45 protein-coding genes and 1 pseudogene are annotated in these 57,671 nt (G+C 72.5%); 26 read left to right on the forward strand and 20 right to left on the reverse strand.

Annotation, left to right across the window (positions count from 1 at the left end; genetic code table 11):
• Positions 1-186 precede the first annotated feature (186 nt).
• The 6 genes from crcB to ACWC9R_RS02575 all read left to right on the forward strand — a co-directional run bounded on the left by crcB (position 187) and on the right by ACWC9R_RS02575 (position 5,533).
• A complete protein-coding gene (crcB, locus tag ACWC9R_RS02550) occupies positions 187-555 on the forward strand; it encodes a fluoride efflux transporter CrcB (protein WP_450728291.1) in 369 nt (122 codons plus the stop codon).
• Between the two features lie 152 nt (positions 556-707).
• Positions 708-986, forward strand: coding sequence for an FmdB family zinc ribbon protein (locus ACWC9R_RS02555; protein ID WP_450728293.1), 279 nt, complete (start codon positions 708-710; stop codon positions 984-986).
• A 79-nt stretch (positions 987-1,065) separates the two neighbouring features.
• Positions 1,066-1,695: an AmiS/UreI family transporter gene (locus ACWC9R_RS02560; RefSeq protein ID WP_450728295.1), complete on the forward strand. Its 630-nt coding sequence runs from the start codon at positions 1,066-1,068 to the stop codon at positions 1,693-1,695.
• Positions 1,696-1,719: 24 nt separating this feature from the next.
• The gene (fmdA, locus tag ACWC9R_RS02565) at positions 1,720-2,970 is read left to right on the forward strand and encodes a formamidase (protein WP_362610180.1); all 1,251 of its coding nucleotides are present in this window, start codon (positions 1,720-1,722) and stop codon (positions 2,968-2,970) included.
• Between the two features lie 138 nt (positions 2,971-3,108).
• Positions 3,109-4,623: a hypothetical protein gene (locus ACWC9R_RS02570; protein WP_450728297.1), complete on the forward strand. Its 1,515-nt coding sequence runs from the start codon at positions 3,109-3,111 to the stop codon at positions 4,621-4,623.
• Positions 4,624-4,735: 112 nt separating this feature from the next.
• On the forward strand, positions 4,736-5,533 hold the full coding sequence (locus ACWC9R_RS02575) for a hypothetical protein (RefSeq protein ID WP_450728299.1): 798 nt from the start codon (positions 4,736-4,738) through the stop codon (positions 5,531-5,533).
• On the opposite strand, the gene ACWC9R_RS02580 is transcribed toward ACWC9R_RS02575, so the two are convergent.
• Complete coding sequence (locus ACWC9R_RS02580; RefSeq protein WP_450728301.1) at positions 5,427-6,011, reverse strand: NUDIX hydrolase; 585 nt, start codon at positions 6,009-6,011, stop codon at positions 5,427-5,429. The two genes, ACWC9R_RS02575 and ACWC9R_RS02580, sit on opposite strands and share 107 nt — an antisense overlap.
• A gap of 375 nt (positions 6,012-6,386) precedes the next feature.
• Complete coding sequence (locus ACWC9R_RS02585) at positions 6,387-8,204, reverse strand: ABC transporter ATP-binding protein (RefSeq protein ID WP_450728303.1); 1,818 nt, start codon at positions 8,202-8,204, stop codon at positions 6,387-6,389.
• A gap of 123 nt (positions 8,205-8,327) precedes the next feature.
• Between ACWC9R_RS02585 and ACWC9R_RS02590 the strand changes: the two genes are divergently transcribed.
• Together ACWC9R_RS02590 and ACWC9R_RS02595 are read left to right on the forward strand one after the other, a co-directional pair.
• The gene (locus tag ACWC9R_RS02590; protein ID WP_450728305.1) at positions 8,328-8,786 is read left to right on the forward strand and encodes a MarR family winged helix-turn-helix transcriptional regulator; all 459 of its coding nucleotides are present in this window, start codon (positions 8,328-8,330) and stop codon (positions 8,784-8,786) included.
• A gap of 80 nt (positions 8,787-8,866) precedes the next feature.
• Positions 8,867-11,797, forward strand: coding sequence for an FAD-binding and (Fe-S)-binding domain-containing protein (locus tag ACWC9R_RS02595; protein ID WP_450728307.1), 2,931 nt, complete (start codon positions 8,867-8,869; stop codon positions 11,795-11,797).
• 11 nt (positions 11,798-11,808) lie between these two features.
• Here the strand turns inward: ACWC9R_RS02595 and ACWC9R_RS02600 are convergent, their stop codons facing one another.
• Positions 11,809-13,179: an alpha-amylase gene (locus ACWC9R_RS02600; protein ID WP_450728309.1), complete on the reverse strand. Its 1,371-nt coding sequence runs from the start codon at positions 13,177-13,179 to the stop codon at positions 11,809-11,811.
• Between the two features lie 330 nt (positions 13,180-13,509).
• Between ACWC9R_RS02600 and ACWC9R_RS02605 the strand changes: the two genes are divergently transcribed.
• Positions 13,510-14,943 (forward strand): Gfo/Idh/MocA family protein, encoded by a 1,434-nt coding sequence (locus ACWC9R_RS02605; protein ID WP_450728311.1) that lies wholly within the window; start codon positions 13,510-13,512, stop codon positions 14,941-14,943.
• Between the two features lie 45 nt (positions 14,944-14,988).
• Here the strand turns inward: ACWC9R_RS02605 and ACWC9R_RS02610 are convergent, their stop codons facing one another.
• Complete coding sequence (locus ACWC9R_RS02610; protein WP_450728313.1) at positions 14,989-16,410, reverse strand: cation:dicarboxylate symporter family transporter; 1,422 nt, start codon at positions 16,408-16,410, stop codon at positions 14,989-14,991.
• A 227-nt stretch (positions 16,411-16,637) separates the two neighbouring features.
• The gene (locus tag ACWC9R_RS02615) at positions 16,638-17,390 is read right to left on the reverse strand and encodes a hypothetical protein (protein WP_450728315.1); all 753 of its coding nucleotides are present in this window, start codon (positions 17,388-17,390) and stop codon (positions 16,638-16,640) included.
• A gap of 234 nt (positions 17,391-17,624) precedes the next feature.
• On the opposite strand from ACWC9R_RS02615, the gene ACWC9R_RS02620 reads away from it, so the two are divergent.
• Together ACWC9R_RS02620 and ACWC9R_RS02625 are read left to right on the forward strand one after the other, a co-directional pair.
• The gene (locus ACWC9R_RS02620; protein ID WP_450728317.1) at positions 17,625-19,424 is read left to right on the forward strand and encodes an ABC transporter transmembrane domain-containing protein; all 1,800 of its coding nucleotides are present in this window, start codon (positions 17,625-17,627) and stop codon (positions 19,422-19,424) included.
• Positions 19,421-21,202: an ABC transporter ATP-binding protein gene (locus ACWC9R_RS02625; RefSeq protein WP_450728319.1), complete on the forward strand. Its 1,782-nt coding sequence runs from the start codon at positions 19,421-19,423 to the stop codon at positions 21,200-21,202. Before ACWC9R_RS02620 ends, ACWC9R_RS02625 begins: the two co-directional genes overlap by 4 nt.
• 73 nt (positions 21,203-21,275) lie before the next feature.
• On the opposite strand, the gene ACWC9R_RS02630 is transcribed toward ACWC9R_RS02625, so the two are convergent.
• The 7 genes and pseudogenes from ACWC9R_RS02630 to ACWC9R_RS02660 form a co-directional block, all read right to left on the reverse strand.
• Complete coding sequence (locus tag ACWC9R_RS02630) at positions 21,276-22,109, reverse strand: hypothetical protein (RefSeq protein WP_450728321.1); 834 nt, start codon at positions 22,107-22,109, stop codon at positions 21,276-21,278.
• A gap of 37 nt (positions 22,110-22,146) precedes the next feature.
• Positions 22,147-22,689 (reverse strand): GNAT family N-acetyltransferase, encoded by a 543-nt coding sequence (locus ACWC9R_RS02635; RefSeq protein WP_450728323.1) that lies wholly within the window; start codon positions 22,687-22,689, stop codon positions 22,147-22,149.
• Positions 22,690-22,852: 163 nt separating this feature from the next.
• Positions 22,853-25,015 (reverse strand): RNA polymerase recycling motor ATPase HelR, encoded by a 2,163-nt coding sequence (helR, locus tag ACWC9R_RS02640; protein ID WP_450728325.1) that lies wholly within the window; start codon positions 25,013-25,015, stop codon positions 22,853-22,855.
• Positions 25,016-25,446: 431 nt separating this feature from the next.
• On the reverse strand, positions 25,447-26,691 hold the full coding sequence (locus ACWC9R_RS02645) for a glycosyltransferase (protein ID WP_450728327.1): 1,245 nt from the start codon (positions 26,689-26,691) through the stop codon (positions 25,447-25,449).
• 650 nt (positions 26,692-27,341) lie between these two features.
• Positions 27,342-27,524: pseudogene (locus ACWC9R_RS02650) on the reverse strand (IS5/IS1182 family transposase); the annotation flags it as partial.
• Positions 27,525-27,631: 107 nt separating this feature from the next.
• Complete coding sequence (locus tag ACWC9R_RS02655; protein ID WP_450728329.1) at positions 27,632-28,078, reverse strand: hypothetical protein; 447 nt, start codon at positions 28,076-28,078, stop codon at positions 27,632-27,634.
• A gap of 119 nt (positions 28,079-28,197) precedes the next feature.
• Positions 28,198-28,989, reverse strand: a complete 792-nt coding sequence (locus ACWC9R_RS02660) for a metal-dependent hydrolase (protein WP_450728331.1) — start codon at positions 28,987-28,989, stop codon at positions 28,198-28,200.
• Positions 28,990-30,252: 1,263 nt separating this feature from the next.
• On the opposite strand from ACWC9R_RS02660, the gene ACWC9R_RS02665 reads away from it, so the two are divergent.
• Entirely contained in the window at positions 30,253-32,766 is a 2,514-nt protein-coding gene (locus ACWC9R_RS02665; RefSeq protein WP_450728333.1) for a DEAD/DEAH box helicase, read from the forward strand.
• A gap of 52 nt (positions 32,767-32,818) precedes the next feature.
• Positions 32,819-33,688: an acyl-CoA thioesterase gene (locus tag ACWC9R_RS02670; RefSeq protein ID WP_362610214.1), complete on the forward strand. Its 870-nt coding sequence runs from the start codon at positions 32,819-32,821 to the stop codon at positions 33,686-33,688.
• Here ACWC9R_RS02670 and ACWC9R_RS02675 read toward each other — a convergent pair.
• A complete protein-coding gene (locus ACWC9R_RS02675) occupies positions 33,619-34,515 on the reverse strand; it encodes a DUF6397 family protein (RefSeq protein ID WP_450728335.1) in 897 nt (298 codons plus the stop codon). The two genes, ACWC9R_RS02670 and ACWC9R_RS02675, sit on opposite strands and share 70 nt — an antisense overlap.
• Before the next feature lie 78 nt (positions 34,516-34,593).
• Complete coding sequence (locus ACWC9R_RS02680) at positions 34,594-35,001, reverse strand: roadblock/LC7 domain-containing protein (protein WP_093646789.1); 408 nt, start codon at positions 34,999-35,001, stop codon at positions 34,594-34,596.
• Between the two features lie 168 nt (positions 35,002-35,169).
• Here ACWC9R_RS02680 and ACWC9R_RS02685 point away from each other — a divergent pair, with 168 nt between their 5' ends.
• A complete protein-coding gene (locus tag ACWC9R_RS02685; protein ID WP_450728607.1) occupies positions 35,170-35,598 on the forward strand; it encodes a PPOX class F420-dependent oxidoreductase in 429 nt (142 codons plus the stop codon).
• Between the two features lie 47 nt (positions 35,599-35,645).
• On the opposite strand, the gene ACWC9R_RS02690 is transcribed toward ACWC9R_RS02685, so the two are convergent.
• Positions 35,646-36,260, reverse strand: a complete 615-nt coding sequence (locus ACWC9R_RS02690; protein WP_450728338.1) for a GTP-binding protein — start codon at positions 36,258-36,260, stop codon at positions 35,646-35,648.
• A gap of 333 nt (positions 36,261-36,593) precedes the next feature.
• Here ACWC9R_RS02690 and ACWC9R_RS02695 point away from each other — a divergent pair, with 333 nt between their 5' ends.
• On the forward strand, positions 36,594-37,205 hold the full coding sequence (locus ACWC9R_RS02695; protein ID WP_450728340.1) for a class I SAM-dependent methyltransferase: 612 nt from the start codon (positions 36,594-36,596) through the stop codon (positions 37,203-37,205).
• Between the two features lie 30 nt (positions 37,206-37,235).
• On the opposite strand, the gene ACWC9R_RS02700 is transcribed toward ACWC9R_RS02695, so the two are convergent.
• Positions 37,236-38,132, reverse strand: a complete 897-nt coding sequence (locus tag ACWC9R_RS02700) for an oxygenase MpaB family protein (protein ID WP_450728342.1) — start codon at positions 38,130-38,132, stop codon at positions 37,236-37,238.
• Positions 38,133-38,233: 101 nt separating this feature from the next.
• Positions 38,234-38,680, reverse strand: a complete 447-nt coding sequence (locus ACWC9R_RS02705) for a hypothetical protein (protein WP_450728344.1) — start codon at positions 38,678-38,680, stop codon at positions 38,234-38,236.
• A gap of 89 nt (positions 38,681-38,769) precedes the next feature.
• Here ACWC9R_RS02705 and ACWC9R_RS02710 point away from each other — a divergent pair, with 89 nt between their 5' ends.
• Entirely contained in the window at positions 38,770-39,552 is a 783-nt protein-coding gene (locus ACWC9R_RS02710; protein ID WP_450728346.1) for a hypothetical protein, read from the forward strand.
• 640 nt (positions 39,553-40,192) lie between these two features.
• On the opposite strand, the gene ACWC9R_RS02715 is transcribed toward ACWC9R_RS02710, so the two are convergent.
• A complete protein-coding gene (locus ACWC9R_RS02715; RefSeq protein ID WP_030077786.1) occupies positions 40,193-40,375 on the reverse strand; it encodes a hypothetical protein in 183 nt (60 codons plus the stop codon).
• A 149-nt stretch (positions 40,376-40,524) separates the two neighbouring features.
• Between ACWC9R_RS02715 and ACWC9R_RS02720 the strand changes: the two genes are divergently transcribed.
• The 7 genes from ACWC9R_RS02720 to ACWC9R_RS02750 all read left to right on the forward strand — a co-directional run bounded on the left by ACWC9R_RS02720 (position 40,525) and on the right by ACWC9R_RS02750 (position 51,640).
• Positions 40,525-43,503: a DEAD/DEAH box helicase gene (locus ACWC9R_RS02720; protein ID WP_450728348.1), complete on the forward strand. Its 2,979-nt coding sequence runs from the start codon at positions 40,525-40,527 to the stop codon at positions 43,501-43,503.
• Positions 43,500-44,819 (forward strand): SWIM zinc finger family protein, encoded by a 1,320-nt coding sequence (locus tag ACWC9R_RS02725; RefSeq protein WP_450728350.1) that lies wholly within the window; start codon positions 43,500-43,502, stop codon positions 44,817-44,819. Before ACWC9R_RS02720 ends, ACWC9R_RS02725 begins: the two co-directional genes overlap by 4 nt.
• 120 nt (positions 44,820-44,939) lie before the next feature.
• On the forward strand, positions 44,940-47,966 hold the full coding sequence (locus ACWC9R_RS02730) for a glycoside hydrolase family 2 TIM barrel-domain containing protein (RefSeq protein ID WP_450728352.1): 3,027 nt from the start codon (positions 44,940-44,942) through the stop codon (positions 47,964-47,966).
• A 153-nt stretch (positions 47,967-48,119) separates the two neighbouring features.
• Positions 48,120-49,040, forward strand: a complete 921-nt coding sequence (gene mmuM / locus ACWC9R_RS02735; RefSeq protein WP_450728354.1) for a homocysteine S-methyltransferase — start codon at positions 48,120-48,122, stop codon at positions 49,038-49,040.
• Positions 49,041-49,209: 169 nt separating this feature from the next.
• On the forward strand, positions 49,210-50,007 hold the full coding sequence (locus tag ACWC9R_RS02740; RefSeq protein ID WP_450728356.1) for a basic amino acid ABC transporter substrate-binding protein: 798 nt from the start codon (positions 49,210-49,212) through the stop codon (positions 50,005-50,007).
• An 11-nt stretch (positions 50,008-50,018) separates the two neighbouring features.
• A complete protein-coding gene (locus tag ACWC9R_RS02745; protein ID WP_362606563.1) occupies positions 50,019-50,804 on the forward strand; it encodes an amino acid ABC transporter permease in 786 nt (261 codons plus the stop codon).
• A 5-nt stretch (positions 50,805-50,809) separates the two neighbouring features.
• Positions 50,810-51,640: an amino acid ABC transporter ATP-binding protein gene (locus ACWC9R_RS02750; RefSeq protein WP_450728358.1), complete on the forward strand. Its 831-nt coding sequence runs from the start codon at positions 50,810-50,812 to the stop codon at positions 51,638-51,640.
• A gap of 61 nt (positions 51,641-51,701) precedes the next feature.
• Here ACWC9R_RS02750 and ACWC9R_RS02755 read toward each other — a convergent pair whose 3' ends face one another.
• The gene (locus ACWC9R_RS02755; protein WP_450728360.1) at positions 51,702-52,535 is read right to left on the reverse strand and encodes a hypothetical protein; all 834 of its coding nucleotides are present in this window, start codon (positions 52,533-52,535) and stop codon (positions 51,702-51,704) included.
• Between the two features lie 135 nt (positions 52,536-52,670).
• On the opposite strand from ACWC9R_RS02755, the gene ACWC9R_RS02760 reads away from it, so the two are divergent.
• Positions 52,671-53,636: an acetylxylan esterase gene (locus tag ACWC9R_RS02760; RefSeq protein WP_450728362.1), complete on the forward strand. Its 966-nt coding sequence runs from the start codon at positions 52,671-52,673 to the stop codon at positions 53,634-53,636.
• 18 nt (positions 53,637-53,654) lie between these two features.
• Here ACWC9R_RS02760 and xylA read toward each other — a convergent pair whose 3' ends face one another.
• Positions 53,655-54,818, reverse strand: coding sequence for a xylose isomerase (xylA, locus tag ACWC9R_RS02765; protein WP_450728364.1), 1,164 nt, complete (start codon positions 54,816-54,818; stop codon positions 53,655-53,657).
• Between the two features lie 132 nt (positions 54,819-54,950).
• On the opposite strand from xylA, the gene xylB reads away from it, so the two are divergent.
• Both xylB and ACWC9R_RS02775 read left to right on the forward strand, forming a co-directional pair.
• On the forward strand, positions 54,951-56,381 hold the full coding sequence (gene xylB / locus ACWC9R_RS02770) for a xylulokinase (protein WP_450728366.1): 1,431 nt from the start codon (positions 54,951-54,953) through the stop codon (positions 56,379-56,381).
• Positions 56,378-57,667 carry an ROK family protein gene (locus ACWC9R_RS02775; protein WP_450728368.1) on the forward strand — a complete coding sequence of 430 codons (1,290 nt, stop codon included), beginning with the start codon at positions 56,378-56,380 and terminating at the stop codon, positions 57,665-57,667. The genes xylB and ACWC9R_RS02775 overlap by 4 nt, the downstream gene beginning before the upstream one ends.
• The last annotated feature ends 4 nt before the right edge of the window (positions 57,668-57,671 follow it).

Below are 57,671 nucleotides of genomic sequence, written 5' to 3' on the forward strand. Positions count from 1 at the left end.
GTTGCCGTTCCGTCCGTCCCGGCGGTCCCGGCCGTCCCCCCCCACGTGACCGCCGCGGTGCCCCCCCACCTCACCCACCCCGGTGGCGTCCCCGCCCGCCCCGCCCGGGCCCCCCCCCCCGCCGGGCGGCGGCGGGCGCCCCCCCGCGCGGCGCGGCCGCGCCCCCCGTTACGGCTGGTGGGTGCGGTGATCACCCTGCTCGCCGTCGCTGCGGCGGCCGCGGCCGGGGCGGTCGCCCGCCATGTACTGGACCAGTACGTACAGCACCGGAGCCCGGGGGTGTTCCCGCGCGGCATCTGGCTGATCAACATTTCCGGCTCGTTCGTGCTGGGGCTGCTGGTGGGCCTCGGTGCGCGGCACGGCGTGCCGGCGCAGCTCCTGACCATCGCCGGCGTCGGATTCTGCGGTGCCTACACGACCTTCTCCACGTTCAGTTACGAACTGGTCCGTCTCTGCGAGAAAGGCCAGGTGAGGACGTCCCTCTGGTATGCCGTGGCGAGTCTCGCGGCGGGGCTGGCGGCAGCGGCGGCGGGGGCCGCCCTCGGGGCGTTCTGAGCCCGTACGGGCCCGGCCCGTGCGCGACTTGACACCGGGATTTGCTGGACGTCTCCTGGAAAGAGAGACGAAGTGAACTGTGGCGCACGCTCATCGGAGCGCGCCGCACGCACGCGGGTTGACCGGCGTCCACCGGAATGCGGAGGCTGCTGATGGCAACCTATGAATATCTGTGCAGCCACTGTGGGCCTTTCGACGTGAAACTGGCGATCGGGACGGCGCCCGGGACGCATGACTGCCCTGACTGCGCGGGCCCCGCGCGACGCGTGTACTCCGCACCCGGCCTCACGGTGACCCCGCACGCGGTCGCCGCCCTCCATGACCGGGAGGAGCAGGCCCGTGAGGCCCCGGCGGTGGTCTCCGGCGTGCCACCGGGCAAGCGGGTGCCCAGGCGCCCGCACCCCGCGCTCTCACGGCTGCCGCGTCCCTGAGGGCGGTGGTCGGCCAGCCAGAACGTCGTGCGCGGGACGGTGATTCCGTCCCCCACGCGGACTGAGGAGGTGCGTCCCCGTGGGTAACGTGGGACTGCTCTTTGTCGGTGCGGTGCTGTTCATCAACGGCATGCTGTTGCTGGGGAAGGTCGACGGCCGGGCAGCAGCGGTCTTCAACCTTTTCGTCGGCGCACTGCAGGTACTCACGCCGACCTACCTCATCATTGCCGCCGCCGGTGATCCCGTGAAGATCCTGGCGGTTTCCGGCATCTACCTGTTCGGCTTCACCTACCTCTACGTAGGTATCGGACTGCTCGCCGGCCTCGACACCACCGGCGTCGGCTACTACTCGTTGTTCGTGGCGGTCGCGGCCCTGGGCTACTCGTTCGTCAACTTCCATGTCCTGAAGGACTATCCCTTCGGCGTCATCTGGCTCTACTGGGCATTCCTGTGGTTCCTGTTCTTCCTGCTGCTCGGACTCAAGCTGGACAGCCTGACCACCTATACGGGCTATGTCACGGCGATCGAGGGCTGGGTCACCGGCGCGATTCCCGCGGCGCTGCTGCTCTCCGGTTACTGGACACATCCCAACGAGACCGCGATCGCACTCGGGGTCTTCGGCGTGGTGGTGTTCGGGGCGCTGTGGCCGCTCACCCGGAAGTCGCGGAAGCCGGCCCCGGAGGCCGGAAGTGTGGGCGCACCAACGTGACCGGATCAGAAATGAGGAGCTGTCATGCCCGAAATTCTCTTCAATGTGGACCACAGCAAGTCGATGCGTGACCAGGACGTCCCCGGGCACAACAGGTGGCACCCGGACATCCCCTCCGTCGCCATGGTGAAGCCGGGAGCGGAATTCCGTATGGAGTGCCGTGACTGGACCGACTGCCAGGTGGGCAACAACGACACCGCCAACGACGTACGCGACATCGACCTGACCATTCCTCACATGCTCAGCGGCCCGATAGGCGTGGAGGGCGCGGAACCCGGCGATCTGCTCGTCGTCGACATCCTCGACCTCGGCCCCGTGCCGCAGCAGGCCGGTGACGCGGCGGGCCAGGGCTGGGGCTATACCGGCATCTTCGCCAAGGCCAACGGCGGCGGATTCCTGACCGACTACTTCCCGGACGCCTACAAGGCGATATGGGACTTCCACGGGCAGCAGGCGGTCTCCCGGCACCTTCCCGGTATCCGCTTCACCGGGATCACCCACCCCGGTCTGTTCGGCACGGCCCCGTCCACCGAGATGCTGGCCCGCTGGAACACCCGCGAGCAGGCGCTGATCGACACCGACCCGAACCGGGTACCGCCGCTCGCCGTACCGCCGGACAGCACCAACGCGCTCGCCGGAACGGCCACCGGAGACCTTGCCGCGCGCATCGCCGCGGAAGGCGCACGCACCGTGCCCGCCCGCGAGAACGGAGGCAACCACGACATCAAGAACTTCACGCGCGGTTCGCGGGTCTACTACCCCGTGTACGTGAAGGACGCCAAGCTCTCCGGCGGCGACCTCCACTTCAGCCAGGGCGACGGGGAGATCACCTTCTGCGGCGCCATCGAGATGGGCGGCTTCATCGACTTCCACGTCGACCTGATCAAGGGCGGCATGGAGACGTACGGCATCACCACCAACCCCGTCTTCATACCGGGCAACGTCGAGCCGAGGTACACGGAGTTCCTCACCTTCATCGGGGTCTCCGTGGACCACGACACGGACACGAACTACTACCTGGACGCGACGCTGGCCTACCGCCGGGCCTGCCTCAACGCCGTCGAGTACTTCAAGCAGTTCGGCTACAGCGGAGAGCAGGCCTACCTGCTGCTCGGCTCCGCCCCCATAGAGGGACGCATCAGCGGCATCGTCGACATCCCCAACGCCTGCTGCTCGCTGTACGTCCCGACCGCCATGTTCGACTTCGACGTCCGGCCCAGCGCGGCCGGCCCGATGAAGGCCGACCGCGGCCGGTGCGCGATGGCCGGCGCCTGAACCCACCCCGCACGGACGGACCCGCCGGCCCCACGGCCCGGAGCCTGGGGCCGGCGGTCCTGAGCGGACGCGGTGGCCGGGATGGGCTGCGACAGGTGTGCGACCCCGCTGTCAGTGGGGATTCCTACACTGGTCGGGATGCTCCGCGCACAGGCGGTGCCGGGGCGTACGCCCGGGGGGAGGGAGCAGCAGATGGTGCTGCGGCAGGACTTACCACCACAGCGTTCGGGTGCGGCCGGCCCCGCGCCCGTGCCGGAGGACGGCCCGCCCTCCGCCGCCGTTCCGCGGGCCCTGACGCCGTCCCGGCTGCTGCCCTGGCTGGGGCGGCTGGGTGTGCCGGCCGCCGCGTTCGCCGTGTTCCAGGCGCTGTTGGGGATTCTGCCGCAGAACCTCGCGGGCGAGGCCGCGCGCTACTGCGTCGCGGCGACCGCCGGGGCCGGCGTCGGCGCCGTGGTGTGGCTGGCGGCGGCCCTGCTGCGGGCGCGCGGCGCGGCCGCCTCCGCCGTGGCCCCTCCCGTCCCGGTGCCGCCGCCCGCCGGGTCGCTGCCCGAGCTGGTGGACGGCACGTACCAGGCGCTGCGGCGCGGCCTCGCGGTGATCGAGGTGCCCGGCCGCGGGCCGCTCACCGGCTGGCCGCACTCCCTCGCGGAGGGCGGACCGCCGGTGCACCCGACGGCGTTCGGCACGGCGTACGGGCTCCATCTGCTGCTCGACATCGCGCCGGACGACGGACTCATACGGGCCGGGGAGGTGGCCGAGACGCTGTGGCGGCTGCGGCTTCCCGGCGGCGGGTGGGCGGCCCGTTCGCAGGGCAGCGGGGCGCGCCCCGAGGTGTCCGCGATCGTGCTGGGCGCGCTGGCGCGGGCCGGTGCCGATCCCCGGCTGCTGGAGGCCGAAATACGCTCCTGCGAGGTGTTGTGGGACCCGGACCACGACGCCTCGGGGCTGGCGAACACCTACGTGGTCACGAATGTGCTGCGTGGGCTGCTGCGGGCGGCGCCCGGGGCCACGGCGCTGGCCGGACTGCGGGAGGTGTTGGTCAACGGCGCCACGGCCGATCCGGCGCGCGGGCACCACCGCTGCTGGGGCGCGGCGCTGGCCACCGGCCACGGCAATCCGGCGCCGTCCGCGGTGCACACCGCGCGGGCGGTGGTGGCGCTGGACCGCGCCGCGCGGGTGCTCGGCGAGGACGAACGGCAGCGTGCGGTGCGCGAGGAGGGCCTGCGCTGGCTGCTGGCCGGCCCGGAGTCGCCCGGGGGCGGCGCGTCCGATCTCCAGAACTGCCAGGAGGAGGTGCGGCGTCCGGTCCAGGAAGATCCGCTGCATCAGGAGCTGCTGTCCGTACGGCATTTCGCGGCCGCGTGGGTGGCCCGTGCACTGATGACGGACGGCGCCCGGCGGGTGGCGGCCGAGGAGGTGGGGCTGCCGGTGTGGGAGGCGCGGCTGACCGCCGCCGTGACGCGGGTGCACGCCATGCAGCGGGGCGGGGTGTGGCGGTGGGACGACGGGCCCATGGGACATCCGGTGTGGATGGCGTATCAGGGACTGTCGGTGCTGCGGCGGTACGCGCTGATGGTCTACCGGCCGTGCGGCGGACCGGGTTCCGAGGACGGGGGCGGAGGCGGGGGCGGGGGCGGGGGCGCCGCACGGTGACGCTTCCGGGCACTGCCGGCCGGGCCCCACACGGGCCGGACGAGCGGCCGGAAGGGCGGTGCGGGTTCAGGGTGCCGGTGCGGTCCAGGCAGGTGGCGAACGGGAGGCGGACATGCAGGTCGAGGAGGCCCGGCGGCTGCTGGTGGACGGGCTGGGCGGGGGTCCGGAGCCGCCGTCGCCCGAGTCGGCGCGCGAGGTGATCGCCCGGCTGGCACGGCCCGAAGCGCTCGGCCCGCTGGTACGCCGCCTGTCCGCCGGCGACCTGGAGTTCGCGGAGTGCATCCGGCTGTCGTACCGCCATGCGCTGGGCTTCGACAAGCTGTTGCTGCTGCCCGGAGCGCCCCGGTTCATGCTGCGGGTCCACTTCTGGCACGGCACGGCCGGCGCGGTCTCCGAGGACATCCACAACCACCGCTGTGCGATCGCCTCGGCGGTGGTGCGCGGCCGGGTGCGGATGGAGTGCTACGAGCCCGCCGCGGACGGCGTACCCGCGGTCGCCTACCGGGAGACCATCGACGGCCCCGGCGGTGCCTGGCGCCTGCGCCGGGTCGGCGACGCCCGGCTGCGGCTGCTGCACGACGAGCAGTACGGCGCGGGGCGGAGCTACGGCCTGGCGGCCCGTACGCTGCACCGGGTGGTGAGCGAGGAGCCGACGGTGACGCTGTTCCTGGAGACCGCCCCGCAGCGGTCGGTGACCGACGTCTATGTGCGGAGCCACGGCCGCGTGGGGGACCGCGGCTCCGTCACGTACAGCGGCGCGGACCCGGCCCGTACCGGCGCCGCCGGCCGGGCCGGCGGTGCGGTCAGGGACGGCCGCGCCGGGCGCGGGGACCCGCCGCCCAAGACTCCGCTGCCGCCGGCCGTCTATCGTGCCGAACTCGACGCGCTGGCAGCGTCTTTGGGCTACTGAACGAGGGCGCGCCCGGGTGTCCGGGGCGGGCCGTCATGGTGCGGAGCCCGGCGGCGTCCAGCCGGCCGCCTAGCGCCTGGCGGATCACCGTGAGGTTGTAGGCGTCCACCCCGGCCTCGGCCAGCTCGTGGGGCCGTACCCAGCGGAAGGCCTGGTCCGCGCTGGGCAGGACGACCTCCAGTGTGAGCGGGCGGACGACGAAGTTCTCCTGATGGTTGTGGACGCGGCGGCCCCGGTAGTCGCTCAGGAAGCTGGTCGAGCCGGTGTGCGCGACGATGGCGCCGAGCAGCCCGGTCTCCTCCTTCAACTCCCGCAGGGCGCCGGTCTCGGCGGTCTCCCCACGGTCGAGCTTCCCGCACGGCACACCCCAGGCGCCGGGCAGGAATCGCTCGCGGTAGCTACGGCGCACGATCAGCACGCGGGCGTGGTGCACCACCACCGCCGCGGCCAGATAGGTGTCGGCTGCAATCTGGTTCATCGGACTTCTCGCAATCCGAAGAGACGGGCCTCAGGCCCGTGGCGGACGTCCACCGTACCGGCGATGAATCACCGGCGGACCCGTTCCGCAGCCGGCGGGCGAAGCGAGCCGGCAGCCCTCCGCGAGCCCCCTCCGACACCGCGCCCGGAGGCGCCGACGCCAGGCTCGGGGCACGCCGCCGGCCGTCGCGTCGCCGCGGCCTCGCATCCGGTCTCGCCGCCCCGGCACCACCGTCCGGCCGGCCTCGGCCAGGTGCACGCGAGGGCCGCTCCCGGTCCGCCCGAGGCACGGGACCGGCCGTGCCGTGAAGTAGGTGCGGCGGCCACCCCGACCAATGAACTGGCCGCCGCACCCCCGACCTTACCCATGGGTCACTTACGGGGTCATCACTTGATCGGCAGCCGGAGTGAGGTATGCGTCACGCCGTACCAGCGCCGCATAGCGTCCGTCGGCGGCCAGCAGCTCGTCATGGGTGCCGCGTTCGGCGATCCGGCCGGCGTCCAGCACCACGATCTGGTCGGCGTCGCGGACCGTGGAGAGGCGGTGCGCGATGGTGAGGGTGGTGCGGCCCTCGGACAGCTCGTCGATGGCCTGCTGCACCGCGTGTTCGGTGCGGGTGTCCAGGGCGCTGGTCGCCTCGTCGAGGATGAGGACGGGCGGGTCGCGCAGGATGGTCCGGGCGAGGGCGAGGCGCTGTTTCTCGCCGCCGGAGAAGCGGTAGCCGCGTTCACCGACGAGGGTGTCGTAGCCGTCGGGGAGGGCGGCGATGTGGTCGTGGATCTGGGCGGCCCGGGCGGCGCGTTCGATCTCCTCGTCGGTGGCGTCCGGCTTGGCGAAGCGGAGGTTCTCGGCGACCGAGGCGTGGAAGAGGTAGGTCTCCTGGGAGACCACGCCGACCGAGCGGGCGAGGGTGTCGAAGTCGAGGTCGCGCACGTCCGTGCCGTCGAGGGTGACCCGGCCGCCGGTCACGTCGTAGAGCCGCGGCACGAGGTAGCTCAGGGTGCTCTTGCCACTGCCGGTCGGCCCGACGACGGCGAGGCTGCCGCCTGCCGGGAGGGTGAGGTCGATGCCGTCGAGGGTGGCGGCGGCCTCCGGGTCGTAGCGGAACGTCACGTTCTCAAAGCGGACTTCACCGCGCGGGGACGCGATCCGGACCGGCTCGGCGGGCTCGGTGATGGTGACCGGCAGATCGAGGTACTCGAAGATCCGCTGGAAGAGGGCGAGCGAGGTCTGCATCTGCACGCCGGTGGAGAGCAGGGTGACGGTGGGGCGCAGCAGGCCCTGCTGGAGCGAGACGAAGGCGACGAGGGTGCCGAGGGAGAAGGCCGGGCCGCCCAGCCCGAGGACCAGGCCGGCCGCCCAGTAGATCAGCGCGGGCATGGCGGCCATCACGATCCCGATGGTGGCCATCCGCCAGCGGCCCGCCATGCTGGCGCGGACCTCCAGGTCGACCAGGCGCTCGGATTCACCGGCGAAGGTCCGGGTGAGGGAGTCGGCGCGGCCCATCGTGCGGCCGAGGAGGATGCCGCTGACCGAGAGGGACTCGGTGACCATCGCGGACATCGCGGCCATCTGCTTCTGCCGCTGGGTGGTGATCTTCTTGCGTTCGTTGCCGACCCGGCGGCTGATCCAGACGAAGAGCGGAAGCAGCAGCAGGGAGACCACGGTCAGCCGCCAGTCCAGGGCGAGCATGGCGCAGACGGTGGCGAGGACGGAGGTCAGGTTGGAGACCAGGGAGGTGGCGGTGGAGGTGACCGTCGCCTGCATCCCGCCGATGTCGTTGGCGATCCGGGACTGGACCTCGCCGGTACGGGTCCGGGTGAAGAAGGCCAGCGGCATCCGCTGGAGCTTGGCGTAGACCGCGGTGCGCAGGTCGTGCATCACCCGCTGGCCGACGGTGGTGGACAGCAGGGTCTGCAGCACCCCGAACACGCTGGTGGTGACGGCGGTGACGATCATGCCGAGGGCGAGCAGGGTCAGCAGTCCGGTGCGCCGGGCGGGGATCGCCACGTCCAGGATCTCGCGGAGGAGGAACGGGGAGGCGACCGAGACCAGCGAGGAGGCGCCGACGAGCAGGCCGACGAGGGCGAGCCGGGCGCGGTAGGGGCGGAAGAGGGTCAGTATTCGCCGCAGCGGGACCGGCTTGTCCGGGTCCTTGGGCGGCGGGGTCCATTGGGGTTCGTCGCTGCGCATGGGCTCCTTCGAGGGTGTGCGGCGTCGCGGCAGGGGCGGCCGGGGGACACGCAGCGTGGAGCCTAGCTCATTGTTACCTATGTTCATAATGAATAACGTCCTGCTGTCCGCTATCCTCGCGGTATGCCCTCCCCCGAGCCGACGGTCAGCACCAGCAACCTCGCCGAACAGCTGGTCCGCCTGACCCGCCGGATGCACCGCGCCCAGAAGCACCATCTGGCACACCTGGACCTCGCCTTCACCCCCGCGCAGTCCCGGCTCCTGCGGATCGTCGACCACTACCGCGACGCCCCGCCGCGGATGGCCGACCTCGCCGAGCGGCTGGAGGTCGTCCCGCGCGCGGTGACCACGCTGGTGGACGCCCTGGAGGCGCAGGGCGCGGTGCGCCGGGTACCCGATCCGGCCAACCGGCGGGTGATCCGGATCGAGCTGACCGACACCGGCCGCGCCACGCTGCGGGCGTTGCGCAGCGCACGGCGGGCCGCGGCGGAGGAGATCCTGGCACCGCTCACCGCCGGGCAGCGCGAGGTGCTCGGCGGACTGCTGTCCACCCTGGTCGACGGGACGGGTTCGCCGCACTGAGCCCGGTCCCGTCCGGCGGGTGGGACCTGGCCGGGCCACCGGACCGGCCCTGACGCCCAGTCAACCGGAGGAGTGCCGCCATGCCCCTGCTGGAGCCGGACCCCGAGACCCTGCGGCCCACCGCCCCCGGCGGCCCGTCCCACGACCGGGTGGCCGGCCCGCGGGCGTCCGGCACCCCCGAGCCGCTGCGCGGTGAACTGACCGCGCTGCTCGGTGCGGACAAGGTGCTCCACGGCATCTCCGACCTGGTCCGCTACGCCTCCGACGCCAGCCCGTACCGCTTCGTGCCGCAGGTCGTGGTGGTGGCCGAGGACCTCGACGACATCTCCGCGGTCTTCTCCTACGCACACGGCAGGGGCCGCAAGGTCGTCCTCCGGGCCGCCGGGACCTCCCTCAACGGCCAGGCGCAGGGCGAGGACATCCTCGTCGACGTGCGCCGGCACTGGACGGGCGTCCAGGTGCTCGACGGCGGAGCCCGCGCCCGCATCCGGCCGGGGACCACCGTGCTGCGCGCCAACACCACGCTGGCCCGCTACGGCCGGGTGCTGGGGCCCGATCCGGCCAGCGCCGTCGCCTGCACGCTGGGCGGAGTGGTCGCCAACAACGCCTCCGGGATGACGGCCGGCACCACCCGCAACTCCTACCGGACACTGGCCTCGGCCACCCTCGTGCTGCCGTCGGGCACCATCGTCGACACCGCGGCGCCGGACGCCGACGCGGAGCTGGCCCTCGCCGAACCGGCGCTGTGCGCGGGCCTGCTGGGGCTGAAGGCGGAGATCGAGGCCGATCCGGAACTGGTGGCCCGCATCCGCGCCAAGTACGCGCTCAAGAACACCAACGGCTACCGCCTCGACGCCTTCCTCGACGGCGCGACACCGGTACAGATCCTGCGCGGCCTGATGGTCGGCTCCGAGGGCACCCTCGGTTTCGTGGCCGAGACCGTCTTCGACACCCTGCCGCTGGACCGGTACACCTCCAGCGCACTGCTCTTCTTCCCGACGCTGGAGGCCGCCGCCTCGGCCGTACCGCTCTTCAACGCGGCGGGCGCGCGGGCGGTGGAGCTGATGGACGGCAACACGCTGCGCGCCTCGGTGCGGGTGGCCGGGGTGCCCGCCGACTGGGCCGCGCTACCCAAGGAGACCACCGCGCTGCTGGTGGAGTTCCGGGCGCCCGACGAGGCCGGCCAGGAGGCGTACGAACGGGCCGCGGCGCGGGTGCTGACGGAACTGGAACCGGTCGCGCCGGTTCCGTCCGTCACCAATGCCTTCACCCGGGACGCGGCAGCGATCGGCGGATACTGGAAGGCCCGCAAGGCGTTCGTGACGGCGGTGGGCGGCTCCCGGCCGCCCGGGACGACGCTGATCACCGAGGACTTCGCGGTACCGCCCGGCCGGCTCGCCGAGGCCTGTACGGCCCTGCTGGAACTCCAGTCCCGGCACGGCTTCGACGCGGCGGTGGCCGGCCACGCGGCACACGGCAATCTGCACTTCCTGCTCGCCTTCGACGCGGCGCGGCCGGCCGAGGTGGCCCGCTACGCCGCCTTCATGGACGCCTTCTGCCGGCTGACCGTCGAGCGCTTCGACGGATCACTGAAGGCCGAGCACGCCACCGGCCGGAACATCGCGCCGTTCCTGGAACTCGAATGGGGCCCGCGGGCCACGGAGTTGATGTGGCGGATCAAGGAGACCGTGGACCCGCACGGCATCCTGGCGCCGCGCGTCCTCCTCGACCGCGACCCGCGGGCCCATCTGCGCGGGCTGAAGACCATCCCCCGGGTCGAGGCGCGCGCCGACCCGTGCATCGAGTGCGGCTTCTGCGAACCGGCCTGCCCGAGCGGGGACCTGACCACCACCCCGCGCCAGCGGATCGTGCTGCGCCGGGAGATGCTGCGCCAGCCGGACGGCTCCCCCGTCACCACCGCGCTGCTGGACGCCTACGGCTACGACGCGGTGGACACCTGCGCCGGGGACTCGCTCTGCGCCGTGGCCTGCCCGGTGGGCATCGACACCGGTGCGCTGATGAAGGACTTCCGGCACCGGCGGCACAGTGCGCGCGAGGAGTGGGTCGCCGCGCAGTCCGCCCGGCGGTTCGGGGCGGTCGAGCGGGCGGCGCGGCTGGCGGTGGCCGCGGCCGGCCGGATCGGTGACCGGGTGCTGGGGCCGGTGACCGGCGCCGCCCGTAAGGCCGTACGTCCCGATCTGGTGCCGGAGTGGCTGCCGTGGATGCCCGGTGCGGCGCCCCGGACGCGGCCCGTGACCCGGCGTGCCGGGGCGGCCGCGGTCTACTACCCGGCGTGTGTGAACCGGATCTTCGGGCCGCCCGCCGGACTCGACGGGCTGCCGCTGCCCGAGGCGGTGGTGGCGGTGTCGCGGCGGGCGGGCCGTCCGGTGTGGATTCCGCCGGAGGTGGCCGGCACTTGCTGCGCCACGATCTGGCACTCCAAGGGATACCGGCGCGGTGCCGAGGTGATGGCCAACCGCATTGTCGAGGCGGCCTGGGGCTGGACGGCCGGCGGCCGGCTGCCGCTGGTGGTGGACGCGTCCTCGTGCACGCTGGGCCTCGCCCATGAGGTCGTGCCGTATCTGACGCCCGGAAACCGTGCGCTGCACTCCGGGCTGACCGTCGTCGACTCGGTCGTCTGGGCCGCCGACGAGCTGCTGCCCCGGCTGGAGATCACCCGCACGGTCGGCTCGGCGGTGCTCCATCCCACCTGCGCCATGCAGCACTTGGGCGACGGGGGCCGGCTGCGCCGGGTCGCCGAGGCCTGCGCGCGGGAGGTCGTGGTGCCGGACGATGTGGGCTGCTGTGCGTTCGCCGGGGACCGCGGGATGCTGCACCGGGAGCTGACCGAGTCGGCCACCGCGAAGGAGGCGGCCGAGGTGACCGCCCGGCACTTCGACGCGCATCTGTCGGCGAACCGGATGTGCGAGGTCGGCATGGACCACGCGACGGCGGGCCGGGGCTACCACTCGGTGCTCCAGGCACTGGAGAGGGCGACCCGGCCCGCTTGAGGGCGTGGCGGTCAGCGCTTCACGTGCAGCGCCACCGCTCCCCTGGCGGGGACCGACAGCCGGGCCTTCCCGTCGTCCCCCACCGTGACCGTGTGGCCGTCGCACGCGGACGGCGCGGCCGCCACGACATCGCAGTAGGTGCCGGCGGGCAGCGAGGTCGCGAAGGTCTGCTTCAGCTCCGTGTCACCGTTGTTGAGGGCGACGAACCCCTTGCCGTCCCGGCCGAAGGCGATCGCGCTGCCGCCGTTGTCCCACCAGTCGGTCAGCTCGGCCGAGCCCACCGCGTTGCGGAAGCCGACCATCCCGGTGACCGCCCGCTTGGCGTGCTGGCGGGTCCAGCCCTCGCTGCCGCTGGGCGGCCCGGCGTCCTTGTCGGACCACTCGTAGCCGGAGTAGACGTTCGGCGACCCGTAGGGCGAGGCGAGCATGAAGACGTTGGCGAGGGTGTAGGCCGCGCCGTCCTTGTAGGTGAGCGTCGAGCCGTTGCGTTCGGTGTCCCAGTTGTCGACGAAGGTACGGGCCTTGTCGCTGCCGAGCTTGCCGTCCGCGACGGACTTGAGCTGGGCCGGGCCGCCGCCCTGGAAGGCGCTCTTGAGGTGCTGACCGTAACGGAACTCGTCGACGTCGCCGGTGCCGGTGTACTCCTCGGGCTGCACCGCCTCGCCGGCGCCGTGGATGACCTCCTGCACCCAGTAGCCGGGGTCGCGCATCTTGCCCTTGATGGCGGCGAGGTCCTCGGCGGAGATGTGCTTGGCGGCGTCCACCCGGAGGCCGTCCACGCCCAGGGACCGCAGGTCGTCGAGGTACCTGGCGATGGTGGTGCGGACCTCGTCGCGGCCGGTGTCGAGGTCGGCGAGGCCCACCAGTTCGCAGGTCTGGACGTCCTTGCGGTCGCCGTAGTCGGAGATGCTCCTGCGGCAGCCGTGGAAGTCCTGGTCCTGGTAGGTGCCGGGGTAGTCGTACTTGGTGTACTTGGTGCCGCCGGTGCCCGTACCGGCGCCCGCCGCCATGTGGTTGACGACGGCGTCGGCGATGACCTTGACGCCCGCGCCGTGGCAGGCGCTGACCATCGAGGCGAACGCGGTCCGGTCGCCCAGCCGTCCGGCGATCCGGTAGCTGACGGGCTGGTAGGAGGTCCACCACTGGTCGCCCCGGATGTGCTCGGTGGCGGGTGAGACCTCGACATAGCCGTAGCCGGCCGGGCCGAGCTGGTCGGTGCAGGCGCGGGCGACGTCCGCGTACTTCCACTCGAACAGCGTGGCGGTGACGGTCTTTTCGCCGGGCGGCACGGCCTGGGAGGACCACGGCGCGAAGGTGGCGAGGCCGGCCGCGGCCAGCACCCCGGCCAGCGCCCCGCCCAGCACACGGGAACGTTGCTGCATTGTGCGGCTCCTTGGTCATGGGGCGCGGCAGCGCGCACCGCGCCCACGAGAGCAGCCACGCGCCGGCCGCCATGGGGGGATTTCCGTACCGGAGCCTGCCGTTTACCTCGTGAACACGTCAAGGCTTTCCGCAAGTGTTTTCAGTGACTTGCGAAAGCCTCTGGCGGTGGTGCGTCCGGCCTTGCCGCGAAGAGTCCGGTCATGCGGCAAAGAGTCCAAGCGTGCCGTAACAAGAGTCCAATCGGCCCTCTTGTGCCCCGGCCCGACGGCCGACAGGGTCCTGACCGAGGTTCACGTATGCCCCGGCACACCAGCGCTCCTGGAGGACCGATGAACGAGGCACCATCGCAGAACCACGACCACAACGACCCGGGGCCGAGCCGCCGTTCGGTGCTGTGGACCGCCGGTGCGGCGGGCGCCGGACTGGGGCTCGGCGGCCTCCCGGCCACGCCGGCCGCGGCGGCCGCACCCGGCGCCGCCGGCCCCGCGACACCGGCCGCCGCGGTGCCGCGTGCCACGGGCAGCACGATGATCGGCGTGCCGTTCGAGCGGCGCGGCACCGTACGTGTCGGCATCATCGGCCTCGGCAACCGGGGCGGCAGCATGATCGACCTCTTTCTCGCGGTGCCGGGCGTCCGCGTCGTCGCGCTGTGCGACCCGGTGAAGGAGAAGACCGCCAAGGCCGCCAAGAAGGTCACCGCCGCGGGGCAGCCGGCGCCCGCCGTCTACACCAACGGCGAGCAGGACTTCGAGAACCTCTGCAAGCGCGGCGACATCGACTTCGTCTACGCGGCCACGCCCTGGGACCGGCACTTCGACATGGCGAAGACCGCGATGCTCAACGGCAAGCACGTGGGCGTGGAATGCCCCCTCGCGCTGCGCCTGGACCAGCTGTGGGAGCTGGTCGACCTCTCCGAGCGCACCCGCCGGCACTGTATGCAGCTGGAGAACTGCTGTTACGGCAGGAACGAGATGCGGGTGCTGCGGATGGCCCACGCGGGACTGTTCGGCGACCTGCTGCACGGCGCCGGCGCCTACAACCACGACCTGCGCGGCCTGATGTTCGACCCCAAGTACTACGAGGGGCCCTGGCGCCGGCTGTGGCACACCCGGCTGCGCGGCGACCTCTACCCCAACCACGGCTTCGGCCCGGTCGCCAACTACATGGACGTCAACCGCGGTGACCGCGCCGTACGGATCTCCAGCTTCGGCACGCCCGCGCTCGGTCTCGCCGCCTACCGCAAGGCGCACATGCCGGCCAACGACCCCAGCTGGAAGGAGTCGTACATCGAGAGCGACCGGACGATCAGCCTCGTGCAGACCGCCAAGGGAAGGGTGATCCGGCTGGAGCACGATGTCTCCACCCCGCATCCGTACAGCCGGATCAACAGTCTCGGCGGCACCAAGGGCGTCTTCGAGGACTATCCCGAGCGGATCTATCTGGAGCCGGACCAGAGCAACGACGAGTGGGGCGACTTCGGGAAGTACGCGGAGTGGGACCACTGGCTGTGGAAGGAGCACGCCAACCCGCCCGGCGGGCACGGCGGCATGGACTACATGCTGGTCTTCCGGCTGATGCAGTGCATGCGGCTGGGCCTCGTACCGGACTTCGACGTCTATGACGCGGCGACCTGGACGGCGCCGGTGCCGTTGAGCGATCTGTCGATCAGGGCGAAGGGCGCCCCGCAGGAGATCCCCGACTTCACCCGCGGACTGTGGAAGAAGGCGCGGCCGGGGATGGACTCGAAGAAGCCCGAGGAGTAGGAGCCCTGGGCCCGGCGGGCGGCCGCACGCGCCGGGCCCGGCCTCTCAGCTGTCGCGGGGCGTGGCGGAGCTGACGCCCGGTCCGGCCACCGTCCCGGGCGCCGTGTCCGGCCCGGACTCCGCCCGCCGCGGCACCCGGTCCTGCTCCGCCGGCCCGTCGGCCGGGGCCTCGGCCGGCTCCTCCCCCTGCATGACCTTCTTCGCCGTCACCCGGTCCAGTGCGCCCTCCCAGCGGGAGACCGCGAAGACCGCGACACAGTTGCCGAGCAGATTGGTCGCCACCCGCATCGAGTCCATGATCCGGTCGACACCGAGCAGCAGGGCGACCGCGGAGGCGGGGATGACGCCCAGCGCGGAGGCGGTCGCGGACAGCGCGAGGAACGCCGAACCCGGCACGCCCGCCATGCCCTTGCTGGTCAGCATCAGGACCAGCACCACGGTGAGCTGCTGGCCGAGCGACAGATCGACGCCGATGGCCTGGGCGATGAAGAGCGTGCCGATGGAGAGGTAGATCGAGGCGCCGTCCAGGTTGAAGGAGTAGCCGGTCGGCAGCACCAGGCCCACCGCGTCGTCCCGGCAGCCCGCGGCGCGCAGCTTCTGCATCATCCTCGGCATCACGGTCTCGCTGGAGCCGGTGCCGAGCGCCAGCAGCAGCTCCTCACGGGTGTAGCGGACGAACCTCCACAGGCTCAGCCCGGTGACCACCTTGAGGGCGACCGCGAGCAGCACCAGGAAGACCAGCGCGACGCCGTAACAGACCGCGATCAGCTTGCCGTACGTCGACATCGCGCCCAGGCCGTACTCCCCCACCAGGTGGGCGGTGGCGCCGAGCACCGCGAGCGGGGCGAGCTTCATGAGGAAGCCGACGACGGTGAACACCACGTCCTGGGCCTGCTCGATCAGCGGCAGGATCTGCGGCACCTTCTTCTGCCCGAGGTGCAGCAGCGCGGCGCCCACCAGGCAGGCCAGCACCAGGACCTGGAGCAGTGAGTTCTCCGCGAACGCGCCGACCGCGCTGTCCGGCAGCGACTCCAGCACGAACTGGGCGGCGGAGGGCAGCTGTCCGCCGCCCGTCTTGGCGTCCACCGCGCCCTCGTCCAGGGACGCGGGGTCGATGTGCATCCCGGCGCCGGGGGTGAAGACATTGGCGGCCAGCAGGCCGACGACGAGCGCGAGGCTCGTCGCCACCTCGAACCAGATCAGGGCCTTGACGCCGATCCGGCCGAAGGCCCTGAGGTCGCCCGCCTTGGTGATGCCGGCGACGACCACACAGAAGACCAGGGGCGCGATCATCGCCTTGATCAGACGGACGAAGCCGTCCCCGAGCGGCTGGAGCGACGACCCCGCCTCCGGCCACAGGCGTCCGACGAGGACGCCGAGTACCAGGGCGAGGAGGACCTGGGTGAACAGGCTGGTGCGCAGATGGCGGCCGGCGCGGCGGGTGAGCGTTCCGGTGGCGTGCGGCACGGGCACTCCTCCATGGAAGGATTCTGGGATGCGGAATCGGAGTTCCACGGTCCGCCACTATGGTCGCTTGGTGTTCACCACGAAAGAGGCCGGTGTAACTTCCCGGGAAATCTTGGAGCTTGGTCCAAGACGGATCGCGCACCCCGCAGGAGTACGGGACGGCATGAGAGCGTTCGCCACCTCTGCCCCGCTATGGGCGGCCCATCCCGTACATCCCGATACGCCCCTCAGGCCGCCAGGTGTGCCTTGTCTCCCATGACGACGACGGGGTGCCGCGCCGGGTCGAGGGCACGCAGCAGCGCCCGCATCCCGGACTTCGGGACGCTGACACAGGCGGAGGTGCCGCTGCCGTGGTCGAGATGCAGCCAGACCCCACCGCCCTTGGACTGCCCCTGCGGCCGGGTCGGGTCCAGCGGTGAGGTCCCCTTGACGCGGTTGTAGTTGATCGCGACGACGTAGTCGAAGTCGTGCCGGGTGCTCTTGGCCCAGTACGACGGCGGGGTGAACGCCGAGGAGTGCGTATAGGGCAGCTTGGCGCCGGGGTCCGCGAGCACACCGCCCGCGTCGGTCAGCGTGAAGACGCCGACGGGGCTGCGCTTGTCGCCCTCGTGATGGTTCACCGTCCAGCCGCGGCGGCCGTTGTGCGCGTCCCAACTCCCCTTGCGGTCCCAGCCCTTGGCGCCCTTTTCATAGAGGACGACGGTGGCGTCGGCGGAGTCCACGCCCGCGCCGTAGACCGCCACGACCTGCCGGGACGCGGCCGGGATGCGGGACCGCAGCGCCGGGCCGACCTCGGGGATGTGCGCCAGGTGCGTGGTGGCCGGGCCGCCGCGGGCCGGGCCCCCGGGGCGCTCCCCCTTCGCCGCGCCGTCGTCCTTGCCGCCGCCCCGGCCGTCGCCCGCGCCGCCGCAGCCCGCCAGAAGAACCAGCCCCACCGCGGCCACCGCCGCCGCCCGCATCGCCCTGCCCACTGTCCGCATGGACCCCATGGTCGCACCACAGGCACGGCGGCCGTTCAGCGCCGGCCCGCCGCCTTCCGGCCGCCCCGGGATTGTCCGGATCGCGCGGGCACAGCGGAAAAACCGTTTGAAATCCCCCCAGTCCGCGGGCCAGTCTTCCCAGACCTCCGCCGGTGACGAGACCGGCCGGGAGGGCATTTCGCCTGCCGGGACGGCCTGCTGCCGCCCCCTCACCACGACTCCGGCTGGGACAGCATGCACCTTCGTGACCTTCCGTACCCCGACCCGGGCGTCCCGGACGTCCGTACGGGCGGCGCCTTTCTCCGGTGGCTCTGCGGACAACAGCTCGGCGGACAGTTCAAGGCCCTGCTCTGGGGGCTGGTGAACGTCGGCTCCATCGCCGCCTCCCCGCTGCCGGTGGGCCTCGTCGTGCAGGCCGTGGTGGACCGCGACGGCGGCCGTCTCCTCCTGGCCGGCGGCCTGATCCTGGCCCTGGGCGTACTGATCGCGGTGGGCGACACCATGGTGCACCGCGCGACCGTCGCCAACTGGATCACCGCCGTCGCCCGCATGCAGCAGCTGCTCGCCCGTAAGACCACGGAACTGGGCTCGGCCATGACCCGGCGGGTCGCGGCCGGTGAGATCGTCACCGTCAGCACCGGCGACCTGGAGAAGATCGGCTGGTTCGCCGAGGCCCTCTCCCGGTTCGCCGCGTCGGCGCTGACCGTGGTCGGCGTCGCCGTCGCGCTGGCCTTCTACCAGCCGGCACTGGGCGTGCTGGTGGCCGTCGGCGTCCCCGTACTCGCGCTGGCCGTCCTGCCGCTGCTGCCGCCCGCCACCCGCCGCGCCGACGCCCAGCGCGAACAGGCCGGCCGGGCCACCGAGCTGGCCTCCGACACCGTCGCCGGACTGCGCGTCCTGCGCGGCATCGGGGGCGAGGAACTCTTCCTCGCCCGCTACCGCAGCGCCTCCCAGGACGTACGCAAGGCGGCCGTCCGCAGCGCCCGGATGTGGGCCCTGATCTCGGCCGTGCAGGTGCTGCTGCCGGGCCTGCTGCTCATCGCGGTGGTCTGGTACGGCGCCCGGCTCGCCCTCGACGGCACCATCGCGGTCGGCGATCTCGTCACCATCTACAGCGCGGTCACCTTTCTGCTCTTCCCGCTGCGCCACTTCGAAGAGATCGCCCAGGCCTACGCGTTCGCCAAACCGTCGGCGAAGCGCACGGCCCGCGTCCTGGCCCAGCAGCGGACGGCCGGCGGACGGGCGCAGGAGCCGGAGACGCCGCCCACCGGCACGCTGTACGACCCGGTCAGCGGGCTGACCGCGCCGGCCGGCCGGCTGACCGCCGTGGTCTGCGGCGACCCCGACGCCGCGGGCCGGCTCGCCGAACGCCTCGGCGGACACCCGCCGCGCGCCGACGAGGACGGTGACCACACGGCCGGCCTGTCCGTCGTCCTCGGCGGCACCCCGCTCGACGACCTGCCGCGGGACACCGCCCGCCGCGCGGTCCTCGTCCAGGACAAGGACCCGGTGCTGCTGTCCGGCACGCTCGGCGAGCTGCTCGACGTACCGGCCTCCGGCCGGGTGGACGCCGGGGACGCGCTGGCCGCGGCCCAGTGCGGCGACGTACTGACCGCGCTGGCGCAGGCCTCGGTGGACGACTCGGGAGACCCGATGCGCACCCACATCACCGAGCGCGGCCGGTCGCTCTCCGGCGGGCAGCGGCAGCGGCTGGCCCTGGCCCGGTCGCTGGTCACCGACCCCGAGGTGCTGGTGCTCGACGAGCCGACCAGCGCCGTCGACGCCCACACCGAGGCCCGGATCGCCGACGGTCTGGGGACGGTCAGGACCGGGCGCACCACCGTCGTGCTCACCTCCAGCCCGCTCCTCCTGGACCGGGCCGAGCAGGTGGTGTTCCTCCAGGACGGCAAGGCCGTCGCCACGGCCACCCACCGCGAACTGCTGCACAGCCACCCCGCCTACCGCGCGGTCGTCACCCGCGACACGGAACCCGAGCCGGCGCTGTCCACCGGCCAGACCGAGGAGACCGCATGACCGGCCTGGCACCGCCGGACCACGATCCGGACGCCCCGCAGACCCTCACCACACTCCCCGTCGGCTCACCGGCCACCGTCCGCGGCTACGTCCGCGGCCTGATCCACCGTCACCGCACGGCGTTCACCGTCCTCATCGTGGTGAACGCCGCCGCGGTGATCGCCTCCATGGCCGGCCCGTATCTGCTCGGCGGAGTCGTCGAGAAGCTGTCCACGGGCGTGCGCGACCTCCAACTGGAGCACACCCTCGCGGTGTTCGCTGTCGCGCTCGCCGCGCAGACGGTGTTCGTGCGGATGGTCCGGCTGCGTGGGGCGATGCTCGGCGAACGGATGCTGGCGGATCTGCGGGAGGACTTCCTCGTACGGTCCGTGGCGCTGCCGCCGGGCGTACTGGAGCGGGCCGGCACCGGCGATCTGCTGTCGCGGATCACCACGGACATCGACCGGCTCTCCGAGGCGATGCGCGAGGCCGTGCCGCAACTGGCCATCGGTGTGGTGTGGGTGGCGCTGCTGATCGGCGGCCTGACCGTGACGGCCCCGCCGCTGGCCCTGTCCGTGCTGATCGCGCTGCCGCTGCTGGTCGTCGGCTGCCGCTGGTACTTCAAGCGGGCGCCGCACGCCTATCGTTCGGAGGCCGCCGGTTACGCCGCGGTGTCCGCCGTACTCACCGAGTCCGTGGACGCGGGACGGACGGTCGAGGCCCACCGGCTGGGCGCCCGTCGGATCGCGCTGTCGGAGCGCCGCATCCGGGAATGGACCCAGTGGGAGCGCTACACGCTCGCTCTGCGCTCGGTGCTCTTCCCCGTCGTCGATCTGACGCATGTGCTGCTCCTGGCCTCGGTGTTGCTGCTCGGCGGCGCGTTCGTCCTGCAGGGCTGGATCAGTCCCGGGCAGCTGACGACGGGGGCGCTGCTGGCGCAGATGATGATCGAGCCGGTCGGCATGATCCTGCGCTGGTACGACGAGTTGCAGGTGGCCCAGGTGTCCATCGCGCGGCTCGTCGGCGTCCGGGAGATCCCGCCGGAGGCCACCGACGCGGACCGGCGCCCCGACGGGCGGGAGCTGCACGCCGACGGGGTCAGCTTCGGCTACCGCGCGGGCGCCGATGTGCTGCGCGAGGTCTCGCTGCGGGTCCGGCCGGGGACCCGGCTGGCCCTGGTCGGGCCGTCCGGCGCCGGCAAGTCGACACTGGGCCGGCTGCTGGCCGGTATCTACGGGCCCCGCGTCGGCAGCGTCACCCTGGGCGGCGCCGAACTCTCCACCATGCCGGCCGAGCGGGTCCGCGAACAGGTGGCGCTGGTCAACCAGGAACACCATGTCTTCGTCGGCTCGCTCCGTGACAACCTCCTGCTGGCGCGCACCGGAGCGGCCGATGCCGAACTGTGGGCCGCGCTCGGCGCGGTGGACGCCGACGCCTGGACGCGGGCCCTGCGCAAGGGGCTGGACACCGAGGTCGGCTCGGGCGGCCACCCCCTGACTCCCGCCCAGGCCCAGCAGATCGCGCTGGCCCGGCTGGTACTGGCCGACCCGCACACCCTGGTCCTGGACGAGGCGACCTCCCTGCTCGACCCACGGGCCGCCCGCCACCTGGAGCGTTCGCTGGGCAGGGTGCTCGACGGCCGTACGGTCGTGGCCATCGCCCACCGGCTGCACACCGCGCACGACGCCGATGTGATCGCGGTCGTCGAGGACGGCCGGATCAGCGAACTGGGCAGCCACGACGAGCTGGTAGCCACCGGCGGCGCCTACGCGGCGCTGTGGCGGTCCTGGCACGGCTGAGGCGCGTACGGTACGGCACGGCGGCGCAGACCTCATGAGGTCTGCGCCGCCGATGCGCCATGCGGAGCGAGGGTCAGCCGGCGGAGCCGCCGCGCATCGCCTTGCGCAGATCGCGCGTCTGCTGCGCGAGCGTCTTCAGATCGACCTTCTTGAGGGAGCGCGTGGTCGCGTCGCCCACCCCGATCACGTCACCGACCGAGGTGCTGTCGGCCCAGACACACAGCGGGATGTAGTAGCCGTCGTCCTGGGAGATCCCGCAGCGCAGGACGGCTCCCTTCGCGCCGGCGTCCTGGAGGTCGAAGTCCTTCGGCGCGACGGCCATGTCGTTCGGGGCGAACGCCGCCCGCACCCGCTGCGCGGGGTCGGACACCGTGCCCGTACCGGTGTGGACGCCCAGGTTGACCGAGGGATGGTTCCCCGGCCGGTAGACCCCGTCGGTCCGGGTCAGACCCTTCAGCTCCGGGTATTTCGCGGGGGCCAGCTTGTCCGGCGTGTACATCAGCCTGGTGAGCTCCGCGTCATAACGAAGCTCCGTCCCACCCGACTTCACCACCTTGGGCGCGGCCGGCTTCGCCCCCTGGGGCGTGCCCTGCCCCGCTCCCCCTTCACCCTGGCTCTGCCCTTGCCCCTGCCGGGCCTCCGTATCGTCCCCGCCGCCGAGCTGCGACCACACCAGAAAGCCACCCCCGGCGAGCAGCACGACGACCACCAGGACGACGGTGACGATCAGTCCGGTACGGGACTTGCGCGGCGGCGGAGGAGGCGGAGCGAAGCCCGCGCCCCCACCCTGGCCCGGCAGTCCGGTCGGCGGCGTCGGCCCGTTATACGGAGGAACCGGTGCGCCGGGGTACGGCGGCAGCGGGGCGCCCTGTCCGGGGGGCGGCATCTGCGGCGGCTGGTGGGTCACGGTTGTCGGGTCCTCATCATCGGTTGCAGGAGCCCGGTCATCCTTCCGTACGGCGTGAAGTCGGCTGCGACAGGGGGCCGGTGGGCGGGGTGCGGACGTCCGCGAGGCCGCGGAGAAAGGACAGGCCGGGGCGGCCGGCGAGCTGACGCGTGCCGACGACGGTGAACCCCGAGCGGACCAGCACGGCCCGCGAGGCCGCGTTGTCGAGCGTGGTCGCGGCGCGCAGGGTGGTCAGCCCATAGCCGTCGGCGGCAAGGCCGCACATCTCCCGCACGGCCCAGGTGGCCAGCCCGCGCCCCGCGGCCCGCTCCGCGATCCGGTACCCGAGTTCGGCGCCGCCGTCCTCCACATCCACGAGGTTGACCCGCCCCAGTACCTCCCCCTCGGTGCCGACCAGCACATGGAAGTAACAGACCCCGGCCTCCTGTTCGGCGAGCAGGGCGCGGAGCCGCTCGCCGAACCGCGCGAAGTAGTCATCGCCCCGGTCAGGGACGGACGCGGCGAAGTAGGCCCGGTTCTCCTTCTCGAAGGCGAGCAGCGCGGGGGCGTGGCCTGGGCGCAGCAGCTGTATCTCGGGCATGAACGGGAATATAGGGAACTCGGCGGGCGGCCTGGCAGTTATTTTGTGGCGGCGTTCGGGGCACGGTATTTATCGCCTGGTCGCCGTTCGGACGGTTTCGCTGTTCCGGCATTCCGCTGTCGGCCGCTCCCCTCGCCCTCTCATCCCGTTCCCTCCCTCCCTGTCAGGGACTCGTGAGAAGGAAGAGCTGTTGGGTCGCCCGGGTCATCGCGACATAGCGGTCCACCGCGCCTTCGATGCCTCCGCCGAACCGATCCGGGTCGACGAGGACGACCAGGTCGAATTCAAGTCCCTTCGACAGCTCCGGGGGCAGCGAGCGGACGCGGGGCGTCGGCCGGAAGGTGGGATCGCCGATGACGCAGGCGGTCCCTTCGGTATGGGCGGCGAGCCAGGTGGCAAGGACCGAGTCCCGGTCCGCGGCAGACCCGTGGACGACGGGGATACCGCTGCTGCGGATGGAGGCCGGCACATTGGCGTCCGGGAGCACGGCCCGGATGACCGGCTCGGCCTCCGTCATGACCTCTTCCGGCGTCCGGTAGTTGAGGGTCAGGGACGCCAGGCTGACCCGGGCGAGCCCGATCCGTTCGAGCCGTTCCTGCCACGACTCCGTGAACCCGTGCCTGGCCTGGGCGCGGTCCCCGACGATGGTGAAGCTCCGGGACGGGCAGCGGAGCAGCAGCATCTGCCACTCCGCGTCGGTCAGTTCCTGCGCCTCGTCCACGACGATATGCGCGAACGGACCGGCGAGCCGGTCGGGTTCGACTCCGGTCAGCACACTCTCGTCGATCAGGCGCTCCTGCAGATCCTGTCCGCGCAGCATCGTCACCGCCGCTTCACCGTCGTCATCGGCCGCGAGCACGTTGTCGATGACATCGGCCATACGCGCCCGTTCGGCGGCGACAGCGGCCTGGTGCCGACGCTGACGCCGTGCCGCCTCCGGGTCGCCGAGCCGCTGCCGGGCCGCGTCCAGGAGCGGCAGGTCGGACACGGTCCACGCCTGGGGCGCCTCCTTGCGCCGCAGCTTGCGCACCTCATCGGGGCCGAGCCACGGAGCGCACCTCCGCAGGTAGGCGGGTACCGACCACAGGTCTCCGACGAGGTCGGCCGCTTCGAGCAACGGCCACGCGCGATGGAGCGTCGTGACCAGCTCTTCGTCCTGCCGCAGCGACCGCCGGAAGAGCTCGGGCGGAACATCGCCGCCGAGCTTGTCACTCAGGATCGTGGCCAGCTCCTCCCAGATCTGCTCGCGCGCCTCGTTGTGCGGCGTGCCAGGTTCCGGTGCTGCGAACGCCTCGGCCCAGTCGTCGGCGCTCAGCCAGACGTCGGCCCAGTCGGTCGTGACCGTCATCCCCTCGGCGGGCGGCTCCTCGTAGAACCGGACGGCCTCCTCGATCGCCCGCATCATGAGCGCGGACGACTTCAGACGGGCCACCTCCGGGTCGGCCTCGACCCCGGCCGCGGCTCCCTCGGCCACGAGGTCCCGCACGGTGCAGGTCTGCACGCCCTCCTCTCCGAGGCTGGGGAGGACATCGGCGACATAGGACAGGTACGGCCTGTGCGGACCGACGAACAGCACACCGCCCCGACGGTGACCGAGCCGCGGGTCGGAGTAGAGGAGGTACGCGGAACGGTGCAGCGCGACGACGGTCTTCCCCGTACCCGGGCCGCCGTCCACGACGAGAGCGCCGCGGGATTCCGCACGGATGATGGCGTCCTGGTCGGCCTGGAGGGTGCCCAGCACATCGCGCATCCGTGCCGACCTGCTGCTGCCCAGGCTCGCGAGGAACGCGGACTGGTCGTCGAGCGCGGCGTGCCCGGCAAACCCCTCCGAGGTGAACACCTCGTCCCAGTAGTCACTGATCCGGCCACGGGTCCAGCGATATCTGCGACGGCTGGCCAGACCCATCGGGTGGGCATGGGTGGCTCCGAAGAACGGCTCGGCCGCCGGGGAACGCCAGTCGAGCAGCAGCCGACGCCCCGCGCTGTCCGTGAGGCCGAGCCGTCCGACGTACACCGGCTCGGGGTGGTCCTCGCCGACCATGTGCCCGAGGCACAGATCCAGGCCGAAGCGTCGCAGGGCACGCAGCCGGGCGGTCAGCCGGTGGACCTCCGCGTCCCGGTCCATCGCCTGCCGACCCACACCACCGGGCGCCCGGCGCTCGGCATCGAGACGTGCGGACAGTTCAGCGATCGTCTGCTCCAGGCTCTCCGCGAGGGCCGCGAAGTGCTGCTCGTCCCCGGCGATCAGCACCGGGTCGGCCTTGGGGGAAGGGCGGCCGGAAAGGCGGTCGGAAAGGTCAAACACGCTGGTGGTCAGCGGTTTCACGTCATAGCTCCGTTCTGAGGTGACTCGCCCCGCGGGGCGGGGGGGGCGGGGTCCGGTCCGGGCCGGCGGGACGCACCGGTGGTTGGGGGTGTCGTCGGGACTTCGCCCGGCGGGGGGTGTGGTCGTTTTCGGTTTGGGGGCGGTTCGGGGTTGTTCGGGGGCGGATTGGGTCGGTGGGGAGGGGGCTGGTGAGCCCGTGTCCTCGTGGGCTCCTGGGCTCGTGTGCCGGTCGCCGCGGGGGCGGTTCTTGGGTTCTGGTTGCCGGGGAGAGCAGTTCTTCTCGTCTGGCTACTGGGGAGGGCCCGTGCGCTGATCGCCGGAGAGGGCGGCTCTCTTGATCCGGTCGCTGGGGAACGGCCCCCGTGGGCTGGTCGCCAACGACGTGGGTCTGGCGGGCTCCAGCCTGGCTCGACGAACCGAGCCCGCCACGCTCACGCCGGCATCGACGGCGCTCTCAGGTCCTCGCGTCGAGCAGCGTCGAACAGCAGCTCCGCGGCCACCGCCGCCCCGTCGGTGCGGACCGTGCCGGCCACGGCCTTCGCTCGTGCGCGGGTCTCAGGTGCCAGGGCCGACTCAAGTGCGGCCCCCAGGGACTCGAACGCCGGCGTCGGACCGTCGTGTGCCACGCCGATGCCCAGCGCGGAAACCCGCCCGGCCCAGTACGGCTGGTCCGCCGCCTGGGGCACCACCACCTGCGGCACACCGGCCCGGGCGGCCGTCGTCGTGGTGCCCGCGCCGCCGTGGTGCACCACACCCGCCACCCGGCCGAACAGCACCTGCTGGTTGACCTCACCGACGGCGAAGCAGTCGTCCCGGTCGTCGATCAGGGCCAGGTCGGCCCAGCCGCGGCCGACGAGGACGCGGTGGCCCTGTGCCCGGACCGCCTCGACGGCCACCCGGGCGGCGTCCGGCGCCCCGTGCAGGGGCATGCTGCCGAAGCCCACGTACACCGGTGGTGCGCCGGCCTCCAGGAACGCCACCAATGCGTCGGGCAACGGGCGCTCGTCCGGCAGGAACCACGCACCGGTCTGGACAAGGTCAAGGTCCGGCGTCTCCCGCCACGGGTCCAGGACCGGGTCCGTCGCCAGCCACGGCCGGTCGCCGACGACATAGGCGCGAACGTCGTCCACCGGGGGCAGGCCGTGCGCCACCCGGTTCGTGTTGAGCGCCGCACCGAACAGCTCGTCGATGCTCTGTGCGTCCAGATCCCACAACACCCGGTTGTCAGTCACCCCCGGCGGGAACGACCGGCCCGGATATGCCATCGGCGGGTGGTACGGCGACGGCAGTTCCAGCTGCTGGAAGCTCACGGACACCGAGCGCACACCCAGCTTCTCCGCCACCGACAACGCGCCGGCCGCAGCCGGCAGCATCCCGGTCGCCACCAGTACGTCGCACCCCTCGGCCGCCGCGCCGACCGCGCCGAACTGGGCAGCGATCAACTCGGCCGCGTACCCGGGCAGGGACGACGGCTGCGGCGCCGCAGCCGTCAGCTTCCGCGCCGACGGACCGACGGGCACCATCGGCACGCCCACCCCCGCCAGCCGTCCCTCGAACTCCTCATCCGGCGGCGCACACACCCGCACCTCCGCCCCGAGCACCCGCAACCGCACCGCGAGCCCCACCAACGGTTCGACGTCCCCACGCGACCCATACGTCGACAACAGCACCCGCACTTCGCCCCACCCATTTCCACAACTTCCGGCTTCGGCGGGCGATTCTGCGCCACAACGGGGGCCTTGCCGCAAGCCCCCCAGTGCGCTATACCTTGAGAGTGGCAAGGAGCGGACAAGCTCCTTGCTTTTGTTTTTGCGGGGGCCTTTGGTCTTCCCTCGGCCTTTCATCGTGGCCCCTGAGCGGAAAGACCCTGCGAGAAACGGCTGCCCCCCAGTTACGCGGGCGGCTGTAGACGGACCACTGAATCCATCTGCCGCGAACCCGCACCACCAGCCCGACGGCTATCAGACGCCCCGCCTGCTGACACCTCACCGGGAGGCCACCGAGCGGCTCCGGCCGGTCTCGGTGGGGTGGGGCTGCCGGACAAACCCGTGATGCCGTTACGGGTCTGGCTTAACCCTCATCACGACAGGCGCCGAACGCGGGCCTCCCTCCAACCTGGTGTGGACGGCAACTGGGAGGAAGAAGCAACACATTCGTCGCACCAATTCCGGGATTGCCCGAACGGTCCTTCATTCCCTGGCCCTCGCCCCCGACCCGAGCCCGGGGACAGAGTGTTCTGGAAGACGCCTGAGATCCTCGGCGTGGGCGGAAGGCCGTGCGTACGCCTGGCGTGACGTCGAGATCACAGAGGCGGATCACGCCTAAGGTGCGACCGACTGTGTTCCCCCTTCCAGGCCGGGAAATCCTCGCCCTTGTGCCGACGGTGTGGCATGACCAGTCGGGTTCCTTGGCAGCCGCCGTCGGCGATGGTCATCGCATTGCCGATGGCGGCCTTGGCGCCGGACTCCTCCCAGCCGTGGGAGTCGTGGCAGTTGCCCGGCAGGGGCCGGGCGGGCTCAGCACAGTGAAGGTGCCCATGCAGGACGGCTCCGGCGCCGTGATCACTGCAGTCACATCAAGATCGTGCCACCTGGAGTCGGCGAAGCGGCCCTTGAGTCAAGTACGGAGCCCGAGGCGCTCGTCGAGCTGGCGGCGCAGACGAGCAGAGGCCCCACGGAGAGCCCCGAGTTGCCGGACTTCTGCCGCCGCAAGTTCCGTCCGTCCTGCCAGCGCGAGCACCGCGGCGTAGGGCCGTTCACCCTCGGCGAGCTTTGCCGCCACGGCATCACGGACGGCCCGCAGCACTGTGCGGTCCGCGCGGGGATGCTCTGCCAGCAGCCGAAGGAGCCTGTTGTCATTCCAGGCACTGTCCTGCACCGTGCTCAACTCCAGCAGAGTGCCGGGCGCCGTGGAGGGATTGGCTGCTAGCGCATGCCAGACGAAGGGGTACGGACAACGCGCGAGTTGGTGCAGGACGGCGCTGTCGCTCTCGACACGCGCCAGTTCGAGGTAGTCGGCAGGCGTATGCACGGACATGGCCCCCAGGGGCGTCGGGGCGATCATCCTGCCATCCGGGCTTGGTCACCTGGGCGCAGGAGCCTGTGATCCCAACGGGGTCGAAGACCACTTACGGGACACCCCTCAGGTGAGGGAACATCACGACGACCCCTGCGCCCCAGAGGTCAGATGAAGCCGAGCGCGCCCAGACCGCCGATGCCGCCCAGCACCATGAACAGCGGCATCAGCACCTTCAGCTCCACCCAGCTGCCGGCCTTGAAGCGCATGCCCTTGGGCGGGCCGACGGGGTACCAGCGCTTACGGCCTATCGGGATCGGCCACAGGATGGGGCAGCCCGAGACGGTGAGGGCGTCGCCGATGTCATGGACCAGCGCGCCGAGGACGACCGGCAGCCCCAGCCAGAGGTACTGCTGCCCCGGCTCAGCGAACAGCCAGCTCGCGCCATTGCCCGGCTGGTCGAGAACACCGGCCAGAATCCACGCCGAGGACGCGCCCAGCAGCCACACCAGTACGTCGCTGGAGACCCGTGCCGCCCGCCACAGCAACCCCTCGATGGCGAGCACCATATGAACGAAGAGGATGCCGAGCACCGCCCAGCGGCCGCCCTGCATCGCCAGCAGCGACATTCCGCCGCCGACCAGTACAGCCCACACCCAGGTGTGGGTGAGCGTGCGGTGACCTCCGTTGCGGTTCGTGTCACCGCGCATCTTGGTCGCCTTGTAGACCGCGTGCGAGAGGGCGTCGACCACCTCGCACACCATCCGCGAGAGCGGGCCGAACGCCCGTGAGATGGTGGCGGACTTGTGGTCGAGATCCGGGGCGAGCGCCGCACCGGCACAGATCAGAGCCCCACAGACAAGCACCGGCCAGGGCATCGGATATCCCATGGCATCCGCCGCCGCGCCCACCCCCAACCAGGCCGCAGCCCCGGACAGCGAGTGCGCCGGTCCCATCATGGTTCTTCCCACCCCTTGTTCTCTTGCACGTGTCCACCCGCGCGGCGTCTGCCTCGTGCGCTGCTGAGCCGCGCCACTGACGCCCGGTCGGCGACTCAGCGTAGCGTCAGATGATCTCCCCACGAGGAGGGGGTGAGCCAACTCCTCCCCGCCCGCCCGGGACGGCCCCTCAGCCTGCGCCAGCTGGAGGGGCAAATCCACTGCCGGCGGGGCTCTGTCTGCCGCCTCGCACTTCTGACGTCACTTCAGTTTCTGACTGTCGGCGATAGCTACAGCGTGTTGTGGGGGTGAGGGACTCGCCCCGGGGGGCGGGGCAGTTGGGAGCGAGAGGGGCCAGGGCAGGAGGTGTATACGGCAATCAGAGGCAGCGGAGGGGAGCCAGGCGGCCCCATGAGCCGGGGGCGAACAGGGCTGGTCACGAGGGGGGAGGTGCGGGCCGGGGCAACGGGGTGGGGAGCGCGGGCGAAGCGGGCGTACAGGTCGCGAGTACGGGCCGGAGCGAAGCCGTGGGGATGTTGACGTGGCTGGATCTGCGGATTGGGGGGCGGCACGGGGCGAGGGTGGGGCCGGAGGGGCGAGGCGCACCAGATCCGCTGCGGGCTCGTCGGCAGCTGGGGCGAGCGAGGCGATTCGGAGCTCCCCGGGGGGGGCTCCCCCCCCCCACCCCCCCGCCCCCACTCCCTCCCCATTTCAGGCGCCACCCCGCTCACACATCCCTGCCCACCCCGGCACCCTCCCCGCACACCCCCAGGCGCCGGTCACGGCTCGGCACCCACCTCCCGCCCGCCCGCTCGCCCCCGGCAATCACCACCGGCGCCTTCCACCGACGGCCTCCGCCAGTGCCCCATCACCGACGACCTCCACCGGTGATCTCCGCCACCCTCCGAGCACGCCTCCACGCGAGGCGAAGCCCACCCGCGACAACAGCGCGTCCACGATCGTGTACGGGTTGTAAAGACCTTGCGTGGAAGCCTCCCCCAATAGCACGGCTGCTGCGAGGTGCAAGGGGCTGCCGCTGCATCGCCTTCACCGACGACGCCGCCCACTCGCCCTGGCGGGGAGCGATCGGGCTGCACCACAGGCCAGGGAACATATGCCCAGGTCAGAGTGGATTTCTGGGCAGGACGCGAGGCTTCCGTGAGCGACTTCGTATGGAGGACGGGGCCGCAGGGCGGGTGGTTTGCGGGGCTGGGGGGCTTCGGGGGATCTCTCTCTGGGTCGCCGGTTCCCTGATCCGGGCCGAAGACAGGCAGTATGGGGGGCGTGACCCTCATCGATCATCTGCCGAACGACGCCGACCCCGATGCCCTCTTCGAAGCCTTTTCGGGCTGGGCCGAGCAGCAGGGCATCTCGCTCTACCCTGCCCAGGAGGAGGCGCTGATCGAGGTGGTCTCCGGAGCGAACGTCATCCTGTCGACTCCCACCGGCTCCGGAAAGAGCCTGGTGGCGGCCGGCGCGCACTTCACCGCTCTCGCCAATGACCAGGTCACCTTCTACACCGCGCCCATCAAGGCGCTGGTCTCGGAGAAGTTCTTCGACCTGTGCAAGCTGTTCGGCACCGAGAACGTCGGCATGCTCACCGGTGACGCCTCGGTCAACGCCGACGCCCCGGTCATCTGCTGCACCGCCGAGGTGCTCGCGTCGATAGCGCTGCGGGATGGCAAGGACGCCGACATCGGCCAGGTCGTGATGGACGAGTTCCACTTCTATGCGGAGCCGGACCGCGGCTGGGCCTGGCAGATTCCGCTGCTCGAGCTGCCGCAGGCGCAGTTCATTCTGATGTCGGCGACGCTCGGCGACATGTCGCGCTTCGAGGGGGATCTGACCCGGCGCACGGGGAAGCCGACGTCGGTCGTGCGCTCCGCCACGCGGCCGGTGCCGTTGTCGTACGAGTACCGCACGACGGCGATGACGGAGACGCTCACGGAGTTGCTGGAGACCCGCCAGTCCCCGGTCTACATCGTGCACTTCACCCAGGCCGCCGCTGTGGAGCGGGCGCAGGCCCTGATGAGCATCAATATGTGTACGCGTGCCGAGAAGGACGAGATCGCTCAGCTCATCGGGAACTTCCGGTTCACCACGAAGTTCGGCAAGAACCTGTCGCGGTATGTCCGCCATGGCATCGGCGTGCACCACGCCGGCATGCTGCCGAAGTACCGCAGGCTCGTCGAGAAGCTGGCGCAGGCGGGTCTGCTGAAGGTCATCTGCGGTACGGACACTCTGGGGGTCGGTGTCAACGTCCCCATCCGTACGGTGTTGTTCACGGCGCTGACCAAGTACGACGGTTCGCGGGTGCGGACGCTGCGGGCGCGGGAGTTCCATCAGATCGCGGGCCGCGCCGGGCGGGCGGGCTTCGACACCGCGGGCTTTGTGGTCGCGCAGGCTCCCGAGCATGTCGTGGAGAACGAGAAGGCGCTGGCGAAGGCGGGCGATGACCCCAAGAAGCGCCGGAAGGTGGTGCGCAAGAAGGCGCCGGAGGGCTTCGTCAACTGGGGTGAGAACACCTTCGAGAAGTTGATCGCTTCCGATCCCGAGCCGCTGAACTCCCGTTTCCGGGTGACGCACGCGATGCTGCTGTCCGTGATCGCACGGCCGGGCAATGCCTTCGACGCGATGCGCAAGCTCCTCGAGGACAACCATGAGCCGCGCAAGAACCAGATCAGGCACATCCGGCGGGCCATCGCGATCTACCGCTCGCTGCTGGACGGCGGGATCGTGGAGCGGCTCGCGGAGCCGGACGCGGAGGGCCGGATCGTCCGGCTGACCGTGGACCTGCAGCAGGACTTCGCGCTCAACCAGCCGCTGTCGACGTTCGCCCTGGCCGCGTTCGACCTGCTGGACCCCGAGTCGCCGTCCTACGCGCTGGACATGGTCTCGGTGGTGGAGTCCACGCTGGACGACCCGCGGCAGATCCTCGCCGCGCAGCAGAACAAGGCCCGGGGCGAGGCGGTCGCCCAGATGAAGGCCGACGGCGTCGAGTACGAAGACCGCATGGAACGGCTCATGGACGTCGAGTACCCCAAGCCGCTGGAGGAGCTGCTCTTCCACGCCTACGGGCTCTACCGCAAGAGTCACCCGTGGGTCGGCGACCATCCGCTGTCGCCGAAGTCGGTCATCCGCGACATGTACGAACGCGCCATGACCTTCACGGAGTTCACGTCCTTCTACGAGCTGGCGCGCACCGAGGGGATCGTGCTGCGCTACCTGGCGAGTGCGTTCAAGGCGCTGGACCACACCGTGCCGGACGATCTGAAGTCCGAGGACTTCCAGGACATCATCGCCTGGCTGGGCGAGATGGTGCGGCAGGTCGACTCCAGCCTGCTGGACGAGTGGGAGCAGCTCGCCAATCCGGAGGAGGAGACGGCGGAGCAGGCCGCGGAGCGGGCGGATCAGGTCCGGCCGGTCACGTCCAACGCGCGGGCGTTCCGTGTGCTGGTGCGCAATGCGATGTTCCGGCGGGTGGAGCTGGCGGCGCTGGACAAGGTCGAGGAGCTCGGCGAGATGGATGCCGAGTCCGGCTGGGACGCGGACGCCTGGGGCGAGGCGATGGACGCCTACTGGGACGAGTACGACGAGCTGGGCACCGGCCCGGATGCGCGCGGCCCGAAGCTGCTGCAGATTCAGGAGGATGACGCGCACGGGCTGTGGAAGGTGCGGCAGACCTTCGCCGACCCGAACGGTGATCACGACTGGGGCATCTCCGCCGAGGTGGATCTGGCCGCCTCCGACGAGGAGGGGCGCGCGGTCGTGCGGGTCACGGACGTGGGTCAGTGGTGAGACGGCGGCTTCGGCCGAAGTTGCCGAGGGATCTGACGGAGGGCCACCGGTCATGACCAATCCTGCCGAGAGGCTGGTCGATCTGCTGGATCTGGAGCAGATCGAGGTGAACATCTTCCGGGGCCGCAGTCCCCAGGAATCGCTGCAGCGGGTCTTCGGCGGGCAGGTCGCGGGCCAGGCGCTGGTGGCGGCCGGGCGGACCACGGAAGGGGACCGCCCGGTCCACTCGCTCCATGCGTACTTTCTGCGGCCCGGCCGGCCGGGGGTGCCGATCGTGTACCAGGTCGAGCGGGTCCGCGACGGGCGGTCCTTCACCACGCGCCGGGTGGTCGCGGTCCAGCAGGGACGCACGATCTTCAATCTGACCGCCTCCTTTCACAAGCCGGAGCCCGGCTTCGATCATCAGTTGCCGATGCGCCGGGCGGTGCCCGACCCGGAGGAGCTGCCGACGGTCGCGGACGAGGTCCGCGAACGCCTGCGCGGTCTGCCCGAGGGTCTGGAGCGGATGGCGCGCCGGATGCCGTTCGAGATCCGGTATGTCGACCGGCTGCGGTGGACGCCGGACGAGATCGAGGGTGCGGAGCCGCGCAGTGCGGTGTGGATGCGCGCGGTCGGGCCGCTGGGCGACGATCCGCTCGTGCACACCTGCGCGCTGACGTACGCCAGCGATATGACGCTGCTGGACGCTGTCCGCATCCCCATCGAACCGCTGTGGGGTCCGCGCGGGTTCGACATGGCCTCGCTCGACCATGCGATGTGGTTTCACCGCCCGTTCCGCGCGGACGAGTGGTTCCTCTACGACCAGGAGTCGCCGATCGCCACCGGCGGCCGTGGGCTGGCCCGCGGGCGGATCTACGACCGGGAGGGCAGGCTGCTGGTCTCGGTCGTCCAGGAGGGGCTGTTCAGGAAGCTCGGCGACTGACCCGGGCAGGCGGCGGAGGCCGCGGGGGCGGCTGTCCGCAGGCGTCGCGGTTCTTCCCTGCGGGCCGTTTCGAGTTCGCGGGAGAGGTTGACCCGGTACCACATCACCTCGTCGAACTCGTCCGCCGTCAGCACTCGTTCGTAGGACTCCCGGGCGGCCGGTGTCACCGTGATCACGGATGCCAGGGCGGGCCTGAGGCTGCGCAGCAGGGACCGTTCCCGCGGGTCCTCGGCCACCGAGGCCAGTTCCTCCGGGGGCAGCACGGCGGCGATGACCGCTGCCGTTTCCCAGGGGTCGTCGGTCTGTCCCATGAGCTGGGCGACCCGTCGGCCGCGCCACTGGCGGGCGCGCCAGTCCTGTCCGCTGTCGAGCATCACCCGCATCGCCGCGGGGGTGTTGCCCCGCATCAGATCGGGTTCGCGGTCGGCGAAGTCGCTGACCTCAGCCGCGAGGTAGAGCCAGACCACCGCGCCGAAGCGGTTCACATAGAACCTGACGGGGCCGAAGCAGCCGGCCCGGGTCAGGCGCAGGACGCGTCCGGGACCGATGCCCATCAGCTCGGCCGCCTCGTTGGTGCTGACCGTGCGGACCCGTTCGCGGAGTGCGTCGGGGAAGCCCGGTTCGGCCTGCAGTCGGGCGATCTCCTCCGCCGGGACGCGGCGTCGGCCGAGTGCTCCGGCGGCTCCCGGCCGGCCGTCGGTCCCCGACGGGACCGTCCGCACCTTTCCGAGCTGGGTGGCGAGTTCGAACTCGCCGTTCCTCAGCTCCAGTTCGCGGGCGGCTCGCCCCATCGTGAGCGTCTGCTGCCCGTCGCACATCACTGTCATGTCATTTCCCCCGCACCTCGGTCGATCACTGACAGTGACGACTGTGCCGCAGGCGATGACAGCGGGTCAATCCCCGGCTCAGACCTGTGGATAACTCTCCGGCTGGCGGACCGCGACGCCCAGATGCTCACCGACACGGTTGACCAGCAGCGTCATTTCGTAGGCGACCTGGCCCAGGTCCGCGTCGGCGCCGGCCAGCACGCACAGGCAGCTGCCGTCCCCCGCCGCAGTCACGAACAACACTCCGTCGTCGAACTCGACCATGGTCTGGCGCACCCGCCCGATGCCGAAGTGCAGCGCCGACCCCTTCGCGAGGCTGTGCAGTCCCGAGGCGACCGCCGCGAGATGTTCGGCGTCGTCCCGCTGGAGCTTCTCGCTCGCCCCGGTCACCAGGCCGTCGTTGGACAGCACCAGTGCGTGCCGTACCTTCTCCACCCGCTTGGTCAGGTCGTCCAGCAGCCAGTCGAGTCCGCTGCTCAATGCCATTGCCGCTTCCTCCCCGTGTCGTGGCCCGCGCTCCCGGCCGGACCGCAGCCGTGGTCCGTTCGAAGGCTGCCGTGCCAGCCTGTCCCACCTGTGCCGTCTCGGCAAGCGGCCCCCCGGTCCGGCGTGCCACACGGAGCCGGTTCGTGCCGCATGACCGAAGATGTCGGCATGGCACACAAGATGACGAAGGACGAGTGGCAGAGGTTCCTTTCGGAAGGCACCCGTACCGGCAAGCTGGCGACCGTACGGGACGGTGGCGGGCCGCACATCGCACCGGTGTGGTTCCTCCTGGACGGTGAGGAGCTGGTGTTCAACACCGGGGAGGAGACCGTCAAGGGACGTAACCTCGCCCGCGACGGCAGGGTCGCGCTGTGCGTCGACGACGACCGGCCGCCGTTCTCGTTCGTCGTGATCCAGGGGTCGGCGGAGATCAGCAGCGATCTGGCGGAGGTCCGTCACTGGGCGACCCGGATCGCGGCCCGCTACATGGGCGAGGAGCGGGCGGAGGAGTACGGCGCCCGCAACGGTGTTCCGGGCGAGCTGGTGGTGCGGGTCAGGATCGACAAGGTCGTGGCCCTGGCGGACGTGGCGGGCTGAGGGCGCACGTGGCGTGGGCCGCCCGGGGCCGCGCCACGTGCCACCGGTCATCCCACCGAGTCCAGCACCCGATCGGAGTGCCGCCGCCCCGCGTGCTCGACGAGCCGGACCAGTACTTCCTTGCCGGAATCCCGGTCCCTCGCGTCACAGAGCACGACAGGGGTGCCGCGATCCAGGTCCAGGGCGCGGGCCACCTCGGCGGCGCCGTAGGAACGGGACTCCGCGAAGCAGTTGACGGCCACCAGGAACGGGATCGCGCGGCGCTCGAAGTAGTCGACCGCCGGAAAGCAGTCCTCCAGACGCCGGGTGTCGGCCAGGACGACGGCGCCCAGCGCGCCCTCCGACAGGTCGTCCCACAGGAACCAGAAGCGGTCCTGCCCCGGGGTGCCGAAGAGGTAGAGGGAGAGGCCCTGCCGGATGGTGATGCGGCCGAAGTCCATCGCCACGGTGGTGGTGCCCTTGCGGTCCACTCCCCCGGTGTCGTCGACCGTCTCGCCCGCCTCGCTGAGCCGCTCCTCCGTGCGCAGCGGGTGGATCTCGCTGACCGAGCCCACCAGGGTCGTCTTGCCCACGCCGAAGCCGCCCGCGACTAAGATCTTCAGGGTCAACTCGGCGTCGCGGCCCGGGGCTGCGCCCTCCGGGGCCCCTTGTGCGGCGTTCATCGGCCGTCTCCTCCAGGATGCAGGGTCCTGCGCGTCACGGGGTATGCGGATGCATGGCTCGACGGTAGGAGCCTTCGGCGGCCGAAGGCCGCCCGAAATCCATGGCGAGGAACGTACCGCCCGTTGGCGGGGATTTCCCCGGATTGGCCAAAGCGGTCACGTCTTCCGATCAAGAAGCCCATCACGCTGTGGATTCGTGATAGTTGGACCGTGCCGAGGCATCCGCCGCCGGGCGTCCGTTCCGTCCTCGGCGGCGTGCGCCCGGTGGGCGGCCCGGGCGGTGCGGGAGCATGAGACGCCGTCCCCGCCGACCGCCCACTCCGGAGGAGCCCGATGAGCGATCACCACGCCGACCGTCCGCAGGAGGTCCGTGCGTTCTTCGCGGAACGCGCCGCGACCTGGGACACGAAGTTTCCCGACGACGGCCCCGCCTATGTGGCAGGCGTCGCCGAACTAAGCCTCCAGGAGGGCGACCGGGTCCTGGACGCCGGCTGCGGTACGGGGCGTGCGCTGCCCGCGCTGCGGGCGGCCGTGGGAGCGCGCGGGACGGTGCTGGGCGCCGATCTCACGCCCGAGATGCTGCGGGAAGCCGTGCAGGCCGGGCGCGACCGTGACGCGGCGCTGCTGCTCGCGGACGTGACGCGGCTGCCGCTGCCGGACGCCGCGCTGGACGCGGTCTTCGCCGCGGGGCTCCTCTCCCATCTGCCGGACTCGGCGGGCGGCCTCACCGAACTCGCCAGGGTCGTGCGCCCCGGTGGCCGGCTGGCCCTCTTCCACCCCATCGGGCGGGCGGCCCTCGCCGCACGCAAGGGCCGCCCCCTCACCCCCGGCGACCTGCGGGCGGAACCGAATCTGCGGCCCCTCCTGGCCGGCTCCGGCTGGGACCTCATCCGGTACGAGGACGAGGACGCCCGCTACTTGGCGCTGGCCGTCCGCCGGGGGTGACGCCGCGCGGACGGCACCGCTTTCGCCTTCTCAGGACGCCGCCGGGCCCTCGCCGTGCGGCACCGGGCAGCCGCCGGTGCGGCGGGAGGCGGGGAAGGTACCGAGCTCGGCCACCCGGAAGCCGTTCGGATAGCCCTTGATCTCGGGGTTCTGGCGGGCGTAGTGCGGGGTGCGGCGGGGCGGCAGCAGCCGTACGGCCCTGGCGCGCAGCTTCAGTGCGGTGCGTACCGTCTTCTGGACCGCCGGTTTGGGCCGCTCGTACCGGAAGGCGTCCAGCAGCGAGTCGTCCAGGAGGGCCATGCTGGCACCGCGCACCACCGGGGCGAGGGGGCCGTACCAGCCCGCCATCAGGTCCAGGGTCGCGTCCGAGACCTTCCGGGCGCCCTCGTCCCAGCCGAAGTGGGCCTCCTCGTAGGCGTCGAGGCACTGCTCGAAGTCCTCGTAGGTACGCGGGAGTCCGGTGATGCCCATGTGGCGGCCGAGGGCCCGGTAGTAGGCGGCGAGGGCATGCTGCTCGTGGGCGGTCAGCCGCCGCCAGCCGTACTCGTCGAGCCAGCGTTTGGGCATCACCACGAAGGTGCACAGGACATAGCGCATGTCCTCGTTGCTGATGTCGTAGCTGCGGTGCATCTGGTTGATCCGCCGGATCGCCGTCCGGCCGTCCTCGCTGTCGAAGCCGTGCTCGACGACGGCGTCCAGGAGGAGGGCGGTGTCGTCGTAGCGCTTCTGCGTACGGTCCGTCAGCTCCGCCGTCTCGGCCAGCAGCCGGCCGATGCTCGGCACGGCATAGGTGCGGTAGAGCGCCAGCTCCAGCGCCCGGGTGAAGTCCCAGGGGAACTCATGGGTGGCGACGATGCGGTAGATCCGCAGGAAGTCGCGCTCCGGGTCGAGCCGCCGGATCTCCCGCAACCAGTCGTAGCGCCGCACCTGACAACCGTCCCTTCGTCCACCGAAACGCCAATTTTACGGGCGTGGGCGGCACTTGGGCGGTGCTGCGGGCGTCAGATCGCGCCGTGCGGTGGCCGGAATCAGTCGCGTCGGGAGGTCTGCCGCGCCTGCTTCGGCACCGCGGCCGGCTGCCCGCCGCTGCGCGTGCCGCGCCCCTGCGTACGCGCGTCGGCGCCGTAGCGGTCGGTGACCGTGGCATCCACCACGGCCAGCGCCGCCTTGACCGGCATGCCGGTGCGGCCGGCGAGCGCCAGTCGTTCCCGGACCTCGCGCGGGCTGCGCGGGCGGTAACCCGGCCCCGTACCGCAGCACCCTCCGTGGAACGTCAGCCCCGTGCGCAACACGGCCTCCAACGCCCGCCAGCCGGCCACATCGCGCCGCTTGGGCACCGCCAGGTCAGCGCCCGCGTCGATCAGCTCACCACGGCACTGCGGGCAATGACCAGGCCCCCGCGAGCCCGGCGTCTTCTTCCACGCGGCCCGGCAGGGCAGGCACACGACGTGCATCCTGCGGCTGTGAAAACACATCCGCGCAGCGTACGGCTGGTGACAAGCCCGTACCAAGCCAATTAGGGTGCGCCGACGTACTCCGCGATGGAACGAATGGGGAGGCCCGCGTGCCCACGACCGAGAGCGCCGACAACGACGAGTTGTTCGTGCTGACGGCGGTGCTGCTGACGCCCGCGCAGTTCCCGAGCGTGCTCGGCGACGACTACCCCGAGGTGTGCGCGGGACTGGGCCTCGAACCGTACGCGGAGGGCTACGGGCTGGTCCTCGGGCAGGACGGCGACGGTGCGCGGTGGACCGTGGTGACGGAGGACGTCTCGCTGGTCGCCTGCGCGATCGCGGCCTGGGACTGCGGCATGGAGTACGACCTCTCGCCCGGCGAGCACAGCATCGTCGGGGCGCTTCCCGGCTGGCCGCTCGCGCTCGCCGTGGCGGCACCCGGTGTGCCGCAGCCGCACGACCCCGAACCCGAGGAAGGCGACCCGGCGCCGCTGACGCCTCCGGACGCCGAGGAGTGGGGGCCGGCGCAGCGGCGGCTCGGCGCGGACGAGATCGCCATGCAGTGGGCGGCCTGGCGGGAGCAGGTGGAGAGCGACATCAGCTTCGCCGAGCCGGGCGATACCGCGCACAAGGGTGTGCGGCGGGTGCTTGCGGAGGCGCGCGGCTATGTGAACGATCCGCCGCCGCCCGGGCGGGTGCGGTCGTCGTTCGCGGCGGGCGAGGCGCGGACGCTGCGCGTTGACGGGCCCGGCTGGAGCATGGTTGCCCGTACCGATGACATCGCGTTCGTGCTGCTGGACGACGAACCGGGGGAGGTGCATCCGGTGGGGCGGGGGCCTGAGCTTCCCGGTCTGCTGTCGTCTCTCGACGAGTTGGCGGCTCGGCCGGTCTGAGTGGCGGGGCGTGGCCGGTGGGGTGTGCCGGGTGGCGCTTGTGTGTCCCCCTTGGCGCGGTTGGGGCTGGGCGCGCAGTTCCCCGCGCCCCTTTGGGGCGCGATCTGGCGCCCGTGTCGGGGTTGGGTGCGGGCCCGGCGGGGGCTTGCGCCGGGCGGGGCTTGTGGTTGCCGCGGGGGCCGGAGGGGACGCACCGGGACCCGTCCTCGGCGCGGGCGACGCGGCTCCGAGCAATTGAGTACCCCGGCGTTCGCTCCGGTCCTGCGGGCGGGCCCCGGTACATCCCCTCCGACCGTCCCCCGTTGCCGACCGCGGACCGGTGACACCGCGCGTCACGACCACGACTCGGCCGCGCCCAAGCTGCGGGGGGGGCCGAACCAGCTGCCTGCCAAGGGAATGCCGTACGGGTCTGCCATAACGGTGATCCGTACGGCGCCGACAGCCGCGTACGGACGGCGGTCGGAGGGGATGCCCGGTGAGCCGCCCGCAGGACCCGGAGCGAACAACGGGGCGAAGAACCTCTGGGACCCGCGTCGCCCGCGCCGAGGACGGGTTACCGGGCGTCCCCTCCGACCCACCACCCACCACGCGTAGGCGAACCGGCCCCAGCCACCGACAAACCCGCCCCTCAGCGGCCGATTCAGCGGCCGATCTGTTTGCGGCTGACGCGGCGCAGGCGGCGTCGTTGGGAGGAGTCGAGGGTCAGATAGGCGACGGCCGGGACTCCGACCATGACCAGGAGGGCCGCCCAGAAGGGCAGCAGCCACAGCAGGATCACTCCCACCGCGACGCCGCCGACCGCGACCTTCGCCTGTGTGGACATCCTTCACGCCCCTTCCGCGGCGCATGCCGCGCTCTGTGTACTCCATTGAACGCCGTTTTCGCGCCGCAGGTTCCTTCGGGCGGTGCGAACGTCCTGTACTCTCGGGCGCTCCAGGCGCCAGTAGTCAAACTTGAGGAGTTCGGGACCCCGTGACATCCCTCCCCGCGGTCACCTCCGCGCAGCTCTCCGCGCTCGCGCACTGTGCGGCCGTCTTTCTGCCGTCGGACCCGCCACGAGCCGGGCGGATCGCCTTCTGGCGGCCGGATGGCGGTCCCGTGGGGGACGCGTCGCTGGGCGTGGTGCTGCCGGATGACGACGGCGGGGTCTCGTGGTGTGAGGTTCCGGCCCTGGTGCTCCCGGTGGCCGACGCGGTGCCGGTGCTCACCCGGGCGCGGGCCGGGCGGGGCGCGCATCCGGCTGCCGCCTTCTGGGGGGCCGCGTCCGTACTGGCGCTGCAGCTCGCGGCTCGTGGGCGGATTCTGCCGGGGGTCAGTCCGGCCGGATACGACGCCTGGCGGCTGGGGCCGCTGGACCCGGCGGACCTGGCGCGGCTGCGTGATCTCGCCGCCGCGATGCCGCCGTACGCGCACGCCGTGCCGCTCCCGGACACCGACCCGTGGGAGCTGCCCGATCCCGAACGGCACGTCCGGGCCTTCCTCGACGCGGTGGCGGACGGGCTGCCGCGCTCCCCCGGTGCCGCGCTGGCCACCGGGGCGCCGGCCTTCGCGGTGACCGCTCCGCAGCACATCCCCGAACAGCGCGCCTGGGCCATGGAGGTGGCCGCGGGGCATGACGCGGGCGTGCGGATCTCGCTGCGGGTGGAGGTGCGCGGCGCGGAGGCGGAGGAGCTGAGTGGCTGGGACGGGCCGAGGGGCCCCGGTGGGCGGGGTGCGGAGGAGCCCGGAGGGGCCGGGGAGGCCGAGGAGGCTCCCTTCACGTTCCGGGCCGTTCTGCAGGTGCACAGCCTGACCGATCCGACGCTGGTCGGGGACGCCGCGGAGGTGTGGGCGGGGGCCTCGGCGGCGGGGCAGGCGTTCGGGGCGCGGGCGCGGCTGGACACGCTGCTGACGCTGCGCCGGGCGGCGGATGTCTGGGCGCCGCTGACCCCGTTGCTGTCCGCGGCGGTGCCCGATGCGCTGGAACTCGCCGATGAGGAGGTCGCCGAGCTGCTCGGTCCCGCCGCCGGGGCGCTGGCCGCCGCGGGGGTGCAGGTGCACTGGCCGAAGGAGCTGGCGCGCACCCTGACCGCGCGCGCCGTGGTGGGGCCGCCGGACGCGGGAGACGGAGACGGGGCGGAGGGGTGGGGCGCGGGGCTGCCGTCGCTGTTGTCGGCGGATGCGCTGCTGTCGTTCAGCTGGCGGTTCGCGGTGGGGGACCAGGCGCTCGACCGGGCGGAGCTGGACCGGCTCGCCGAGGCGGGGCGGCCGCTGGTGCGGCTGCGCGGTCAGTGGGTGCTGATCGATCCGGCGGCGGTGCGTGCGGCCCGGGACCGGCGGGAGCGCAGGGTCACGCCGCTCGACGCGCTCGGTGCCGCGCTCACCGGCAGTGCCGAGGACGGGGACGGCGGCCGGGTGGAGGTGGCCGCCTCGGGCTGGCTGGCCCGGCTGCGCGACCGGCTCGCCGACCCCGAGGGCGACGACAGCGCGACCGTGGGGCAGCCGGCGGCGCTCACCGCGACGCTGCGCGACTACCAGCTGCGCGGGCTCGGCTGGCTGCATCGGATGACCTCGCTGGGGCTGGGCGCCTGTCTCGCGGACGACATGGGGCTGGGCAAGACGGTCACGCTGATCGCCCTGCATCTGCACCGGCAGACCGTGCCCGCGTCGGCCGGCCCCACCCTGGTCGTCTGTCCCACCTCCCTCATGGGCAACTGGCAACGGGAGATCGAGAAGTTCGCGCCGGGTACACCGGTACGCCGGTTCCACGCCGGGCGGCGCAGTCTGGCGGAGCTCGCGGACGGCGAGGTCGTGCTCACCACCTACGGGACGATGCGGCTCGACACCGGGAAGCTGGCGGAGGTGGGCTGGGGGCTGGTCGTCGCCGATGAGGCGCAGCACGTCAAGAACCCCTTCTCCGCGACCGCCGGAGCGCTGCGGGCCGTGCCCGCCAGGGCCCGGGTGGCGCTGACCGGTACCCCGGTGGAGAACGGTCTGTCGGAGCTGTGGGCGATCCTGGACTGGACGACTCCGGGGCTGCTGGGGCCGCTGGGCCGGTTCCGTACGCGCTATGCGCAGGCCATCGAGGGCGGTGCGGCGGCGTCCCCGGAGGCGCGGGCGGCGGCCGAGCGGCTGGCCCGGCTGGTGCGGCCGTTCCTGCTGCGCCGCCGCAAGTCCGATCCGGGGATCGCGCCGGAGCTGCCGCCCAAGACGGAGACCGACCGTGCGGTGGCGCTGACCGCGGAACAGGCCGGGCTGTACGAGGCCGTGGCGCGCGAGGGGCTCGACGAGATCGCCGGGACGGACGGGTTCGCCCGCCGGGGGCTGGTGGTCAAGCTGCTCACGTCGCTCAAGCAGATCTGCAACCACCCCGCGCAGTACCTGAAGGAGGGTGTCCCGGCGGAGGGCGGCGGGACGACGGGAGCGGTGCGGATCGCGGGGCGTTCGGGGAAGGTCGAGCTGCTGGACGAGTTGCTGGACACCCTGCTCGCCGAGGAGGCGGGCGTGCTGGTGTTCACGCAGTACGTGCGGATGGCGCGGCTGCTGGAGGGACATCTGGCGGCGCGTGGGGTGCCCACGCAGCTGTTGCACGGCGGGACGCCGGTGGCCCGCCGCGAGGAGATGGTGCGGCGCTTCCAGGACGGCGAAGTGCCGGTGTTCCTGCTGTCGTTGAAGGCGGCGGGTACCGGGCTGAACCTCACCAGGGCCTCGCATGTCGTGCACTTCGACCGCTGGTGGAATCCGGCCGTCGAGGCGCAGGCCACCGACCGCGCCTACCGCATCGGGCAGACCCAGCCGGTGCAGGTCCACCGGATCATCACGGAGGGCACGATCGAGGACCGGATCGCCGACATGCTCGCCCGTAAGCAGCGGTTGGCCGATGCGGTGCTGGGGTCCGGCGAGGCCGCGCTGACCGAACTCACCGACGCCGAGCTGGCGGAGCTGGTCGCACTGCGGGGGAACGAGCGATGAACACGGGAGACGAGGGGCGGATGGATCGGGACGAGGGGGCTGTCGTGGCCGCTGAGCGGACGTTCGAGGCGCTGCCGGCGGCCCGTGGGCGGGCCTTCGCCCGGAGCTGGTGGGGGCAGGCGTGGCTGAAGGCGCTGGAGGACACCGCGCTGGACGGCGCGCAGCTGAAGCTGGGCCGTCGGCACGCGCGGGCCGGTGCGGTCGGCGCGGTGACGGTGCGTCCGGGCCGGATCACCGCGGTGGTCCAGGACGGTGACCGCACACGGCACCGGTCCGATGTGCTGCTGCAGGAGTTGAGCGCGGCGGAGTGGGACCGCTTCCTGGACATGGTCGCCGACCGGGCCGGGCACATCGCGGCGCTGCTGGACCGTGACATGCCCCCGGCCCTGGTCGAGGACGCCGCGGCGGCCGGGATCGAACTCCTGCCGGGCATCGGTGACCTGGAGCCGGAGTGCAGCTGCGGGGCGTGGGACCACTGCGCCCATTCGGCCGCCCTGTGCTACCAGTTGGCGCGGCTGCTGGACCAGGACCCGTTCGTCCTGCTGCTGGTGCGCGGCCGCGCCGAGCGGGAGCTGCTGGAGGAGCTGCCGGCACGCAGTGCGTCGCGGGCGGAGGGACCGGCCGCCGGGGAGGCGGGGGTGCCGGCGGCCGAGGCGTATGCGGCGCGCGACATTCTGCCGCCGCTGCCCGCACCGCCCCCGCCGGTCGACGCGCCGGGCGCCCCGCCGGTGCTCGGCGGCGGCACCCCGCCCGCGCCCGGGGTGGAGGTGGCCGCGCTGGAGTTCCTCATCGGGGACGCGGCGGCGCGGGCCCGGCGGATGCTGGCGGACGCGTCGGCCGAGGGGCATCCGGACGGTCCGCCGCCGCCCACCCTGACGCCTGCCCAGGATGCGGTGCGGATGGCGGCGGCCGGTGCCGGGGCGGCCATATCCGCGCGGCTGGCGGCCGGTTCGGGGCGTGACCCGCGGAGCATGGCGTCGGCGGTACGGGCCTGGGCGCTGGGCGGTGCGGCGGGGCTCGCGGCCCTGGAGGAGGAGTGGACGCCGGAGCCCGAGGTGCTGGCGCGGGCCACCGCCCGGCTGACGGCCGCGTGGGAGGACGACGGGGCCCGGCCGCGGCTGCGGGCCACCGGTAACCGCTGGACGGTGGTGGGCGGCGCGGCCCAGTTGCGCTACGGGCGGGACGGCCGCTGGTGGCCGTACCGCAAGGAGGGCGGGCGGTGGGAGCCCGCGGGGCCGGCCGCCGACGATCCGGCGGGCGCGCTGGCATGGTGGCCGGCGCAGGAGCGCGACGGGGGCGGGGCGGCCGGCCGCTGACGGCGGGCCGCGCGGTGCGGTGTGGGCCAATCCTGCCCATCCGGCTGCGCCGTGCCGCCGCGCGTGCTTCGCTGAGGCGATCCCCCACCGCCCGGCACGTCGCCCGCAGCAGGAGGACCAGTGACCGGCATCCCGCCGCACCCCACGTCGTCCGCGCCGCCCGCCCGGAACCCCGGCGCGACGGACAGCGCACCGCCCCTCCCGTACCACGAGGACCGCTCACCGGGCAGCGGGGCCCTGCCGCCCCGCGCCTGGTACGCGGACTCGGACGCCGACCGGATCTCGCTGCACGGCAGCTGGCGGTTCCGGCTCTCGGCGTCCGCCACCGCCGGCGACGAGGCGTTCGCCCGGCCGGACTTCGACGACTCGCTGTGGCAGGAGCTGCGGGTGCCCGGCCACTGGCCGCTCCAAGGGAGTTTCGCCGCCGAGGGCTCGTACGGGGGCGGTGAGCGGCCGCAGGCCGGCGGGGCGCCCACCTACACCAACACCGCCTACCCCTTCCCGGTCGATCCGCCGCGGGTGCCGGACGAGAACCCGACGGGCGATCACCGGCGCCTCTTCGACCTGCCCGAGGGGTGGGGGCAGGGGTCCGCCGTACTGCACTTCGGCGGGGTGGAGTCCTGTGCCCGGGTCTGGCTCAACGGGGTGGAGCTGGGCCACTTCAAGGGCAGCCGGCTGCCGCACGAGTTCGAGGTCGGGCCGCTGCTGCGGCCGCGCCGCAACGTGCTGGCGGTGCGGGTCCACCAGTGGTCGTCGGGCAGTTACCTGGAGGACCAGGACCAGTGGTGGCTCCCCGGTATCTTCCGGGACGTCCTGCTCCAGCGCCGTCCCCGGGGCGCGGTCGCCGACCACTTCGTGCACGCCGGGTTCGACCACGTCACGGGCCACGGCACCCTGCGGGTGGAGTGCACACCGGCCGGCCGGGTAGCGGTCCCCGCGCTCGGCCTGGATCTGGCGACCGGGGAGAGCGCCACGGTCCCGGTGCGTCCCTGGACGGCCGAGGAACCGCACCTCTACGACGGGGAGCTGGTCACCCCCGGCGAGCGGATTCCGCTGCGGATCGGCTTCCGTACGGTGTGTGTCGAGGACGGGCTGCTGAAGGTCAACGGCCGGCGCATCCTGCTGCGCGGCGTCAACCGCCACGAGTTCCACCCGCAATCGGGGCGCGCCCTCGACCCCGAGACGATGCGCCGCGATCTGCTGCTGATGAAGCGGCACAACATCAACGCGGTGCGCACCAGCCACTATCCGCCGCACCCCGCCTTCCTCGACCTGTGCGACGCGTTGGGCCTGTGGGTGGTCGACGAGTGCGACCTGGAGACGCACGGGTTCGCCCAGCAGGGCTGGCGGGACAATCCGGCCGATGACGCGCGCTGGGAGCCGGCGCTGCTCGACCGGGCCCGGCGGATGGTCGAGCGGGACAAGAACCACCCGAGCATCGTGCTGTGGTCACTGGGCAACGAGTGCGGTACGGGGCGCGGGCTGTCCGCGATGGCCGCCTGGATGCGTACGCGGGACCCGTCCCGTCCGCTGCACTACGAGGGCGACCGCGGCTGCGCCGACACCGATGTCTACTCCCGGATGTACGCCGACCACGCCGAGGTGGAGCGCATCGGGCGGCGCGCCGAGGAACCGCTGTCCGATCCGGAGCTGGACGCCCGGCGGCGGTCGCTGCCCTTCGTGCTGTGTGAGTACGCGCATGCCATGGGCAACGGTCCGGGCGGACTGAGCGAGTACCAGCGGCTGTTCGAGCGGTACGAGCGCTGCCAGGGCGGTTTCGTCTGGGAGTGGATCGATCACGGGCTGCGGCAGCGGACGCCCGCCGGTGAGGTGTTCCACGCCTACGGCGGGGACTTCGGCGAGGAGCTGCACGACGGGAACTTCGTCTGCGACGGCCTGGTGCTGCCCGACCGGGTGCCCTCCCCCGGTCTGCTGGAGTTCAAGAAGGTCATCGAACCGGTGCGGATCGAGGCGGCGTCGGACGACGGCGCGGGGCGCGCGGTCCGGATCACCAATCTCCACGACTTCGCCGGCCTCGGCCACCTGGAGTTCCGCTATGTCCACGAGGTGGACGGCGGGCCGCACGGTCACGGGTGGCTGGAGGTACCGCCGTTGGCGCCCGGTGAGTCGGCCGTGGTGGAGCTCTCGGAGCCGCCGTCCGACACGGGCGACGACGGAGAGGCGTTCTGGACGGTGCAGGCCGTACTGGGCGAGGACACCGCCTGGGCGCCCGCCGGGCACGAGGTCGCCTGGGGCCAGCTGCCGGCCGCGCCCCGCCCCGCCGCCGCGCCCCCGGCGGCGACCGTGGCCCCGCGCCGCGGCGAGGGCAATGTGCTCGTGCTCGGTCCGGGAACCTTCGACGCCACCACGGGAACCCTGGACTATCTGGACGGTGTGCGGATCGGCGGGCCCCGGCTGGACGTGTGGCGGGCGCCGACCGACAACGACGAGGCCGCGCCCTGGCAGCCGGAGGCCCGGCCGGCCACCGAGTGGCGGCGGCTCGGTCTGCACCGGATGCGGCACCGTGTCGATGCCGTCGAGACCGGCCCGGACTCCTTGGTGGTCCGCACCCGCGTCGCCCCGGCCGGCGGGCCGCTCGCGCTGCGCACGGTCTACCGCTGGACGGCTCACCAGGGCTTGCTGCGGCTGGAGTTGAGTGTCGATCCGGAAGGTGACTGGCCGGTTCCGCTGCCGCGGCTGGGGGTGCGGATGCGGGTGTGCGGCAGCCTGGGCCTCGCCACCTGGTTCGGCGGCGGGCCCGGCGAGGGCTATCCGGACACCCGGGCCGCCGCCCGGGTCAGCCGCTGGTCGATGCCGGTGGACGCGCTGCAGACGCCGTATGTCCGGCCGCAGGAGAACGGTGCGCGGCCCGGGGTGCGCTGGGCGGAGCTGACCCGTACGGACGGCTCGGGCCTGCGGATCGAGGGAGATCCGGACTTCTTCCTCACCGCCCGCCGGTGGTCGACCGAGGAGCTGACCGCGGCCCGCCACACCACGGATCTGCGGCCCGGCGAGGGCCTGTGGGTGCATCTCGACCATGCGCAGCACGGCATCGGCAGCCAGTCGTGCGGGCCGGGGGTGCTGCCGCGGCACCGGCTGGAGGTGGCTCCGGCGCGCTTCTCGTTCGTGTTCTCGTCGTTGCGCTGATCCACGAGCCGATCCGTGCGCCGGCGGCACCGCCCGGTCGGCGCACGGGCCGTGCGCACCGGTGCCGGCCAGGGCGTTCGCACCACCCGGGCACTACGCTCTCCGGTGAGGCGGGGAGACCCGCGCGTCCCGCAGCACCGAGAGGCCCGCACCATGGTCAGCACGTCCCCGCCGCTCGCCGACGCCCTCGCCGCGGGGCCGGTCGTCCTCGACGGCGGGCTGTCGAACCAGCTGGAGGCCGACGGGCACGACCTCGGCGACGCCCTGTGGTCGGCGCGGCTGCTGGCCGAGGAGCCGGAGGCCGTGGTGCGGGCGCATCAGGCGTACTACGAGGCCGGGGCGCAGGTCGCGATCACCTCCAGCTACCAGGCGACGTTCGAGGGCTTCGCGCGACGCGGCACCGGTGCGGAGCGGGCCGCGGAGCTGCTCGCCCGGAGCGTGGAGCTGGCCCGTGAGGCGGCCGGGCGGGCAAAGGCAGGCGGGGTCTCCGGTCCGCTGTACGTGGCCGCCTCGGCGGGTCCGTACGGCGCGATGCTGGCCGACGGCTCCGAGTACCGCGGCCGCTACGGCCTGTCGGTGGCGGAGCTGGAGCGGTTCCACCGGCCGCGGCTGGAGGTGCTGGCGGCGGCGCGGCCCGATGTGCTGGCGCTGGAGACGGTGCCGGACGCCGAGGAGGCCCGGGCGCTGCTGCGGGCGGTGCGCGGGCTGGGTGTCCCGGCCTATCTGTCGTACAGCGTCGCGGGGGACCGTACCCGGGCCGGGCAGCCGCTGGCGGAGGCGTTCGCGGTGGCGGCGGACGCCGACGAGGTGATCGCGGTGGGGGTGAACTGCTGCGCGCCGGACGACGCGGACCGCGCGGTGCGGACGGCGGCGCAGGTCACCGGGAAGCCGGTGGTGGTCTATCCCAACAGCGGGGAGAGCTGGGACGCCGCGGCGCGGGCGTGGTGCGGCAGCCCGGCGTTCAGCGCGGACCGGGTCGCCGGCTGGGCCGCGGACGGGGCGCGGCTCATCGGGGGCTGCTGCCGGGTCGGACCGGACGCCATCGCCGGGCTGGCGGCCGCGCTCGGCCGCTGACCGGCGGCCCGCGAGCGGGACCGGGCGGCGCCCGCCGGCCCGGACGCGGGCCGAAGGCGTTACACAGACGCAACCGAAGCGGCGGGGACAGAGCCCCGGGCCGGTGGCAGGATGCACCCACATCGCAGCATGCACGGCTTGGATGATCTGTATCCGCTCTGGAGGACCAGTGTCCGCTCGCTCCGCGTTGCCTGTCATAGCCGTCGCCACGGCCGTCGTCGTACTGGCGGGGTGCAGCAGCACCAAGTCCGACGGGAAGAAGGGTTCCGGCGGTCTGGAACTGGTCTCCTCGGGCACCCTGAAGACCTGCACCCACCTTCCGTACGCGCCGTTCCAGGTGAAGAAGGACGGCAAGGTCGTCGGGTTCGACGTGGACCTGGTGGACCTGGTCGCGAAGGATCTCGGCGTCAAGCAGGAGATCGTCAACACGCCCTTCGAAGGCATCGAGACCGGCCAGGACTTCACCATCCGCAAGTGCGACCTGGCCGCCGCGGGCATGACGATCACGCCGGCCCGCGACAAGGTCATGGATTTCTCCGACCCGTATTTCAACGCCACCCAGGCGCTGCTGACGAAGAAGGACAAGCCCTTCAAGAAGATCGAGGATCTCAAGGGCAAGAAGCTCGGCTATCAGAAGGCCACCACCGGCGGGATCTACGCCAAGGAGCACGGCAAGGGCGTCGAGCTGGTGGAGTTCGAGGACCTGGGGCTGCTGCTGACCGCCGTGAAGTCCGGCCAGGTCGCCGCCGGCATCAATGACAACGGGGTGCTCTTCGACTATGTGAAGCAGAACCCGGACACCAAGGTCACCGCGGAGTTCAACACCGGTGAGCATTACGGCATCGGTGTGCGCACCGGCAACGACGCGCTGCGCAAGAAGATCAACACGGCGATCAAGAAGGCGAAATCCGACGGGAGTTACGACCGGATCTACAAGAAGTGGTTCGGCACCACCCCGCAGAGCTGAGGCCGCCCGTCATGCCTGTGTCCAAAAGACAGCGCGCGCGGGCCATCCGCGGCGCGCAGTACGGCGTCCTGGTCGCCGCCGTGGTGGTCTTCGCACTGATCGCCGACTGGCACCAGCTGCGGCTGGCGTTCTTCGACGTCGAGGTCGCGAAGGCGCTCTTCCCCGAGATCATCACCACGGCGCTGGTGAACACCGTCCTCTACACCCTGCTCGGCTTCGGTTTCGGGCTGGCGCTGGGGCTGGTGCTCGCGCTGATGCGGCTCTCGTCGGTGCCGCCCTACCGCTGGATCGCGGTCACCTATATCGAGTTCTTCCGCGGTATCCCCTGTCTGCTGGTCTTCATCGCGCTCGGCTTCGGTGTGCCGCTGGCCTTCGAGGTCGCGCTCGACATGAACGTCACCGTGATGCTGTCGCTGGGCCTGGTGGGCGCGGCCTACATGGCGGAGACCATCCGGGCCGGTATCCAGGCCGTCCCCAAAGGGCAGACGGAGGCGGCGCGTTCCCTGGGCATGTCGCAGGGGCGGGCGATGGCCTCGATCGTCATTCCGCAGGCGTTCCGTATCGTGCTGCCGCCGCTGACCAACGAGCTGATCCTGCTGACCAAGGACTCCTCGCTGGTGTATCTGCTGGGTCTGTCCCTCACCCAGTTCGAACTGGCCAACTTCGGCCGGGACGCGCTCAATGAGCACAAGAGCCTGACCCCGATCCTGATCGCCGGGCTGCTCTATCTCGTGATCACCCTCCCCCTCGGACAGCTGGTCCGTCGGCTGGAGGCCCGTACGGCGAAGGCCAGGTGAGCGGCGTGACGACCGAGCAGGCGGCACCGGAGACGGTGGACACGAAGGCCATCGACGTCCAGGGCCTGCGCAAGGCCTTCGGGGAGCTGGAGGTGCTGCGCGGGATCGACTTCTCGGTGGCGCGCGGTGAGGTGGTGTGTGTCATCGGGCCCTCGGGGTCCGGGAAGTCGACCCTGCTGCGCTGTGTGAACCTGCTGGAGGAGCCGAGCGCGGGCCGGGTCGTGGTGGCCGGCACCGAGGTCACCGACCCGGACGTGGACATCGACCGGGTCCGCCGGCGGATCGGGATGGTCTTCCAGGCCTTCAACCTCTTTCCGCATCTGACCGTGCTGGAGAACCTCACGATCTCCCAGCGGCGGGTGCTGCGCCGCGACCGCACCGAGGCGGAGCGGATCGCCCGGGCCAACCTCGAACGGGTCGGGCTGAGCGACAAGGCGGCGGCCTATCCGGCGCAGTTGTCGGGCGGGCAGCAGCAGCGGGTGGCGATCGCGCGGGCGCTGTCGATGGAACCGGAGCTGATGCTGTTCGACGAGCCGACCTCGGCGCTGGACCCGGAGCTGGTCGGCGATGTGCTGGCGGTGATGCGGTCGCTGGCGCAGGAGGGGATGACGATGCTCGTCGTCACCCACGAGATGAGCTTCGCCCGGGAGGTCGCCGACCGGGTGGTGTTCATGGACGGCGGGGTGATCGTCGAGCAGGGCACCCCGGAGCAGGTGGTGGGTGCCCCGCAGCACGAGCGGACCAGGACGTTCCTGGCGCGGGTGCTCGATCCGGCGGCGGCCGAGGTCGGCGAGGTCACGGACAGCGGTGCGGCGGGCAAACGGGTGGACCGCTGAACGGGACGGAACTACGGGGCGCCGGGCCGCCCCGTAGTGGTCCGCCGGCCTTCGCGGTGGTTCAGGACAGCGGCTTGGTGAGCTTCTTGGTGCCGGTGCTGTTGCCCGTCAGGCTGCAGCTGACGGACTTGATGCCGAGCCGGTAGCCGTTGAGGTTGGGGTACTCGATATGGGTGCCCTCGGCGGTGCCTGCGGGCTGCCGGGCCGCCTTGCGCCCCAGCTCCTTGCGGCACAGCGCCGCCGCCTTGTTCTTGATGCCCGATTCGGTGGTGAGACCGGACCCCAGGCGGTGGAGGGAGACGACCTCGGCGTCGTGCGGGCCGTTGCAGGAGGCCTCGTCGTTGTTGGCGCTGTTGTCCGCCGGGCGGTCGTAGCAGTCGCCGACCTTCAGCAGATAGAAGGGGATCTTGCCGGCGGGGGGCGACGGGAGACTGCTCGCGAAGTCACTGTCGGTGGGGGCGCCGGTGGGCTCGTCCGTGGGCGTGGGCTCGTCGTAGGGCGTCGGGGACGCGCTCTCGGACGGGCTGGCGGCGGCGCTCGAACCGGACGGCTGGGCACGGTGGTTGCCGTTGTCGTCGCCGGTGTTCACCACGACCAGGGTGATGACGGCGGCCAGCACGATCACGCCGCCTCCGATGATCGCGGCGATGGTCTTGCCGTTGCCGCCACCGCCGGGCGGGCCGGGCGGCTGCTGCCATCCGCCGGGACCACCGGGGCCGCCGGGTCCGGGAGGGCCGTAGCCGCCCGCGGGCGGGCCATAGCCGCCGGGCGCCTGGTTGCCGCCCGGGGGCGGACCGTAGCCACCCGGGCCGTAGCCGCCGGCCGGCGGGCCGAAACCGCCCGGGGCGGCGTGGGGCGGCTGGTTCGGCTGGTTCGGCGGCGGCGGAAAGCTCATGGCGGAAATGATCGCTTCTTTACTTGGATTTACGGGACTCGGTGACCAACCTGGAACAATTCACGTCTGAAATGTCCGGACCCTGGGCACCGTTGGCGACAGACAACAAGCCAGCCTACGGCTCGGAGGTTTTCCTTGTTCACCGACCTTCCCCTGGAGGAGCTGCACGCGTACTGCCCGCCGCGTCCCGAGCCGGCCGGCTTCGACGCGTTCTGGCGGCGCACCCTCGTCGAGGCCCGCACCCATGACCTCGACGCGCGCTTCACCGAGGTCGATGCCGGACTCGCCCTGCTCCGTACCCATGACGTGACGTTCGCGGGCTTCGGCGGGCACCCCGTCCGCGGCTGGTTCCTGCTCCCGCGCGCGGCCACCGGGCCGCTGCCGTGCGTCGTGCAGTACCTCGGATACGGCGGCGGGCGGCTGTTGCCGCACGACTGGCTGCTGTGGCCGTCAGCGGGCTACGCCACGCTGGTCATGGACACCCGCGGCCAGAGCGGCCCCAACCGGCCCGGGGACACCCCCGATCCGGTCGGCTCCGGCAATCCGGGCGTACCCGGCAAGCTCACCCAGGGGCTGCTCGATCCCGACGGCTACTACTACCGGCGGCTGTTCACCGACGCGGTACGGGCCGTGGAGGCGGCGCGGGGACATGACGCGGTGGACACCGACCGGGTCGTGGTCGCCGGCCACAGCCAGGGCGGCGCCCTGGCCCTGGCGATGACGGGCCTGGTCCCCGGTCTGGCGGGGGCCCTGATCGACGCGCCGTTCCTGACGCACATCCGCCGCGCGATCGAGATCACCGACGCCGGCCCGTACGGCGAGCTCACCCGCTACTTCGCGGGGGCGCGCTGCCGGACCGACACCGCGCTGCACACCCTGGACCACTTCGACGGGCTGAACTTCGCGGCCCGCGCCACCGCCCCGGCGCTCTTCGGCACGGCGCTGCGCGACGACGTGGTGCCGCCGTCCACCGGCTTCGCCGCGTTCCATCACTACACGGGCGCGAAGGAACTGAAGATATGGCGGTTCAACGGCCACGAGAGCGGCGGCGGCGAGCAGCGGGCCGCCGAGATCGCGTTCCTGCGCGGACTGTTCCGCTGAGCGGCCCGGGTACGGCCCTCACACCGCCCCGAGCAGATGCTCCAGCGCCAGCTGGTCCAGATGCTCGAAGGCCATCCCGCGGGCGGCCGCCGCCTCGACGTCGAAGGTCTCGTAGGCGGTGGTGTCGGCGAGCAGACCGGCCAGGCCGTCCTCGGCGGTGGGGCGGGCCAGCTGGTCCAGGCGCGCGGCCCGCAGCGCGTCCTGGACGGCCGGGTCGGACCGGAACGCCGCCGCGCGCTCCTTGAGGATCAGGTAGTTGCGCATGCAGCCGGCCGCCGAGGTCCAGACACCGTCCAGGTCCTCGGTGCGCGGCGGCTTGAAGTCGAAGTGCCGCGGCCCGTCGTAGCCGGCCGTCTCCAGCAGGTCGACGAGCCAGAACGCGGACCGCAGATCGCCCGCGCCGAAGCGGAGGTCCTGGTCGTACTTGATCCCGCTCTGGCCGTTGAGGTCGAGGTGGAAGAGCTTGTCCGCCCACAGCGCCTGGGCGATGCCGTGCGGGAAGTTCAGCCCGGCCATCTGCTCGTGGCCGACCTCGGGGTTGACGCCGAAGAGGCCGGGGTGTTCCAGCCGCTCGATGAAGGCGAGGGCGTGGCCGACGGTCGGCAGGAGGATGTCGCCGCGCGGCTCGTTGGGCTTGGGTTCGAGGGCGAACCTCAGGTCGTAGCCCTGCTCCAGGACGTACTGGCCGAGGAGGTCGAAGGCCTCCTTCATCCGGTCCAGAGCGGCCCGTACGTCCTTGGCGGCGCCCGACTCGGCGCCCTCCCGTCCGCCCCACGCGACATAGGTGCGGGCGCCGAGTCCGGCGGCGAGGTCGATGTTGCGGAGCGTCTTGCGCAGGGCGTAGCGGCGGACGTCGCGGTCGTTTGCGGTGAAGGCGCCGTCCTTGAAGACGGGGTGGGTGAAGAGGTTGGTGGTGGCCATCGGGACGATCAGGCCGGTGGCGTCCAGCGCCCGGCGGAAGCGGCTGACGGCCGCCTCGCGCTCGATGCCGCCGGTGCCGAACGGGATCAGGTCGTCGTCGTGGAAGGTGACGCCGTACGCGCCGAGGTCGGCGAGGCGGTGCACGGTCTCGACGGGGTCCAGAGCGCGGCGGGTGGCGTCGCCGAAGGGGTCCCGGCCCTGCCAGCCGACGGTCCACAGGCCGAAGCTGAACTTGTCCCCGGGCGTGGGCTGACGGCTCATCGCGGCTCCCTCGATCATTTCGTCAGGGCACTTTACAAATTCTGCCGCGGCCAAACTAATATGCGGCAGCACGCCGGGGAACCCCCTGGAACGAGACCCTGGATGACGGGCCGCCGAGGGAGAGTGCACACGATGGGCGCACAGGCAGCGGGACCGCTGGTGGTCGGGGTGGACAGCTCCACCCAGTCCACCAAGGCGCTGGTCGTGGACGCGGTGACCGGTGCGGTCCTCGCCCGGGGCCAGGCGCCGCACGAGGTCAGCGGCGACGCCGGCGCCAAGGAGAGCGACCCGCGGCAGTGGTGGCAGGCGCTGGGCGAGGCGCTGGCGCAGTGCGGTGAGGCGGCGCGGCAGGTCTCGGCGGTGTCCGTCGGCGGGCAGCAGCACGGGCTGGTCACGCTGGACGCGGACGGCGAGCCGGTGCGTCCGGCCCTGCTGTGGAACGACGTCCGGTCGGCGCCGCAGAGCGAGCGGCTGATCGCGGAGCGGGGCGGCGCGAAGGCCTGGGCGGACCGGGTCGGGATCGTACCCCGCCCGGCGTTCACGGTGGCCAAGTGGGCCTGGCTGCGAGAGCACGAGCCGGCCGCGGCGGCCGCCACCGCCGCGGTGCGGCTGCCGCACGACTACCTCACCGAGCGGCTCACCGGCGAGGCCGTCACGGATCGCGGTGATGCGTCCGGGACCGGCTGGTGGGCGTCGTCCACCGAGGCCTATGACGCGGAGGTCCTGGCGCATGTCGGGCTGGACCCCGCGCTGCTGCCGCGGGTGGCGCTGCCCGGCGAGGCCGCCGGGACCGTGCACGCCGGTGATCTGCCGCTCCCCAAGGGCGCGTTGGTGGCCGCCGGCACGGGCGACAACATGGCCGCCGCGCTCGGTCTGGGGCTGCGTCCGGGCCGGCCGGTGCTGAGCCTGGGCACCTCGGGGACGGTCTACGCGGTCTCCGCCCACCGGCCCGCCGATCCGACCGGGACCGTGGCGGGCTTCGCCGATGCCCGCGGCGGCTGGCTGCCGTTGGCCTGCACCCTGAACTGCACGCTCGCCGTGGACCGGGTGGCGGCGCTGCTGGGCCGCGACCGGGAGGACGTGGCGGAGGGCGGCGGCGTGGTGATGCTGCCGTTCCTCGACGGTGAGCGCACCCCGAACCTGCCCGGCGCCTCCGGCCTCGTGCACGGGCTGCGGCACGACACCACGGCCGGCCAGCTGCTCCAGGCCGCCTACGACGGCGCGGTGTTCACCCTGCTGCAGGCCCTGGACCGGGTGCGGGACGCGGACGCCGCGCCCGATGCGCCGCTGCTGCTGATCGGCGGCGGGGCGCGCGGCCGGGCCTGGCGGGAGACCGTGCGCCGGCTGTCGGGCCGTCCGGTGGTGGTGCCCGAGGCCCGGGAGCTGGTGGCGCTCGGTGCGGCGGCGCAGGCGGCCGGGCTGCTGCTGGAGGAGGACCCGGCGACGGTGGCCCGTCGTTGGGGCACGGCGCGCGGTGCGGAGTACGAGGCGCGGCCACGGGACGACGCCGCCTGGGAGCGGCTGACGGCGACGCTGGCCGACGGCGCGCAGCTGCTGCGGTGACCGCGGCCGGAGGTGACACCCAGCACGGCATCCGGCGGCGCAATCTGGCCCGGGTGCTGCGGGCCGTGGCCGGGCACGGGCCGCTGTCCCGGGCCGCGGTCGCGGCCCGTATCGGGCTGACCCGGGCGGGGGTGGCCCCGCTCGTCGACGAGCTGCTGCGGGCCGGGCTGCTGGTCGAGACGGGGCGGGCGGCGACCGGCGGCCGGGGCAGGCCGGGCAGCGAGCTGGCGGTCAGCGACCGCGGCCCGGCCGGGATAGGGGCCGAGATAGGCGTCGACCACCTGGCGGTGTGCGCGGTCGATCTGCGCGGACGGGTCCGGGCCCGGGTGGCGGCCGACGCGGCGAACCGGCACAGCGCTCCCGGGCCCGTGCTGCGACAGCTGTCCGCCCTGCTGGCCGGGGTGACCGCGGAGCTCGCCGCCGAGGGACTGCGGCCGGCCGGGCTGACGGTCGCGGTGCCCGGTCTGGTGGCCCGTGGGACGACGACGGTGGTGCACGCCCCCAACCTCGGCTGGCGGGCGGCCGATCTGGCGCCGGGCCTCGCCGGGGCGACGGCCCCGGGGGATGACGGCTCGGCCCTCCCGCTCACCGTCGAGAACGAGGCCAACCTCGGGGCGCTGGCCGAACTCCGGCTGGGCGGGGGCGACGGCGGGTCGGCCCCGCCGCCGGACTTCGTGCATGTGTCGGCGGAGGCCGGGATCGGCGCCGCGGTCGTCGTGGACGGCCAACTCCTGCGGGGGGCACGGGGTTTCGCCGGGGAGCTGGGGCATGTACCGGTGTATCCGGACGGCGTGCCCTGCGACTGCGGCGGCCGTGGCTGTCTGGAGCAGTACGCGGGGGAACCGGCCGTGCTGCGGGCGGGCGGGCTCACCCCCGGGCAGGCGGCGGCGCACCCGGGGCCCGGTGCCCGTATCGGTCTGCTGGCGCGCCGTGCCGCCGACGGGGACGCCGCCGTCGTCCGCGCGCTGCACGAGGCGGGGGCGGCGCTGGGGGTGGCGCTCGCCGGGGCGGTGAATCTGCTCGATCCGCAGGCGGTGGTCCTCGGGGGTGCGCTGGCCGGGCTGGCGCCCTGGGTCCTGCCGTCCCTGGAACGGGAGTTGGCGCTGCGGACGGCGGTCGCGGGCGACGGCCTGCCGCCGGGGACCGGGCGGGGTGGCGGGCCACGGGTGACGGTGTCCCGGCTGGGCGCCGACGGACCGCTGCTCGGGGCGGCGCACGCCGCGCTCCAGTGCGTCCTGGACGATCCCCTCCATTCCCGCACCCCGGCACACTCTCCCCGGAATTGAACCC

The sequence above is a fragment of the Streptomyces sp. NPDC001219 genome (assembly GCF_053597915.1).

Bases quoted from the DNA above. Each gene is read 5' to 3' on its own strand.
- ACWC9R_RS02555 (WP_450728293.1), top strand. From the start codon at position 708: ATGGCAACCTATGAATATCTGTGCAGCCACTGTGGGCCTTTCGACGTG.
- fmdA (WP_362610180.1), top strand. From the start codon at position 1,720: ATGCCCGAAATTCTCTTCAATGTGGACCACAGCAAGTCGATGCGTGAC.
- ACWC9R_RS02570 (WP_450728297.1), top strand. From the start codon at position 3,109: ATGCTCCGCGCACAGGCGGTGCCGGGGCGTACGCCCGGGGGGAGGGAG.
- ACWC9R_RS02575 (WP_450728299.1), top strand. From the start codon at position 4,736: ATGCAGGTCGAGGAGGCCCGGCGGCTGCTGGTGGACGGGCTGGGCGGG.
- ACWC9R_RS02580 (WP_450728301.1), bottom strand. From the start codon at position 6,011: ATGAACCAGATTGCAGCCGACACCTATCTGGCCGCGGCGGTGGTGGTG.
- ACWC9R_RS02585 (WP_450728303.1), bottom strand. From the start codon at position 8,204: ATGCGCAGCGACGAACCCCAATGGACCCCGCCGCCCAAGGACCCGGAC.
- ACWC9R_RS02590 (WP_450728305.1), top strand. From the start codon at position 8,328: ATGCCCTCCCCCGAGCCGACGGTCAGCACCAGCAACCTCGCCGAACAG.
- ACWC9R_RS02595 (WP_450728307.1), top strand. From the start codon at position 8,867: ATGCCCCTGCTGGAGCCGGACCCCGAGACCCTGCGGCCCACCGCCCCC.
- ACWC9R_RS02600 (WP_450728309.1), bottom strand. From the start codon at position 13,179: ATGCAGCAACGTTCCCGTGTGCTGGGCGGGGCGCTGGCCGGGGTGCTG.
- ACWC9R_RS02605 (WP_450728311.1), top strand. From the start codon at position 13,510: ATGAACGAGGCACCATCGCAGAACCACGACCACAACGACCCGGGGCCG.
- ACWC9R_RS02615 (WP_450728315.1), bottom strand. From the start codon at position 17,390: ATGCGGACAGTGGGCAGGGCGATGCGGGCGGCGGCGGTGGCCGCGGTG.
- ACWC9R_RS02620 (WP_450728317.1), top strand. From the start codon at position 17,625: ATGCACCTTCGTGACCTTCCGTACCCCGACCCGGGCGTCCCGGACGTC.
- ACWC9R_RS02625 (WP_450728319.1), top strand. From the start codon at position 19,421: ATGACCGGCCTGGCACCGCCGGACCACGATCCGGACGCCCCGCAGACC.
- ACWC9R_RS02635 (WP_450728323.1), bottom strand. From the start codon at position 22,689: ATGCCCGAGATACAGCTGCTGCGCCCAGGCCACGCCCCCGCGCTGCTC.
- ACWC9R_RS02655 (WP_450728329.1), bottom strand. From the start codon at position 28,078: ATGATCGCCCCGACGCCCCTGGGGGCCATGTCCGTGCATACGCCTGCC.
- ACWC9R_RS02660 (WP_450728331.1), bottom strand. From the start codon at position 28,989: ATGATGGGACCGGCGCACTCGCTGTCCGGGGCTGCGGCCTGGTTGGGG.
- ACWC9R_RS02670 (WP_362610214.1), top strand. From the start codon at position 32,819: ATGACCAATCCTGCCGAGAGGCTGGTCGATCTGCTGGATCTGGAGCAG.
- ACWC9R_RS02675 (WP_450728335.1), bottom strand. From the start codon at position 34,515: ATGACAGTGATGTGCGACGGGCAGCAGACGCTCACGATGGGGCGAGCC.
- ACWC9R_RS02680 (WP_093646789.1), bottom strand. From the start codon at position 35,001: ATGGCATTGAGCAGCGGACTCGACTGGCTGCTGGACGACCTGACCAAG.
- ACWC9R_RS02685 (WP_450728607.1), top strand. From the start codon at position 35,170: ATGGCACACAAGATGACGAAGGACGAGTGGCAGAGGTTCCTTTCGGAA.
- ACWC9R_RS02690 (WP_450728338.1), bottom strand. From the start codon at position 36,260: ATGAACGCCGCACAAGGGGCCCCGGAGGGCGCAGCCCCGGGCCGCGAC.
- ACWC9R_RS02695 (WP_450728340.1), top strand. From the start codon at position 36,594: ATGAGCGATCACCACGCCGACCGTCCGCAGGAGGTCCGTGCGTTCTTC.
- ACWC9R_RS02705 (WP_450728344.1), bottom strand. From the start codon at position 38,680: ATGTGTTTTCACAGCCGCAGGATGCACGTCGTGTGCCTGCCCTGCCGG.
- ACWC9R_RS02715 (WP_030077786.1), bottom strand. From the start codon at position 40,375: ATGTCCACACAGGCGAAGGTCGCGGTCGGCGGCGTCGCGGTGGGAGTG.
- ACWC9R_RS02725 (WP_450728350.1), top strand. From the start codon at position 43,500: ATGAACACGGGAGACGAGGGGCGGATGGATCGGGACGAGGGGGCTGTC.
- mmuM (WP_450728354.1), top strand. From the start codon at position 48,120: ATGGTCAGCACGTCCCCGCCGCTCGCCGACGCCCTCGCCGCGGGGCCG.
- ACWC9R_RS02745 (WP_362606563.1), top strand. From the start codon at position 50,019: ATGCCTGTGTCCAAAAGACAGCGCGCGCGGGCCATCCGCGGCGCGCAG.
- ACWC9R_RS02755 (WP_450728360.1), bottom strand. From the start codon at position 52,535: ATGAGCTTTCCGCCGCCGCCGAACCAGCCGAACCAGCCGCCCCACGCC.
- xylA (WP_450728364.1), bottom strand. From the start codon at position 54,818: ATGAGCCGTCAGCCCACGCCCGGGGACAAGTTCAGCTTCGGCCTGTGG.
- xylB (WP_450728366.1), top strand. From the start codon at position 54,951: ATGGGCGCACAGGCAGCGGGACCGCTGGTGGTCGGGGTGGACAGCTCC.